The sequence below is a fragment of the Bradyrhizobium sp. Crot121 genome (assembly GCF_059512385.1).
Genome location: NZ_JCAMOR010000013.1, coordinates 1 through 56036, shown reverse-complemented (window position 1 = coordinate 56036; position 56036 = coordinate 1). Strand labels below are relative to the sequence as shown.

Annotated in this window: 52 protein-coding genes, 1 tRNA gene and 1 pseudogene (1 of these 54 running past the window's edge); 23 read left to right on the top strand and 31 right to left on the bottom strand. The window is 62.7% G+C overall.

Annotation, left to right across the window (positions count from 1 at the left end):
* The 4 genes from AC5ZGW_RS14540 to AC5ZGW_RS14525 all read left to right on the top strand — a co-directional run.
* Positions 1–893, top strand: the 3' portion of a protein-coding gene (locus tag AC5ZGW_RS14540; protein ID WP_130225590.1) for an MFS transporter. It extends 358 nt beyond the left edge of the window; the window shows 893 of its 1251 coding nt (coding positions 359–1251); the start codon falls outside the window, past its left edge; the stop codon is at positions 891–893.
* 157 nt (positions 894–1050) lie between these two features.
* Positions 1051–2037, top strand: a complete 987-nt coding sequence (gene acuI, locus AC5ZGW_RS14535; RefSeq protein ID WP_130225589.1) for an acrylyl-CoA reductase (NADPH) — start codon at positions 1051–1053, stop codon at positions 2035–2037.
* A gap of 104 nt (positions 2038–2141) precedes the next feature.
* A complete protein-coding gene (locus AC5ZGW_RS14530; RefSeq protein ID WP_028166913.1) occupies positions 2142–2720 on the top strand; it encodes a hypothetical protein in 579 nt (192 codons plus the stop codon).
* 156 nt (positions 2721–2876) lie between these two features.
* A complete protein-coding gene (locus tag AC5ZGW_RS14525) occupies positions 2877–3110 on the top strand; it encodes a DUF6894 family protein (RefSeq protein WP_028166914.1) in 234 nt (77 codons plus the stop codon).
* Positions 3111–3355: 245 nt separating this feature from the next.
* Here the strand turns inward: AC5ZGW_RS14525 and AC5ZGW_RS14520 are convergent, their stop codons facing one another.
* From AC5ZGW_RS14520 to ygfZ, 9 genes and pseudogenes are all read right to left on the bottom strand, one after another.
* Entirely contained in the window at positions 3356–5233 is a 1878-nt protein-coding gene (locus tag AC5ZGW_RS14520; protein WP_245474682.1) for a CHASE2 domain-containing protein, read from the bottom strand.
* Between the two features lie 6 nt (positions 5234–5239).
* Complete coding sequence (locus AC5ZGW_RS14515; RefSeq protein ID WP_456645801.1) at positions 5240–5773, bottom strand: FecR domain-containing protein; 534 nt, start codon at positions 5771–5773, stop codon at positions 5240–5242.
* Positions 5774–6004: 231 nt separating this feature from the next.
* Positions 6005–6979: a zinc-dependent alcohol dehydrogenase family protein gene (locus AC5ZGW_RS14510; RefSeq protein WP_130225587.1), complete on the bottom strand. Its 975-nt coding sequence runs from the start codon at positions 6977–6979 to the stop codon at positions 6005–6007.
* Between the two features lie 52 nt (positions 6980–7031).
* Complete coding sequence (locus tag AC5ZGW_RS14505; RefSeq protein WP_028166918.1) at positions 7032–7607, bottom strand: TetR/AcrR family transcriptional regulator; 576 nt, start codon at positions 7605–7607, stop codon at positions 7032–7034.
* 37 nt (positions 7608–7644) lie between these two features.
* Positions 7645–10334 (bottom strand): annotated as a pseudogene (locus tag AC5ZGW_RS14500) (DUF2339 domain-containing protein).
* 118 nt (positions 10335–10452) lie between these two features.
* Positions 10453–10959 (bottom strand): tyrosine phosphatase family protein, encoded by a 507-nt coding sequence (locus AC5ZGW_RS14495; RefSeq protein ID WP_130225618.1) that lies wholly within the window; start codon positions 10957–10959, stop codon positions 10453–10455.
* Positions 10960–11196: 237 nt separating this feature from the next.
* Positions 11197–11811 carry a YfbR-like 5'-deoxynucleotidase gene (locus AC5ZGW_RS14490; RefSeq protein WP_130225586.1) on the bottom strand — a complete coding sequence of 205 codons (615 nt, stop codon included), beginning with the start codon at positions 11809–11811 and terminating at the stop codon, positions 11197–11199.
* Positions 11808–12434 carry a DNA-3-methyladenine glycosylase I gene (locus AC5ZGW_RS14485; RefSeq protein ID WP_130225585.1) on the bottom strand — a complete coding sequence of 209 codons (627 nt, stop codon included), beginning with the start codon at positions 12432–12434 and terminating at the stop codon, positions 11808–11810. Before AC5ZGW_RS14485 ends, AC5ZGW_RS14490 begins: the two co-directional genes overlap by 4 nt.
* On the bottom strand, positions 12431–13312 hold the full coding sequence (gene ygfZ, locus AC5ZGW_RS14480; protein ID WP_130225584.1) for a CAF17-like 4Fe-4S cluster assembly/insertion protein YgfZ: 882 nt from the start codon (positions 13310–13312) through the stop codon (positions 12431–12433). The genes AC5ZGW_RS14485 and ygfZ overlap by 4 nt, the downstream gene beginning before the upstream one ends.
* A 129-nt stretch (positions 13313–13441) precedes the next feature.
* Between ygfZ and AC5ZGW_RS14475 the strand changes: the two genes are divergently transcribed.
* Positions 13442–14776, top strand: a complete 1335-nt coding sequence (locus tag AC5ZGW_RS14475; RefSeq protein ID WP_130225583.1) for a dihydroorotase — start codon at positions 13442–13444, stop codon at positions 14774–14776.
* A gap of 127 nt (positions 14777–14903) precedes the next feature.
* Here AC5ZGW_RS14475 and AC5ZGW_RS14470 read toward each other — a convergent pair whose 3' ends face one another.
* From AC5ZGW_RS14470 to AC5ZGW_RS14455, 4 genes are all read right to left on the bottom strand, one after another.
* Positions 14904–15167: a hypothetical protein gene (locus AC5ZGW_RS14470; protein WP_130225582.1), complete on the bottom strand. Its 264-nt coding sequence runs from the start codon at positions 15165–15167 to the stop codon at positions 14904–14906.
* A gap of 144 nt (positions 15168–15311) precedes the next feature.
* The gene (locus AC5ZGW_RS14465) at positions 15312–15689 is read right to left on the bottom strand and encodes a TIGR02301 family protein (protein ID WP_130225581.1); all 378 of its coding nucleotides are present in this window, start codon (positions 15687–15689) and stop codon (positions 15312–15314) included.
* A gap of 63 nt (positions 15690–15752) precedes the next feature.
* Positions 15753–16172 carry an NUDIX hydrolase gene (locus AC5ZGW_RS14460; protein WP_130225580.1) on the bottom strand — a complete coding sequence of 140 codons (420 nt, stop codon included), beginning with the start codon at positions 16170–16172 and terminating at the stop codon, positions 15753–15755.
* A gap of 186 nt (positions 16173–16358) precedes the next feature.
* Positions 16359–16862 carry a hypothetical protein gene (locus AC5ZGW_RS14455; protein ID WP_130225579.1) on the bottom strand — a complete coding sequence of 168 codons (504 nt, stop codon included), beginning with the start codon at positions 16860–16862 and terminating at the stop codon, positions 16359–16361.
* 72 nt (positions 16863–16934) lie between these two features.
* Between AC5ZGW_RS14455 and AC5ZGW_RS14450 the strand changes: the two genes are divergently transcribed.
* A complete protein-coding gene (locus tag AC5ZGW_RS14450) occupies positions 16935–17696 on the top strand; it encodes an SOS response-associated peptidase (RefSeq protein WP_130225578.1) in 762 nt (253 codons plus the stop codon).
* 224 nt (positions 17697–17920) lie between these two features.
* Here AC5ZGW_RS14450 and AC5ZGW_RS14445 read toward each other — a convergent pair whose 3' ends face one another.
* The 4 genes from AC5ZGW_RS14445 to AC5ZGW_RS14430 are packed head-to-tail and all read right to left on the bottom strand — an operon-like array spanning position 17921 to position 21427.
* Positions 17921–18502 carry an NUDIX domain-containing protein gene (locus AC5ZGW_RS14445; protein ID WP_130225577.1) on the bottom strand — a complete coding sequence of 194 codons (582 nt, stop codon included), beginning with the start codon at positions 18500–18502 and terminating at the stop codon, positions 17921–17923.
* Positions 18499–18933 (bottom strand): GNAT family acetyltransferase, encoded by a 435-nt coding sequence (locus AC5ZGW_RS14440; RefSeq protein WP_130225617.1) that lies wholly within the window; start codon positions 18931–18933, stop codon positions 18499–18501. The genes AC5ZGW_RS14445 and AC5ZGW_RS14440 overlap by 4 nt, the downstream gene beginning before the upstream one ends.
* A gap of 20 nt (positions 18934–18953) precedes the next feature.
* Positions 18954–20381 (bottom strand): FAD-binding oxidoreductase, encoded by a 1428-nt coding sequence (locus AC5ZGW_RS14435; protein WP_130225576.1) that lies wholly within the window; start codon positions 20379–20381, stop codon positions 18954–18956.
* 26 nt (positions 20382–20407) lie between these two features.
* Positions 20408–21427 (bottom strand): L-threonylcarbamoyladenylate synthase, encoded by a 1020-nt coding sequence (locus AC5ZGW_RS14430; protein ID WP_496113927.1) that lies wholly within the window; start codon positions 21425–21427, stop codon positions 20408–20410.
* Between the two features lie 69 nt (positions 21428–21496).
* Between AC5ZGW_RS14430 and AC5ZGW_RS14425 the strand changes: the two genes are divergently transcribed.
* Positions 21497–21573: transfer RNA gene (locus tag AC5ZGW_RS14425), tRNA-Pro, on the top strand.
* 230 nt (positions 21574–21803) lie between these two features.
* On the opposite strand, the gene AC5ZGW_RS14420 is transcribed toward AC5ZGW_RS14425, so the two are convergent.
* Positions 21804–22505, bottom strand: coding sequence for a FadR/GntR family transcriptional regulator (locus AC5ZGW_RS14420; protein ID WP_165435354.1), 702 nt, complete (start codon positions 22503–22505; stop codon positions 21804–21806).
* 199 nt (positions 22506–22704) lie between these two features.
* Here AC5ZGW_RS14420 and AC5ZGW_RS14415 point away from each other — a divergent pair, with 199 nt between their 5' ends.
* The 3 genes from AC5ZGW_RS14415 to AC5ZGW_RS14405 all read left to right on the top strand — a co-directional run bounded on the left by AC5ZGW_RS14415 (position 22705) and on the right by AC5ZGW_RS14405 (position 26873).
* The gene (locus AC5ZGW_RS14415) at positions 22705–23601 is read left to right on the top strand and encodes a dihydrodipicolinate synthase family protein (RefSeq protein WP_245474863.1); all 897 of its coding nucleotides are present in this window, start codon (positions 22705–22707) and stop codon (positions 23599–23601) included.
* A 395-nt stretch (positions 23602–23996) separates the two neighbouring features.
* Positions 23997–25325, top strand: coding sequence for an MFS transporter (locus tag AC5ZGW_RS14410; RefSeq protein ID WP_130227709.1), 1329 nt, complete (start codon positions 23997–23999; stop codon positions 25323–25325).
* A gap of 381 nt (positions 25326–25706) precedes the next feature.
* Positions 25707–26873 carry an acyltransferase family protein gene (locus AC5ZGW_RS14405; RefSeq protein WP_349645101.1) on the top strand — a complete coding sequence of 389 codons (1167 nt, stop codon included), beginning with the start codon at positions 25707–25709 and terminating at the stop codon, positions 26871–26873.
* Positions 26874–26911: 38 nt separating this feature from the next.
* On the opposite strand, the gene lhpI is transcribed toward AC5ZGW_RS14405, so the two are convergent.
* From lhpI to AC5ZGW_RS14390, 3 genes are all read right to left on the bottom strand, one after another.
* A complete protein-coding gene (lhpI, locus tag AC5ZGW_RS14400; protein ID WP_130227707.1) occupies positions 26912–27898 on the bottom strand; it encodes a bifunctional Delta(1)-pyrroline-2-carboxylate/Delta(1)-piperideine-2-carboxylate reductase in 987 nt (328 codons plus the stop codon).
* A gap of 165 nt (positions 27899–28063) precedes the next feature.
* Positions 28064–29518, bottom strand: a complete 1455-nt coding sequence (locus AC5ZGW_RS14395; RefSeq protein WP_130227706.1) for a short-chain fatty acid transporter — start codon at positions 29516–29518, stop codon at positions 28064–28066.
* A gap of 49 nt (positions 29519–29567) precedes the next feature.
* A complete protein-coding gene (locus AC5ZGW_RS14390) occupies positions 29568–32972 on the bottom strand; it encodes a molybdopterin-dependent oxidoreductase (RefSeq protein WP_130227705.1) in 3405 nt (1134 codons plus the stop codon).
* A gap of 153 nt (positions 32973–33125) precedes the next feature.
* Here AC5ZGW_RS14390 and AC5ZGW_RS14385 point away from each other — a divergent pair, with 153 nt between their 5' ends.
* On the top strand, positions 33126–33809 hold the full coding sequence (locus tag AC5ZGW_RS14385; protein WP_130227704.1) for a GntR family transcriptional regulator: 684 nt from the start codon (positions 33126–33128) through the stop codon (positions 33807–33809).
* A gap of 89 nt (positions 33810–33898) precedes the next feature.
* Here AC5ZGW_RS14385 and AC5ZGW_RS14380 read toward each other — a convergent pair whose 3' ends face one another.
* The 3 genes from AC5ZGW_RS14380 to AC5ZGW_RS14370 form a co-directional block, all read right to left on the bottom strand.
* A complete protein-coding gene (locus AC5ZGW_RS14380) occupies positions 33899–36346 on the bottom strand; it encodes an ATP-binding protein (RefSeq protein WP_245474862.1) in 2448 nt (815 codons plus the stop codon).
* Between the two features lie 31 nt (positions 36347–36377).
* Positions 36378–36650, bottom strand: coding sequence for a hypothetical protein (locus tag AC5ZGW_RS14375; protein ID WP_165435351.1), 273 nt, complete (start codon positions 36648–36650; stop codon positions 36378–36380).
* Positions 36651–36725: 75 nt separating this feature from the next.
* Entirely contained in the window at positions 36726–36941 is a 216-nt protein-coding gene (locus tag AC5ZGW_RS14370) for a hypothetical protein (protein WP_130227702.1), read from the bottom strand.
* Between the two features lie 108 nt (positions 36942–37049).
* Here AC5ZGW_RS14370 and AC5ZGW_RS14365 point away from each other — a divergent pair, with 108 nt between their 5' ends.
* Both AC5ZGW_RS14365 and AC5ZGW_RS14360 read left to right on the top strand, forming a co-directional pair.
* The gene (locus AC5ZGW_RS14365) at positions 37050–37916 is read left to right on the top strand and encodes an NmrA family NAD(P)-binding protein (RefSeq protein ID WP_028168115.1); all 867 of its coding nucleotides are present in this window, start codon (positions 37050–37052) and stop codon (positions 37914–37916) included.
* 80 nt (positions 37917–37996) lie between these two features.
* Positions 37997–38725 (top strand): hypothetical protein, encoded by a 729-nt coding sequence (locus AC5ZGW_RS14360; RefSeq protein ID WP_130227701.1) that lies wholly within the window; start codon positions 37997–37999, stop codon positions 38723–38725.
* A 101-nt stretch (positions 38726–38826) separates the two neighbouring features.
* Here the strand turns inward: AC5ZGW_RS14360 and AC5ZGW_RS14355 are convergent, their stop codons facing one another.
* From AC5ZGW_RS14355 to AC5ZGW_RS14345, 3 genes are all read right to left on the bottom strand, one after another.
* Positions 38827–39444, bottom strand: coding sequence for a MarR family winged helix-turn-helix transcriptional regulator (locus AC5ZGW_RS14355; RefSeq protein WP_130227700.1), 618 nt, complete (start codon positions 39442–39444; stop codon positions 38827–38829).
* Between the two features lie 82 nt (positions 39445–39526).
* A complete protein-coding gene (locus AC5ZGW_RS14350; RefSeq protein WP_349645099.1) occupies positions 39527–40846 on the bottom strand; it encodes a phosphoribosyltransferase family protein in 1320 nt (439 codons plus the stop codon).
* Between the two features lie 86 nt (positions 40847–40932).
* Complete coding sequence (locus AC5ZGW_RS14345; RefSeq protein WP_130227699.1) at positions 40933–41835, bottom strand: LysR family transcriptional regulator; 903 nt, start codon at positions 41833–41835, stop codon at positions 40933–40935.
* 243 nt (positions 41836–42078) lie between these two features.
* On the opposite strand from AC5ZGW_RS14345, the gene AC5ZGW_RS14340 reads away from it, so the two are divergent.
* The gene (locus AC5ZGW_RS14340; RefSeq protein ID WP_245474861.1) at positions 42079–42903 is read left to right on the top strand and encodes an alpha/beta fold hydrolase; all 825 of its coding nucleotides are present in this window, start codon (positions 42079–42081) and stop codon (positions 42901–42903) included.
* A 39-nt stretch (positions 42904–42942) separates the two neighbouring features.
* Here the strand turns inward: AC5ZGW_RS14340 and AC5ZGW_RS14335 are convergent, their stop codons facing one another.
* The gene (locus tag AC5ZGW_RS14335) at positions 42943–44421 is read right to left on the bottom strand and encodes an AMP nucleosidase (protein WP_130227716.1); all 1479 of its coding nucleotides are present in this window, start codon (positions 44419–44421) and stop codon (positions 42943–42945) included.
* Between the two features lie 198 nt (positions 44422–44619).
* Between AC5ZGW_RS14335 and AC5ZGW_RS14330 the strand changes: the two genes are divergently transcribed.
* The 3 genes from AC5ZGW_RS14330 (at position 44620) to AC5ZGW_RS14320 (ending at position 47193) form a co-directional block, all read left to right on the top strand.
* The gene (locus AC5ZGW_RS14330; RefSeq protein ID WP_130227698.1) at positions 44620–45057 is read left to right on the top strand and encodes an acyl-CoA thioesterase; all 438 of its coding nucleotides are present in this window, start codon (positions 44620–44622) and stop codon (positions 45055–45057) included.
* 299 nt (positions 45058–45356) lie between these two features.
* Positions 45357–46664, top strand: a complete 1308-nt coding sequence (locus AC5ZGW_RS14325) for a threonine/serine exporter family protein (protein ID WP_130227697.1) — start codon at positions 45357–45359, stop codon at positions 46662–46664.
* Positions 46665–46722: 58 nt separating this feature from the next.
* Positions 46723–47193 carry a hypothetical protein gene (locus AC5ZGW_RS14320; protein ID WP_245474860.1) on the top strand — a complete coding sequence of 157 codons (471 nt, stop codon included), beginning with the start codon at positions 46723–46725 and terminating at the stop codon, positions 47191–47193.
* Positions 47194–47656: 463 nt separating this feature from the next.
* Here AC5ZGW_RS14320 and AC5ZGW_RS14315 read toward each other — a convergent pair whose 3' ends face one another.
* Together AC5ZGW_RS14315 and AC5ZGW_RS14310 are read right to left on the bottom strand one after the other, a co-directional pair.
* On the bottom strand, positions 47657–48604 hold the full coding sequence (locus AC5ZGW_RS14315) for a fumarylacetoacetate hydrolase family protein (protein ID WP_130227696.1): 948 nt from the start codon (positions 48602–48604) through the stop codon (positions 47657–47659).
* 55 nt (positions 48605–48659) lie between these two features.
* Positions 48660–49397: a FadR/GntR family transcriptional regulator gene (locus tag AC5ZGW_RS14310; protein ID WP_130227695.1), complete on the bottom strand. Its 738-nt coding sequence runs from the start codon at positions 49395–49397 to the stop codon at positions 48660–48662.
* Positions 49398–49636: 239 nt separating this feature from the next.
* Between AC5ZGW_RS14310 and AC5ZGW_RS14305 the strand changes: the two genes are divergently transcribed.
* The 6 genes from AC5ZGW_RS14305 (at position 49637) to AC5ZGW_RS14280 (ending at position 53388) form a co-directional block, all read left to right on the top strand.
* Positions 49637–50038, top strand: a complete 402-nt coding sequence (locus AC5ZGW_RS14305; protein WP_130227694.1) for a RidA family protein — start codon at positions 49637–49639, stop codon at positions 50036–50038.
* A gap of 36 nt (positions 50039–50074) precedes the next feature.
* Complete coding sequence (locus AC5ZGW_RS14300) at positions 50075–50905, top strand: ABC transporter ATP-binding protein (protein WP_130227693.1); 831 nt, start codon at positions 50075–50077, stop codon at positions 50903–50905.
* Positions 50906–51742: an ABC transporter permease gene (locus AC5ZGW_RS14295; RefSeq protein ID WP_130227692.1), complete on the top strand. Its 837-nt coding sequence runs from the start codon at positions 50906–50908 to the stop codon at positions 51740–51742. It begins immediately after the preceding gene.
* A 29-nt stretch (positions 51743–51771) separates the two neighbouring features.
* Positions 51772–52797: an ABC transporter substrate-binding protein gene (locus AC5ZGW_RS14290; RefSeq protein ID WP_130227691.1), complete on the top strand. Its 1026-nt coding sequence runs from the start codon at positions 51772–51774 to the stop codon at positions 52795–52797.
* Between the two features lie 73 nt (positions 52798–52870).
* On the top strand, positions 52871–53263 hold the full coding sequence (locus tag AC5ZGW_RS14285; RefSeq protein WP_207231074.1) for a RidA family protein: 393 nt from the start codon (positions 52871–52873) through the stop codon (positions 53261–53263).
* Positions 53260–53388, top strand: coding sequence for a hypothetical protein (locus tag AC5ZGW_RS14280; protein ID WP_283813285.1), 129 nt, complete (start codon positions 53260–53262; stop codon positions 53386–53388). Before AC5ZGW_RS14285 ends, AC5ZGW_RS14280 begins: the two co-directional genes overlap by 4 nt.
* A gap of 232 nt (positions 53389–53620) precedes the next feature.
* Here AC5ZGW_RS14280 and AC5ZGW_RS14275 read toward each other — a convergent pair whose 3' ends face one another.
* Positions 53621–54877, bottom strand: a complete 1257-nt coding sequence (locus AC5ZGW_RS14275) for a Spy/CpxP family protein refolding chaperone (protein WP_130227713.1) — start codon at positions 54875–54877, stop codon at positions 53621–53623.
* Positions 54878–56036 lie beyond the last annotated feature (1159 nt).

Here is a 56036-nt window from a genome sequence, read left to right as displayed (position 1 = left end):
TGATCGGCTTCGGCCTGTCCGGCTCCTCGTTCAACCTGGTGCTGTCGGCGTTCAGCAAATTGCTGCCGCCGGAAAAGCGCGGCCTCGCGCTCGGCGCCGGCACCGCGGCGGGCTCGTTCGGTCAGTTCCTGTTCGCGCCCTTCGGCGTGGCGATGATCGACAATTTCGGCTGGCAGACTGCGCTGACTGTGTTCGCCGCGCTGATGCTTTTGATCCTGCCGCTGTCGCTTGCGATCGCAACGCCGCCAGCGGAGACGACCAACGCGCCGGCCGCAGACCAGCAGTCGTTCAAGACGGCGCTGGCGGAAGCATTCGGCCATCGCTCCTATGTGCTGCTGGTGCTCGGCTTCTTCACCTGCGGTTTCCAACTCGCCTTCATCACCGTGCACCTGCCGGCCTATCTCGTCGACCGCGGCATTCCGACCTCGACCGGCGGCTGGGTGATCGCGGCGATCGGCCTGTTCAACATCATGGGCTCGCTCGGCGTCGGCTGGCTGCAGAACTTTTTTCCCAAGCGCTACATCCTCTCAGTGATCTACTTCACCCGGGCGCTGGCGACGATTGCCTTCATCTCGTTCCCGATCACGACCTTTTCCGCGGTCGCCTTCGGCGCGGTCTCTGGCCTGACTTGGCTGTCGACGGTGCCGCCGACCTCGGCGCTGGTAGCGCTGATGTTCGGCACGCGCTGGTTCGCCACGCTCTATGGCTTCGCCTTCGTCAGCCATCAGGTCGGCGGGTTCCTGGGCGTCTGGCTCGGCGGCATCGTGTTCGAGCAGTATGGTTCCTACACGCCGATCTGGTGGCTCTCGATCCTGTTCGGTGTGCTGTCGGCGCTGATCAACCTGCCGATCGTGGAGGCCCCAGTATCGCGCCCGGTTGCGCAGCCGGCCTGATGCGATAAACAGAATCCCGCAAAAATTCGTCGTCGTGCCCGGGCTTGTCCCGGGCATCCACGTCTTTAAGGTCGAGCGAGAGCCAAGCGCGTGGATGGCCGGGTCAAGCCCGGCCATGACGGGAGACATGATCAACGCAAGTACGGGAGGGTCCATCATGGCGACGTTCAAGGCGATCAGGATCGACAAGGCGGACAAGGGAACGACCGCCGCGCTCACGCAATTCGACGACGCGGAATTGATGGATGGCGACGTCACCGTCCGCGTCGAATGGTCGACGCTGAACTACAAGGACGGCCTGGCGCTGACCGGCAAGGCGCCGGTGGTGCGGCGCTTCCCGATGATCGCCGGCATCGATCTCGCCGGCACTGTCGAGCAGTCCTCGCATCCCGACTGGAAGGCCGGCGACAAGGTCGTCTGCAACGGCTGGGGCATGGGCGAGACCCATCTCGGCGCCTATGCCGAAAAGGCGCGCGTCAAGGGCGACTGGCTGGTGCGGCTGCCTGACGGGATCTCGGCGCGCGACGCCATGGCGATCGGCACCGCAGGCTATACCGCAATGCTCTCGGTTCTGGCGCTGGAGGACCACGGGGTGACACCCAAGAGCGGCCCGATCGTGGTGACGGGGGCCGCCGGCGGGGTCGGCTCGGTCGCGACAGCCGTGCTGTCCAAGCTCGGCTATCACGTGATCGCCTCCACCGGGCGGCAAGCGGAGGCGGCCTACCTCAAGGGCCTCGGCGCCGCCGAGGTGATCGACCGCAGCGGATTGACCGTCCCGGTCAAGCCGCTGGCGAAAGAGCGCTGGGCCGGCGGCGTCGACAGCGTCGGTTCAACCACGCTCGCCAACATGCTCTCGATGACCAAGTACGGCGGCGCTGTCGCCGCGTGCGGGCTTGCGGCAGGCATGGACCTACCTTCCTCGGTCGCTCCGTTCATTTTGCGGGGAGTGTGCCTTATCGGCATCGATTCGGTGATGTGCCCGATCGAACGGCGCAAGCGCGCCTGGAGCCGCCTCGCCAGCGATTTGGACAAGGCAAAACTCGCTGATATAACTCACGAAATCGGCCTGGACGAAGCGATCTCCTATGGCCCGAAAATCCTCGCGGGCGAGGTCCGCGGCCGGATCGTGGTAAAAATAGTCTGACGGCGTTCAGAATTTACCAACCAAGCTGCTCCAATGTTGCCTTGGTTGGTATGGTAAGCAGCGGGTAAAGGCGGTGTGCCCGCGCTGGGTAAGTGGAGTGGCTCATGCTTGCGCGTCTGGTATTGGGGACGGTCGTGGCCGGCGCGATGGCCGCGCCTGCGTTGGCGGGATCGATGAGCGCCGAAGAGGCCAGGCGATTTGTCGCCGGCAAGGTATTCGCCTTCACCTGCTTTGACGGCACCCGCGGCGCGGGGCGTATCCTCGACGACATGGGCGCCGCCGGCTCGATCCAGTTCTCCGGCTCCGGCCCGATTCGCCATGTCAGGTTGCCGGGCAACACGCTGCAGGTTCGCGGTCAGGCCGTCTGTGCCTCGCTGAAAGGCCTTCCGTTCGAGCCCTGCTTCAACCTCGACAAGCGCGACGATCGCTCGTTCCGCGGCTCGGTGTCGGGCATGGGCTTTGCCTATTGCGACTTCCATCACCAGGGCGGCAAGCAGATGCTGCTGGCGCGCGCGGTGGCGCGCCCGCGCTCGCTGCGTGCGACCCGCTCGGCCGACGCCTCCCGCGCCGAAGTGTCCGCGCGCGTCGAGACGCCGCCTGTCGAGCGCACCAGGCTCGAGCCGGTGAAGCCAGAATCGGCGCAACCGGAAGGCGCGGCGGAATTGCGCCGTTCGACCGATTAGCTGGAATCACCGTCCCGCCGACTTGGTTTGATCGAGGCGACAACGTGGCGGCGAAGACCCGTAATGATACGGGCTCGCGAATTCATGGCTTGGTAGCGTCTAATCTCCTAATCTCCACCAGGACGGCCGGGGGTGGGCGCAACAACCGAGTTCCACATGCCGCAATATTTCTTCAGGATCAGCCATGGTCGCTTCGCGGGCGCGTCCGATCAGGGGTCGGAATTCGAAAGCCGTGAGGCCGCATGGGCCGAGATGACCAAGGTCAGCGGCAATCTTCTCGGCAGCATCGCACGCAGCCTCAAGCAGGACGCCGAGTGGCAGATGGAGCTGATCGACGAGAGCAAGAAGCCCGTGTTCAGAATCCGCCTGATCGCGGAGTCGATTGGTTAGAACTGACTTTTGTTTGATTCGGTGCGGCCGCGGTGTTCACCTCTCCCATAGGGAGAGGCATAGGCAGCCTTCGGCGGCCGTTACTAAGACACGCCGAAGCGTAGCTTCGGCTACGGCGCAGCGCCGGGTGAGGGGTTATAGTCTCTCGACGGAGCTCTTCCCCCTCACCCGGATCGCATTCCGCTGCGCTGCATGCGATCCGACCTCTCCCCGATGGGGAGAGGTAAGGTACTTCCGATCTGATCTCATCGCACTTTAGCTTGGCCGCGCGAATCGTTGCGCCATAGCCAGACTGAGAGCGGGCGGGTGCGTCCGCGGATGAGCGTCTCGCGTGGGCCGGTGAGCGTGCCGCTCTCGAACAAGGCGGAGGCGGGGCCGGTCCGTTGCAAGAGGTCGTCGCTGAGCGCGAGTGGCGTGCCTTCCTTGGCCGCAACCTCCATCAGACGGCTCGCCACGTTCACGGTATCGCCGGTCGCGGTGATGTGCTGATAGCTGCCGCCGAGCCGCGAGGCGACGATCGGCCCGTAATGCGCGCCCACCTTGAAGCCGATCCGCGGCGCCATCGTTCCCGGCAACGAATTGATCCATTGCGCGACGCGGTTGCAGAGCGTGACTGCGCAGTGCGCGGCCTTGCGCGCATCGTCTTCGGTTGCTTCCGGCAGGCCGAACAGGATCATGGCGCCGTCGCCGAGGAAGCTCGTGATGATCCCGCTGTGCAACTCGACCTCCTCGTCGACGAGGGTGTGAAAATCTTTCAGCAGCGCAAGCCCCGCGTCGATATCGAGCGTCTCGCTCAATGCCGTGAAGCCCGAGAGGTCGATGAAGATCACCGCCGCATCCTGGTGCCGCGGCTCCAGCAGGAACGCCGGATTGGCGGTCAGCCATCTGTTGAGCGCCGGTGCCTGGAATTGCTGCAGCAGGTCGCTCTTGACCGCGAAATAGTGCGCCTGCCGCCGATTGAGCCAAAGCTGGATCGACCCGAACAGGATTGCCGGCGGCGCGGCGGCGGCAATCGGCAATGCCGCGCTGAGCCAGATGCCGTGCGAAAATGCGACGTAGTTCATGACAGCCCAGATCGCCACGAGCGCCGCGATCGAGAGCAGGCCGGCTGCGCTGCGCCGCCACGCCAGCAAGCCAACGATCGCAAGCGTGAGCGCCGCCGCCAGGATTGCGTCGGCCAGGCGTATCGACCGATTGCGCAGGATGCCGCCGCCGGTCATCAGGTGATCGATCGCGGTCGCGACGATCTCGACACCAGGCATCACGGGATCGAACGGCGTCGGAAACACGTCGCCGCCGCCCGTCACAGTCGCACCAATGACGACGACGCGGTCGCGGATAGCCGGTTGCGCGACCTCGCCGTCGAGCACCGATGCGGCACTCACCGTCGGTACCGTGCCGCGAGGGCCGTAATAGGCGAGCGGCAGCACATGATCGATGTCAGTCGGAATGCTCTGACCCGCGAGGCGAACGCTGTCCGGCTCGATCACCGGATCGTGGCCTGCGGCCAGCGCTACGACGCGCAGCGGAAACGCCAGCTCGACTTTGTCGCTGGTGCGGACCAGCAAGGGAATGCCGCGCGGCGTGCCCGATTTGTCGGTGGTCAGGTTGACGACGCCGACAACAGCATGTTCCGCGAACGCTGGCAGTGGGCGCAGGAATCTCTCCGCCCGCGGCAGCCGCGCGAGCGGGCTCTTGTCATCCGCCTCCAGCATCTGGATCGCATCGGGAAACACGGCGGCAGCGGCAATGGCGGAAGGGCGCTTTGCGAGCGCTTGCGCCAGCGCCGCATCGCCGCCGTCCTTGCCCTGGTCAAGGAGCAAGAGATCGACTGCGATCGCGCGCGGTGCGTAGCTCCCAACCTTCTCGATGATCGCGGCGAGGTCGGCGCGCGGCAGCGGATAGCCGCCTCGCTTGGCGACTGTCTCATCGTCGATGGCAACGATCGTGACGAGATCGGGCGCCGCGCGCTCACCGCGTGCCGATAGGCGCAGGTCGGTCAGCGCGCCTTCGGCGCGATCGAGGAATTGAACGTCACCGTTCCAGTAGCCTATTCCCAGCGCGGCCGCCCAGACGAGTGAGAGCAGAAGCGCGATCGATGTTTGAGGGATCCGGCCGCTCACCAAGGATCATTGCCCGAGGCGCGCGAGCAGCGCATCGACGCGCGGCTGCCCCCAGCGCTTGACCGTCAGCGGCTCGTTTCCCGGATCGACGTCGACGCCTTCGCCCGGACCAAGCACCACCTGGTTTCCGCCCCGTGGCCGGCGCACCGCGACCCGGCCCTGCAGCACGAGCACTGATGTCCTCGCCTCCTGCACATCGACCGCCCATTTGGTCCCGCGCACGGCGGCAATCGCTTGTGGCGTGTTGACGCGAAAGCGATTCTTGCCGCGCATTTTGGCATCGTCGAGCAGCAGTGCCTTGCTCTGCAGATCGACTGCCATGGCGCTGCCATCGTGGCCTTGCAGCGTAAACCTCGCGCCGTCCTCGGCGACGATGATGAGGCCGTCGTGGCAGACCAGGATCTGCGTTCCTCGCGCGCCCGCCTGCGATGGACAAGTCGCGGCCATCGTCTGCGCTGCCGCAGGCTGGATCGCAAGTGTTGCGCAGATGATCGCCAAGCTCGCCAGCCGCGCGAGCGCTCCCGCAATGTCTCGGTGCAAAACGCTCCCCTCGTTAAAATGGTCAATCGCTGCAATATAGCTCTTTGAAGCGCACACTATGTCTAGAAAATGTCTGCCCGGGTGCAGTGCAATGGCGCGAGCCGACGCGACAACTCGTCATGCACAAAGTCATGCACAAAGTCGCGTCACAGGGGCGTGATGTCAGGCACGCCCCGAGGCAGGCGCGCGGGCGTGATAAAGAACCTGCCGATTTATCCCGTCTGCCCTCGGTCAGTCCGGCGTGAACAGCGCCTTGCCGCGATTCCTCTGCGCCGCCGACACGGCTTCGGGGATTTGCGAAAAACGGTAGGTACCTTCGACCGGCGCGCTGATCGCGCCCGAGGCCACCAGCGGCGCCAGGTGTTCGTACATCGCGCTGACGTGCGCGGCGGTGGCGCTGTTGAACCAGTTGGCGAGCCAGAAGCCGCGCATCGCGATGTCGCGGAAGATGAAGGGCTGTGCCGGACCGACGAAGGGCTTGCCGCTGATTGCGCTGTAGAACACCAGCACGCCCTTCGGCGCCAGGCACGTAATCAGATTCATCGTCGCGGTATCGGCGACGCCATCGATGGCGAGCGCGATCGGCGCACCGGCGGTCTCGGCGGCGACGCGCTTGTTGAGGTCGGGTCCGTCGACCAGCACGACGTCGCTGCCGCTCGCCTTGAGATCAGCCACGACTTCCTCGCGTCTGACGATATTGACCGTCTTCAATCCAAGCGATTTCGCGATCCCGGTCACCGCGCGGCCGACGCCGGAATTGGCTGCGTTCTGGATCACCCACGCGCCGGGAGCCAATGTGGCGAACTCGGTGAGCAGCAGGTAAGCCGTTGCGGGATTGATGCCGAGCATCGCCAGTTGCAGCGGATCGCCGTCGGGAAGCGCCCGCAGCCTGCTGGCGTCAGCCTTGATGCGCTCTGCCCAGGCCGGCGAGGGATAGGGGATGAGAGTGCGGTCGCCCTGCTTGAGATGCTTGACGCCACGACCGACCGCCACGACGCGGCCGACACCCTCCGTTCCGACGATGCTCGGCAGCTTCGGGCGGTAGCCGTAGCGGCCCGAGATCATCAGGAGGTCGCTCATGTTGATGGGCGAAGCCTCCAGCGCGATCACGACTTCGCCGTCGCCGGGAGCGCCGACATCGGGGACGTCGACGAGCCTCATAACATCGGCGGGATTGCCGAATGCTTCGATCTGGATCGCCTTCATGGCAATGGTCTCCGCTGTTATGTACTTATGAGTACATAATGAGCGGCCAAAGTCAAACAAGGAGGCGCATGATCTGATCGAGTGTGGCGCGAACGCTGGCCGCGCTCGGCTTGTCCTTGGCCAGAACCATCAACCCGATATAGACCGCCATGATCGTGTGCGCTGCGGCATCGGGATCGAAACCGGCGCCAAACTGCGCGCGATCGGCGCGAAGCCTGTCTCGCAGCAAATGCTCGAGTTTCCGGTTGAAAGCTTCGATCCTGGTGCGCACGTCCTTCTGTTCGGCAATGCCGTCGGCCGACGCGTTGATCGACAGGCAGCCGCGGCTGCCCTTGGCGCCCGAACAGCGTGGAATAAAGGCTGCGAGCCAGCGCTCGATCGCCTCGCGTGCAGATGATCCCTCGTTGATCACCTTTTCGGCATGCGCAACGATACGCGTGTGGTAGCGATCGAGCACGGTCAGGAACAGCGCGTTCTTGTCGCCGAAGGCGGCATAGAGGCTCGGCTTGGCGAGGCCCGTCGCTGCAGTGATGTCGTCGAGCGACGTGCCCTGAAAACCCTTCTGCCAGAACACGTCGCGCGCAACGTCCAGCACTTCATCGGGATCGAAACTGCGCGGTCTTGCCATGCCGCCTATCTACGCGTTGGCACGAGCTTCGCCAAGCTCATCCCACGCCAGCGACCGGGGGTGGTGCCGTTTGTCGCCGGAACAGGATGCGCTGGTAGAGCCAGCCGATCGCGACCAGCACCACGCCGAGGCACATGAAGGATAGCGCGCGGTAGACGCCCGTGAGCTGCGACATGTCGACTACGAACGCCTTGACGATGGTCAGCGCGATGACGGCGGCAGAGGCCATCCGCGCACGCTGCGAGCCAACGACGATGCCGATCCCGAGCAGCACGACGCCGAACGCCAGCCAGGCAATCGAATAGGTGTATTGCTCGGCGCCCGTGGTCGGGCCGTGCGACAGCACGGGGCCGTGGTAGAGCCGGCGGATTTCGAAGCTGACATAGGTGAGCGCGAGGATCAGCGCGCCGGCCGCGAGCGTGTTGCCGTAGGCGGCCGGGCGCCGTCCCGCAACCGCATAGGACAACAGCAGCGCCAGCACCGCGGGCAGGGCATAGCCGAGCAGGAGCAGGTTGACGAAGCTGCCGCCGACATCGATCGGCCACAGGATCGGCGTCTCCAGCAGCATCAGACCGAAGACCGCGGCAAGACCGGCGAACACGGTCAGCAGCACCGCACCGATATTGTGCACGATGCTGACCGTGCGGATGCGCAGACGCTCGAGCCCGATCGCCATCGCCAGCGCCGTGCAGACCTGCAGCGCGACCTCGGTGAGGCCGGCGCTGTTGCGGTAGACGTCGCCGTCGTTGATGGCGTGACGGATCTCCATGAAGGCGAGCAGGACCGTGAACAGGATCGCGGCCGATTCCATGGCGCGGAGCGGCGCGTCGTCGCCATGGCGGCGCAGGAAGATGCTGGCTGCCCAGAACGAGCCGGCGGGAATGCCGTAGCCCCACAGCAGCCAGTTGAAGATCGGCGTGCTGCCGACGGCGTCGCCGACGATACGCGGTTCATAGCCGATGCGCAGCACCACGATGCCGGCGAGGATCGCAGCAAGCGTGCGCAGGAAGGCGATCGGCCGCTGCAGGGAAATCCAGGCGGTGCCGAGCGACATCAGCGCCAGCGCGATCGTGAGCCAACCCTTTTCCAGCGCGAATGTGAGCGCGAGCGCGAGTGCGGCGAGCGTGCCGGTCGCAAACAGCGCGATCGAGGCGGAGTGTCCGGGCCGGTCCTCGCGCCTGGTCAGGAATTCGGTGGCGGCGGCGAAGGCCGCGGCGAGCAGTACGGCGAGAATTGCGAACGGAATCGAGCGGTCGAGCTGCGCGATCCGGGCGTAGAGCGCGATCAACAGCGCCAGCGGTGTGAAGGTGGCGGCCGCCGCCCACTGCACGGTGATTGCAGTCGTTGCAAAGCGGCGCTGCGCGAGGAAACCGCTCACGCCGAACATGCCGGCGAAGATCGCCGCCGTGGTCAGGTGCAGCGAGACCGAGCCGTCGGTGGCGTTCGGCCCGATGCCGGGCAGGGGGCCGCCGGGCAGCACCAGCATGTCCGGATTGCCGCGCACCGCCCATTCGGCGAACACGACGAACACAAACAGCGCGGCGGCGCCGATCGCGGCACTGGCCGCCGGCGTCCGCCAGGCAACGAGCAGGCTGCCGGCGACCAGGAGGCCGAAGGTGATCATCGCGGGGTCGGCGTGAAAGCTGTTCAGCACGATCAGCAGCGCGCCGAACAGATAGGCGATCAGCGAGCTCGACGAGATCGGCTCGACCTGTTCGCCCTCCGCCTCCGGTCCGAACATGAAGCCGCAGACGACCAAGAGCGCGGCGAGGATGAATCCCGCGACGACATGGAAGGCGTGCGGCCCGATCATCGATGGCCCGCATTGCAGGCAGGGGAAGGTCCAGAGCAGCGCGAACACCACCGTGGTAACGGCAAGCCAGCGCCACAGCCGGATGCGGGCGAGGCCGAACGATGCCGCGGTGACGATCGCCAGATAGATGTAGAGCGCCCAGAAATCCGGCTTTTCGGATGACACGAGGATCGGCGTGGCAAAAGCGCCGACGACACCGAGCCCGGCCAGCGCCGGCCCGTGCAGCAGCGCCGCAGCGTGCCGAGCGCGACCAGTCCGAGCAGCACGAAGGCGGTGGCCGGCGCGAGGAAGTCGTAGAGCGCGTAAGCTGCGTAGACGGTCGCGAATGCCACAGCCGTTCCGGCGGCGGTGAGGATCGCCGGGATATTGGCTGATAGCAGCGGCGCGATGGTGGAGATGCTTTCCTTGCGTCGCGTCCATTCGCCGGCGCCGAGCAGCGCCAGCGCGAACAGGCCGCCGAGCATGGTGCGCACGCCGGGCCCGAGCAGGCCGGCTTCGATCGAATAGCGCACCATGAAGAAACCGCCGAGCGCCAGCGTCAGGCCGCCGAGCCACACCACCCATCGGGTGCCGATGGTCTCTTCGAAGCCGGGTTGTGTCGGTGGCGGAGGCGGTGGCGCAGGCGGCGCGCCGGTTGGCGCGTCCGGTTCTGCAGCTTGCGCGGCCTTGGCAGGTGCGGCCTGGATGGCCTCGGGCGGCAATGGCGGAGGCGTGGCCGCAGCCGGCGGCGAGGTCGCACGCGTCGGCTCAGGCCCGTGCTCGGGGACGAGCGGCGGCGATGCCGGCCGTATTGCCGCGGCATTCGCACCTTCGAGGGCCTCCAGCCGCACGCGCAAGGCGGCCACTTCGTTCATTGATTTCAGCGCAAAAGCAAATGCGACGATCGCAATGACAAAAACAATGAACTCCAGCATCAGGCCTCCGGGCCGGCGCGCGAGGGGCGTAACCAATCACGTCCGCGGTCGTCGCAATCCATTGAGTGGAGGTTGCCCCGCAAAAAGTTCAATCATCAAAGCGGCATTTCCGCGCGACTCACTCGAGGTCGACCCGGAACGGCTGGTTTTCGACGCTCATCGCGCCGGGTCCGATCTCGTCGAGTGCGCGGACCATCCGCCCCTCCCGCCCGAGCGCCTTGTCGGCGAGGCTCACCATCAGCCGGTTGGGCGAGGCGATCGGGGAGGCGGCGCGGATCTGGCGCGCGATCTCGGCCTCGTCGCGATGCGGATTGAGCGCGCAGGCGGCAGCGAACGCGCTCGCGGTCGAGCGGCTGATGCCGGCGTAGCAGTGTACGACCATCGGCGCGCTACGATCCCAGCCCCGCACGAAGTTCAGGACCTGCTCGATGTGCCGTTCCGACGGTGCGATGAAGCCGTCCATCACTTCGGTGATGTCGTCGACCTGCACGCGCAGATGGTTGATTTCGAGCACGGAGGCCGGCCGCTGCACCTGCGCGATATTGGCCATCACGGTGAGGACGTGGCTGGCGCCGGTCAGTCTTACGGTTTCGGGAAGCAGGGCAAGCGAGCAGACGTGAAGCATCATGGTCCTTCGGCAGCGTGACTGGGCTCGATTATAGCCGCTGCCCTAGGGTGGGCAAAGCCACCCTTCGCGATGCCAGTTATTGCGCCCTCGCCCCTTGTGGGAGAGGGCAGCTCCGGCATGGCCACGAACTCGCTTGGGTGAGGGGTTCTCTCCACGCGCACGATCGCCCGTGGAGGCAACCCCTCATCCGGCGCTTCGCGCCACCTTCTCCCACAAGGGGAGAAGGGAAGAAGATCACGCCGCCACCGCCTGGAAGCGTTCGAGGAACCGTTTCTCGGCTTTTGCTGCGGTCCAGGGCGTGAGATAGTCGCGCTCGGTTGCCGCGGGCAGTGCGGGATCGCGGCCGAACAGGCGCTTGGCTTCGGCTTCGGAAAATCCGGCAAGGCGGGTTGCTTCGAGATAGGCGGCGCCGCGATCGGCGGCCTTGATCTGCTGGGTGATCTCCTCGGCCAGCGCCGGCGGCAGGCCGAAGCGGATGTGGATCGCGGAGAGCAGGCGCTTTTCCACCGTCTTGTAGTCGCCGCCGAGCACCGCCTTGAACGGCGAGATCATGTCGCCGATGACATATTCCGGCGCATCATGCAGCAGCGCCGCGCGCCGCACGCTGACATCGACGCGCGGCATCTGCTGGCGCATCACCGCCTCGACCAGGAGCGTATGCTGCGCGACCGAGAAGATATGCGCGCCGCTGGTCTGTCCGTTCCAGCGTGCGACGCGGGCGAGCCCGTGGGCGATGTCGGCGATCTCGATGTCGAGCGGCGAAGGGTCGAGCAGATCGAGCCGCCGCCCGGACAGCATGCGCTGCCAGGCCCGCGCGTCCTGCTTCGGCGCCGGTGATCTTCCGGTCATTTCACTTTGAAGCGCGGGCTGCGATGCTTGCCGCCGCAAGCCTCGTGGCAGAAGCAGGTCACGAGATGATCGTTGACGATGCCGGTCGCCTGCATGAAGGCGTAGACGATGGTCGGGCCAACGAACTTGAAGCCGCGCGAGGCCAGTTCTTTCGAGACCTTGATCGACAGCGGTGTCGAGGCCGGCACGCTCGCCGTGGTCTTGAACTCGTTGACCTTAGGACGGCCGTCGACGAAATCCCATAGGAATTTCGAGAAGCCCGGCCCTTCCTCCATGATCTTCAGATAGGACTTCGCGCTTGCGATCGTGCCCTCGATCTTGGCGCGGTTGCGCACGATGCCGGCATCGTTCATCAGCGCATGAACCTTCTTGTCGTTGTAGCGCGCGATCTTCTCGGGCTGGAAATCGTCGAAGGCTTTACGGAAATTCTCGCGCTTGCGCAGGATCGTGATCCAGGAGAGGCCGGCCTGGAAGCCGTCGAGAATCAGCTTTTCGTAAAGCGCGCGGTCGTCATATTCCGGCACACCCCATTCCTCGTCGTGGTAGGCGACGTAAAACGGGTCTTCGCCCGGCCACGGACAGCGAATCTTGCCGTCGGGATGCAGTTGCGCAGTGCGGCTCATGCGACGGTCTTTTTCGGTGCGGCGCGCACAACATCAGGCTCGGCAAGCTTCAGACCAAGGCCGCCGGCGGAAAGCGAAAGTCCGGCATCGAGCGCATCAGCGACGCGGTCGGTGCGGATCAGCGCCAGGCCGTTCTGTCCCGCGGCCGAGCCCATGGTGCCGACCTGCTTGTCGCCGGCGACGATGGTGGCGCCCGGTTCGGGCGCCAGATCGTCCAGGATGATCTTGACGGTGCGCGTGCGCGCGGTGCCGCGATGCTGCATCCGCGACACGACTTCCTGGCCGACATAGCAGCCCTTGTCGAAATCGACGCCGCTCAGCCGGTCCATGTTGGTCTCGTGCGGGAACGCGTCGCCATAGCTGAAGTCGAGCCCGCCGCGCGGGATGCCGCTCACAATGCGATGCGCCTCATAGGCGGCGCTGTCGACGAGGTCGGCGCCGATGAGACCTGCGACCTTGGCCTTCAAATCTTCGGGCACCAGGATGCGAAAACCCAGCGCGCCGCTGCGCGGATCGGCGAAGCAGAGGTCGGGCTTCATCGCCGGCTCACCGTCCCAGGCGGCCAGTACGCCGAGCCCGTCGGAAAGATTCTCGACCGCGACCTTTGCGCGCAGCTTGTAGAAGCGCAGCTTGTCGGTCAGCGCTGGCGCGAGCGCGCGCGGCACATCGATCAGGAAGCCGCCGCCATGGCCAGCGGGCGCCTCCGTGATCAGGAAATCAACGATGATCTTGCCCTGCGGGGTCAGCAGCGCGCCGAACCGGCCCATACCCGGCGCAAGGTCGGTCAGGTCTGATGTGACGAGGCCGTTGAGGAAGTTGCGGGCGTCCTCGCCCGTCACCTTGACCACGCCCCGATCGGGTAGAAATGCTGCTTTCATGCGGCTTGTTCGGCCCTTTTCCAAGGTTCCTTTGGGAAACGGAGCTAGCGGATATTCCTACCGAAGTTAAGGCGCTAAACTGTGCCGAACAAGGCCCGGCAGGCAGCTTGAACACGGGCGCGAGGAACGATGAATCAGCGTTTTGACACCATTCTAAAATCCGGCACCGTGGTCAATCAGGATGGCGAGGGCATCCGTGACATCGGCATCAGGAATGGCCGTATTGCCGAGATCGGCGGCCTCAACTGCGATTCCGCCGACGAGGTGATCGACTGCAAGGGCCTGCACGTCCTGCCCGGGGTGATGGACACCCAGGTGCATTTCCGCGAGCCCGGGCCGACCCACAAGGAAGATCTCGAGACCGGATCGCGCAGCGCTGTGCTGGGCGGCGTCACCGCCGTGTTCGAGATGCCGAACACCGACCCGCTGACGGTGACGGAAGCGGCCTTCACCGACAAGGTGAAGCGCGCCCATCACCGCATGCACTGCGATTTCGCCTTCTTCATCGGCGGCACCCGGGAGAATGTGCAGGATTTGCCGGAACTCGAACGTGCGCCGGGCTGCGCCGGCGTCAAGGTGTTCATCGGCTCCTCCACCGGCACGCTGCTGGTCGAGGACGATGAGAGCCTGCGCCGCATCTTCAAGGTGATCCGCCGCCGCGCTGCGTTCCATGCCGAGGACGAATATCGCCTCAACGATCGCAAATCGCTCAGGATCGAGGGCGATCCGCGTTCGCATCCGCTCTGGCGCGACGAGGTCGCGGCGTTGATGGCAACGCAGCGGCTGGTCAAGCTCGCGCATGAGACCGGCAAGCGCATCCACGTGCTGCACATCTCGACCAAGCAGGAGATCGATTTCCTGCGCGACCACAAGGACGTCGCCTCCTGCGAGGCGACGCCGCATCACCTCACCATGGCCGCGCCGGAATGCTACGAGCGGCTCGGCACCCACGCGCAGATGAATCCGCCGGTGCGTTCGGCCGACCATCGCGAGCGGATCTGGTACGGCATCGAGCAGGGCATCATCGACGTGCTCGGCTCCGACCACGCCCCGCATACGCTGGAAGAGAAGGCGAAGACCTATCCGGCCTCGCCCTCCGGCATGACCGGCGTGCAGACGCTGGTGCCCCTGATGCTCGATCACATCAACGCCGGCCGGCTGTCGCTGGCGCGTTTCGTCGACCTCACCAGCGCGGGACCGGCGCGGCTGTTCAACATCGCCTGCAAGGGCCGCATCGCGGCCGGCTATGACGCCGATTTCACCGTCGTCGATCTCAAGCGCAGCGAGACCATCACCAACCAGTGGATCGCCTCGCGCGCGGGCTGGACGCCCTATGACGGGATGCGCGTCACCGGCTGGCCGGTCGGCACGTTCATCCGTGGCAAGCGGGTGATGTGGCAGGGCGAGGTTGTGACGCCGTCGCTGGGCGAGCCAGTGCGGTTTTTGGAGACGTTGAGGGTGTAGTTCTCCGTCATTGCGAGCGAAGCGAAGCAATCCATTGCCGCCGCGAATCGGGGTGACAATGGATTGCTTCGCTTCGCTCGCAATGACGGCAGAACAAGCGGGTGATGACGACTGAGCGCGTGGAGACTTACTGCCGCGCCAGTATCAGCGAGAATTCGCCGTTGCGCACGCGCGCCGGCAGCCCCTCGACGAACTTCGCCACCGCTTCCTCGCCATAGGTGCCGACCAGCTCGGCCAGCGCGGCGAACAGGCTCGCCTGCGCGAGGCAGTCGCCGTCGATGCCGTCATGACGCGCTTCGGCCCAAGCCTCGTTAAGGTAGGAGAGCGCGGCCTGCTTCTGCTCGTGGTCAGGCAGGGGATCGCGGGCAATCGAGAACGCTGGAATGCGCATGAAACTCACAGGCAATGTCGGCGCGATTCACGGCGAATCACGTCATGCACAAAGCTGTAGCACGCAGATTGGGCACGCCTAGGCCACTTCTTTAGGAAGGGTTAATGGCGGCAACCAAGGTCAATCGAACGTCTATCCGCTCAGTCAGTTAGCATAGCGCGCGGTCAGGTCGCGCGAGATCTTGGAGCCTTCCTCGACATAGCGGCGGATCGCCACGACCGCTGCCGGCGTGCAGCTTCGGTAGGTCTGCTGAAAACCGTTATAGCCGCGGTTGAAGCCCGCGATCATGCGGGCGCGGCGGTCGCCGGAGGGGGTTTCGGCGTCGATCAGCGCCTGCATCTCGTTGCGCCATTTGGCGCCTTCGTTGCTGCCGCAGATGCCGCGCAGATAATGCAGGGTGCCGAGGATCTCGGCGAGCCGCTGCAGATCGCCGTCAAACGGCGCCGCGGCATCCTCCGCCCGGCCGGGCGAGAGATTGCACGCGGTAACGAGGATCAGGACGGCCAGGAGAACTTTCGACATGGCAGCGTCATATGCCCTTGGATTGTGCTGCAGGCAAGGCGCTGGAAGCTGTCCGATAGGGCTTCAAATCAGCCGCCGGGCGGCCTGAATCACCTCCTGCAGGCCGCCGGTGACCTTGAGATCGCCGATCGCCTCGGGCTCGAGCCATTTGAAATCATCATGTTCGTCATTCAGGTGGGGTTCCCCCGCCACCCATCGCGCCGCGAACGACATGATCAGATAGTGCCCGTTAGCCGTCGGCCCGGGCAGCACCTCGCGCCAGCCGGCAAGCGCGACAATCTCGATTCGGAGCCCTGTCTCCTCGTCGACCTCCCGGTGCAGCGCCGTATGCAGGGATTCGCCGAATTCGACCCGGCCGCCCGGCAGCGAATAGAAGCCCTTGCCCGGCGTGCGGGCGCGGCGGACCAGAAGCACCTTGCCGTCGCGAAAAATCGCGCCGGAAACGGCAAGCTGTGGACGGGCAGGCTGGGCGGGGGAAGTCAAGAGGCGATCCAAAACCGGCGAAACCGGCGCCGATCATGCCCGATTGGGAACGAGAGGTCTAACCGTAGAGTTCGTCATGCCCGGGCTTGACCCGGGGATCCACGCCTTCCTTCGCGGCTGGAAGGACGTGGATGGCCGGGACAAGCCCGGCCATGACGGCGAGAGTGATATTTGTACCCGGTTCAGCTACTCGCTCGCCATGATCCGTTCGATGTCGGCTTCAGTGCCGCCGTTGATGATGCCCCCGGCGAGGGCGACCAGCGGCTTGACCCAGATCGTGGCCTGCTCGGCTAGCTTGGCACGGGTCTTGTCCTGGCGCACCTTGTCCATCGCGGCGCTTACCGCCGTCAATATCGAGGTCATCGTGTTCGTGATGTTGTCGAATTCGGCGCGGGTCGTGGGATCAGCCGATTCGTAGGCTTCGATTGCGAGGTCGCGCGCCCTGAAGTTGGAGGCCGTGAAATGCTCGGCATAGGTCAGTGGGTGCCAGCTCAGGAAATCCTCGGCACATTCCGGCATGTCCGGAATCATCTCGAGCAGCATGATGGCTTCGTTGAAGTGATTGAGGTAATCGGTGGCAAGCCCGGTGCGCGGATTGATGTTGGCGGCGCGCAACGCCGCAGCCCGGTCCTCGTCCGGGCCCGCCGGTCGCGGTGTCGGGCGATCGGATTGTGCTGCTGTTGAGCCCATGGCGTTCATCATGCCCAATGTTTGACAGGGGCGGTTAAAAGGTCCTGAACGAGTACTTATTTTTCCCGGATTATGTGCGGACGCTTCGTTATCACCTCGCCGCCGGAGGCGATCAGGCTGCTCTTCGGCTATGCCGAGCAGCCCAACTTCCCCCCGCGGCACAATATTGCGCCGACCCAGCCCGTCCCCGTGGTGATCCTGGAGAACGGCGGCCGGCATTTCCGGCTGATGCGCTGGGGGCTGATACCCGCCTGGGTCAAGGATCCCCGTCAGGTCGGGCTCTTGTTCAACGCCCGCTCGGAGACGGTGCTGCAGAAGCCCGCCTTCAAGAACGCGATCCGGCGCCGCCGCTCCCTGATCCCGGCTGACGGCTATTATGAATGGCACGACGAGGGCGGCCGCAAGCGGCCCTATTTCATCTATCGCCGCGACCAGCAGCCGGTCGGCTTCGCCGCGCTGGCGGAGACCTGGATCGGCCCGAACGGCGAGGAGGTCGATACGGTGGCGATCATCACCGCGCCGGCCAGCGCCGATCTGGCGAGATTGCATCACCGCGTGCCCGTGACGATTTCGCCCGACGCCTTCGAGCGCTGGCTCGATTGCCGCAACGACGAGGTCTCGCTGGCGATGCCGCTCCTGAAGGGCCCGGAGGCCGGCGAATTCGTCTGGCACGAGGTCTCGACGCGGGTCAATCACGCCGCCAATGACGATGCGCAATTGCTGCTGCCGATCACGGACGAGGAGCGCGCTGCCGAGCCGCAGAAGCCGAAGCGGGCGACACCGCGCAAGCCATCGTCGCCGGTGGAAGACGACGGGCAGGGGAGTTTGTTCTGACGGGTGGGCAAAGCGTACGTGCCCATCATCCTTGCGCGATGTGGCTTGTTGCGCCCTCTCCCCTTGTGGGAGAGGGCTGCTCGGACGGTCGCCACGGACTCCCTAGGGTGAGGGGTTGTCTCCACGCGCACCATCGGTTGTGGAGAGAACCCCTCATCCGTCGCGCATTTCATGCGCGCCGCCTTCTCCCGCAAGGGGAGAAGGGAAAGGCATGACGCAAGTAGCTACCGGAAAATATTCAGCGCGGCGTATTGCACGAGCATGATGGTCTTGGCGTCGACGATGCGGCCGTCTCTGATCATCGCCAGCGCTTCATCGAGTGGCAGCTCCAGCACCTCGATGTCTTCGCCCTCGTGGGCAAGGCCGCCCCCGTCGCCGACCCGCATCGAGGAATCATATTCGGCGACGAAGAAATGCAGCTTCTCCGTCACCGAGCCCGGGCTCATGAAGGCTTCGAATACTTTTTCGACGTGGTGAAGCCGGTAGCCGGTCTCCTCTTCCGCCTCGGCGCGGATGCGGTTCTCCGGGGTCTCATTGTCCAGCATGCCCGCGGCCGCCTCGATCATGAAATCGTCATGGCCATTGAGGAAGGGCGGCAGGCGGAATTGCCGCACCAGCACCACGCTGCGCGCGGCGAGATTGTAGGGCAGCAGCGTGGCGGCATTGCCGCGGTCGAACACCTCGCGGTTCAGCGTCTGCCACGCACCGTCGCCGCGGCGGTAGTCGAAGGTCACCGACTTCAGTACGTAGTGCTCATCGGACAGCACGCGCTCGTCCTTGATGCGGACGCGGTCGGAAATACTCATGGCGGCGTGCGCCCGTCGATCCATCTGGAAAACACGAGAAGCTGCTGCTCCTCATAGCCGATCGACTGGTAGAACGCGCCGACCTTGGCGTTTTCCCGCCGCACCAGCAATTGCAGTTTTGCAATGCCGGCCGCCTGGAGCCAGTCCTCCACCGCGCGCATGATCACCCGGCCGTATCCCTTGCCCTGTCGCTCGGGATCGACCGCGACGTAATAGACCCAGCCGCGATGGCCCTCATGGCCGACCATGGCGGATGCGACGATCACCCCATTGTCGCGGCCGACCAGGATGTCCGAATTGGGCCCTCGTCGTGCCAGCGCGATATCGGCGACCGGATCGTTCCACGGCCGTGTCAGCCCGCAGCGCTGCCACAGTGCGACGACGTCAGCGACGTCGCTGTCGGACATCGGCGCGATGGCGAGCGCAGCGATAGGGGGTGGCGGTGCGACGTTCACAGTACTTTTCCAGGATTCATGATACCGAGCGGATCGAGCATCGCCTTGATGCTGCGCATCAGTTCGATCGCGACCTTGTCCTTCACATCGGGCAATTCATCGCGCTTGAGCACGCCGATGCCGTGCTCCGCCGAGATCGATCCGCCCATCCGCAGCACGATCTCGAACACGACCGCGTTGACCTCATGCCAGCGGCTGAGGAAGTCGGCGCTGTCGGCGCCGATCGGTTGGCTGACATTGTAATGGATGTTGCCGTCGCCGAGATGGCCGAACGGCACTGGCCGCGCGCCGGGGATCAGCTTGACCACCGCCGCATTGGCCTCTTCGATAAAGGCCGGGACCGCGGCGACCGGCACCGAGATGTCATGCTTGATCGAGCCGCCCTCCGGCTTCTGTGCCGCGGACATCTCGTCGCGCAATTTCCAGAACGCCTGGCGCTGGCTCAAATTCGCGGCGATCACGGCGTCATCGACGATGCCATCTTCCATGCCCTCGGCGAGGATGACTTCCAGCGTATCGCGTGCATCGTCGCGCGGCGAGGAAAGCTCCATCAGCACATACCAGGGGTGCTTGCTCTCAAGCGGATCGCGAATGTCGATGCCGTGGCGGATCGAGAAATCCACCGCGATGTCGGCAAGCAGCTCGAAGCTGGTGAGGCTGCCCGCGGCTTCGGTTTGCGAGATCGACAATAGCTGCAGCGCATCCGCCGGCGATTTCAACCCGACAAAGGCGGTCTCGATTGCGCGCGGCTTCGGAAACAGCTTCAACGTCGCCGCCGTGACGATGCCAAGCGTTCCCTCGGCGCCGATGAAGAGATTGCGCAGGTCGTAGCCGGTATTGTCCTTTTTCAGTTTCGACAGCGCGTTGAGCACGCGCCCGTCGGCCAGCACCACTTCGAGCCCGAGCGCCATCTCGCGCGCCACGCCATAGGCCAATGCGGCCGTGCCGCCGGCATTGGTCGAGAGATTGCCGCCGATGGTGCAGCTTCCCTCGGCGCCGAGCGAGAGCGGAAACAGCCGGTCGACGTCGCTGGCGCGCTGCTGAGCCACCTGCAGCACCACGCCGGCCTCGCAGGTCATGGTGTTGGAGGCGGTATCGATCTCGCGGATCTTGTCCATCCGCTTCAGCGAAATCACCACCTCGCCATGATGCGGCGTCTGCCCGCCGACCAGGCCGGTATTGCCGCCCTGCGGGACCAGCGCGATGCGATGCGCCGAGGCGAGCTTGCAGATCGCGGCGACTTCCGCGGTCGAGCCCGGGCGTAGCACCAGCGGCGAGCGGCCCTGGAACAGGTTGCGTTCCTCGACCAGGTAGGGCGCGATGTCGGTGGCATCAGTCACCGCATATTTGTCGCCGACGATGGCGCGAAACTTGTCGATCAGTTCCGGCGGAAGCTGCGGCGCTGGCGGATCTGCGATGTTCATCCCGGTCTCTTTCACTCCGGCCGCCTTCATTCGCGGCCAACGGCTGCGCGGCGCAGCCGGTCGTTGATGGCTTCGCCCAGACCGTCATGGGGAATGGGCATCACCGCGATCGCACGCGCGGCTTCGGTGTCGAGCGCGCGCAGATAGCCGAACAGGTTGGCAGCGGCCTCGGCAAGATCGCCGCCATCAGACAGATTCATCACGGCAGCCGCCGAATCAACCCCCGATATGCTCAAGGGTCCAAACGCCAGAAGCGCCTCTCCGGGCTCGATCCTGTCAGCGTTGAGTCGCACCCGCGTGCGCGGGGCGTAGTGGGAGGCCAGCATGCCCGGCGCGAGCGGCCTGCCGCCGTCGCCCGGCGCGAGCGGCTGGCCGTTGTCGCTCTCGCCGGCGACCGGCGGTTGATCGAGCCCGTTGCCGAGCACGCGCTCGATCTCCGCGCGCGGCAGGCCGCCTGGCCGGAGCAGCGTGGCGCGCTCGAAGCAGCCCACGATTGTCGATTCGACCCCGACCTCGACCGGGCCTCCATCGACAATCAGGTCGATGCGCCCCGAAAGATCGCTTGCGACGTGCTCCGCCGTGGTCGGCGAGACATGGCCGGAGAGGTTGGCGGAAGGCGCCACCACCGGCCGGCCGAGGGCGCGCAGGATGTCGCGGGCGACGGCGTGGGCGGGCACCCGCACCGCGACGGTATCGAGCCCCGCGGTCGCGAGCTCCGCCACCGGGCAGCCTTCCGTTTTCGGCAGCACCAGCGTCAGCGGCCCCGGCCAGAACGCCTCGGCCAACGCGGTCGCCACCGCACCGAACCGGGCGATCCGCCGCGCGTCGGCGAGATCGCCGACATGAGCGATCAGGGGATTGAACGCCGGCCGCCCCTTGGCCTGGTAGAGATGGGCAATCGCGGTCGCATTGGTGGCGTCGGCGCCGAGCCCGTAGACGGTCTCGGTCGGGAACGCCACCAGGCCGCCTTTTGCGAGCACGCCGGCCGCCGCCGCGGTCGCGGCTGGTCCGGCCGGCAGGATCCGGGTTTTCAGGCTGGTTTCCACTGTGACTCAAATCCTCAAATGCGCGGCTTGCGGTCGTCCCAACCCGACGCTATAAGCCGCGTTCTCAGTCGGAGTGTGGCTCAGCCCGGTAGAGCACTGCGTTCGGGACGCAGGGGTCGCAGGTTCGAATCCTGCCACTCCGACCATTCATTTTTCAGGCTTTTTTCTGATTGCTACGCCTGCCCAAGTCAACCGACGATTCGGAAAGCGGGGCATGGCGCGCCATTTTGGCCGGGCGCTCGGTCCTGTCACCAGGATTGGGAGTGATTGCCAAATGCAGGATTTCTGACACGCCGCTCGCGGCGTGCGCGACCTTTCTTGCTTTCACCACCGTTTCGCGTGCGCGATTCCGGGGGGGGGGCCCGCGGGTCGCGGGCTATCTCTTTTTAGACCCGTCTACGTCACTGCTGCTCTGCAAGAGCAGTTGCACGCGAACATCAGTTTCCTTGAAATTGTCCTCGGCCGCTCGGGCGGCTGCCTTGGCATCGCGTCGTTCGATGGCCTCGATCAACTTGTCATGGAAGTGCAGCATGCCCTTCAGCTGACCCTGTCCCAGGATCAGCGTGACGTTATTGGCAAAGGTGTCCTGCAGGCCGAGATAGGTTTCAATGAAAAAACTGTTCTGCGCGGCTTTCACGATTGCGGCGTGAAAAAGGAAATCGAGCCGCGCGAACTCGTCAGCACTGCCGCGTTTGACCGCGAGCTCGCACTCCTGCCACGCCGACTTGATGTTGGCCAACTGCTCGGCGGTTCGGCGTTCTGCCGCCAGACGTGCTGACGGAATCTCGATCGCGCGCCGAAATTCATAGAGCTGCACCAACGCTTCCGGGCTCTGTGGATATTGAATCCGAGGCGGGGGCATCCGCTGCTCGACGACAAAGGTACCCAGCCCGCTGCGTGATTCGACAAGGCCGAGATGCTCGAGCACACGCAACGCTTCACGGACCGTCGAGCGGCCAACCCCCAATTGCCGGCTAAGCTCCTGCTCGGAAGGAAGCTTGCTTCCCACGGTCCAGGACTCGCTCAGCATCGTGCGTATGGCGGCGATGACTTCATCCACCAGCGAGGTCTTTGCCACCCTGGGGAGTCCCTTTTGTGTTCCCGAGTCCATCGCGCGCCTTCTCGCCTCCGTGCCCTCGAAGACCTCTACAAAACGGAACAGACGGTCGCAAGGTAATCCGGCTACCTGATGCCTGGTAGTCTACTTGTCAGACAGCCTGATATGTGGTTTAAGACGCGCTCAGAGACGCAGAGCAGTAAAAAAATCGAGGTTGGAAATGACAAAAGAACTTTTCGAGGGAGTCCTTGCCTTTCCCGTCACCCCTTTCGACGAGTTAGGCGAACGTATCGATTTGCGCTCATACGAACGGCTGCTGAACCACATGATCGAGGGAGGCGTGCATGCCGTGATCCCTCTCGGCAGCACCGGTGAATTTGCCTACCTCAGCACTCCCGAGCGTCAGCAACTCGCGGAGGCCACCGTGTCGATCGCAAAAGGGCGAATCCCTTCCGTGGTCGGAATCTCTGCCATCACGACGAAGGAGACGATCAGCCTGGCCGAGCACGCCGAGGCCAGTGGGGCGGACGGCGTCATGATCAGTATCCCGACGTATTATGCTTTGGGATCCGACGAGGTCGCCGCACACGTGGAGAAGGTCGCTCGGTCCGTCAAGTTGCCGGTCATGCTGTACAACAACCCGTTCACGTCGCAAGTCGATCTGACGGGGGATGCGATCGCCCGCATGGTTCACATCGAAAACCTTGTCGCAATCAAGGAAGCGACCATGGACGTGAACCGTATCTCGTCGCTGAAGTCCAGGTTCGGCAATCGCTTCCAGGTGCTTGGCGGTGGATTTGATCCATATGCTTTTCCTGCCTTCTGCCTTGGCGTTCGCGGGTGGACCACTGGCATGGCGAACCTGGTGCCATCCCACTGCGTCTCACTTCATCGCACGGTCGTCGTCGAATCGAATCTCGTCGAAGGCAGGAAGCAGCATGAGAAGCTGCTGCCGCTGGCCAATCTCCTTGTCGAACTCGGCCTATCGAAGGCCGTCAAGGCTGCGCTCGGCATGCTGGGTCTGAGTGCCGGACCGGCCAGAAGTCCTCTGGGACGGCTGTCGGTTGAAAACGAGAAGCGACTGGCGGCGGTGCTTGCCGACCTCGGCGTTCTGTAGGCGTTTTCGATTTCCCATCGACGTCATGACCAGGGGCGTCTCGCAAGTTTCTCCTTCGAGCAACGACCAACACAAGATCGGCGGGTCATTTTGTTGACGCCCACGTTGGCGCTGCTCGCCGGGTCGCCAAAACAGCTCATCGAGTGCCGCGGCCAGACGCTTGCGCTGGACGGCGTCGGCGACGCTCGGCCGGCGACTGGAATCCAACCTTTCTCAGCATCCAAATCAGTGGCGAGCGGATCGCATTGATCGAGGAACAGTTGAAGGACGTCACAAGAACGAGCTTAGGGGAAGCCGCGGACATTCATAAACGGCGGGGTTGGGAGGGAGCATCCCACTTCCAGTGCGGCTTCTGACGGATGCACCAAGACAAAAATTGATATGGGAGGACAAATATGTCGACGACTACGATGGGAAATGAGGTTGTGCACAGCGCTGATGCAACGAAGGCGCTTGCATCGAGCTTAGCGGGGACCATCGTCGAATGGTATGAGTTCTTTGTTTATGGAATCGCGGCTGCTCTCGTTTTTGGACGTCTGTTCTTTCCTTCTTTTGATCCGCTTGTCGGCACGTTGCTGTCGCTGTCCACTTTCGCGGTTGCCTTTATTGCGCGCCCGATTGGTGCTGCCGTATTTGGCCATCTGGGAGATCGGATCGGACGCAAATCCTCCTTGATCATCACCTTGTCTCTCATGGGAGGCGCGACGTTCCTGATTGGACTCCTGCCGACCTATGATGCGATCGGAATCTGGGCACCCGTAGCGCTTGTCATCGTCCGCATTGTTCAAGGCTTCTCCTTGGGTGGAGAGTACAGCGGAGCGGTGCTGATCAGTGTGGAGCACGCAGGCCCCGGTCGACGCGGCCTGTTTGGGAGCATCGTCAACACCGGCTCCCCATTCGGCCTTATCCTCGCCAATCTTGCCTTCTTGGCACTGAGTGCGCTGGATGAGCCTCAGTTCCTCTCCTGGGGCTGGCGAATTCCATTTGTTCTGAGCGCAATTCTGGTCGTCGTTGGAATGGTGATCCGCGCTCGTGTCTCCGAGAGCCCCGATTTCGAAGAAGTCAAGAGCAGAGCGCACCTCGTGAAGACGCCCCTCTTCGAAACGTTCAGGGATTACAAGGGGCGGCTCATCCTTCTTGCATTGGCATACGTCGGCGCTGGCACGTTCTTTTATACGTCGTCCGTCTTTTCGCTATCCTATGCCCAACATCTGGGCGTACCGCGTGGAGAAATGCTCATCCTAGTAATGAGTGCCTTCCTTTTCCTTGCGATAGCTATGGTGTTCTTTGGTTGGCTTTCCGACAGGGTCAATCGCAAGATGATCTTCGTTGTAGGCGCGGCCTTCATGACCGTGGCTCCATTCATTTGGTTCTCGCTCTTGGACACCAAGAGCTTTGGCCTCATGCTGCTCGGCTTCATCATCATGTTCGTTCCATTTGCCGCGAACTACGGTGTGATGCCCACATTCTATACAGAGGTATTTCCGCTGAAGGTTCGCTATACCGGTATGGCCATCGGATATACCCTGGGCACGATCTTAGGTAGCGCGACGGCGCCGCTGATGGGCACGTACCTGTTGGGTGCAACAGGGAACTGGTACGCGATCGCGGGCTTCATGGGCGGGGCTTCCCTGATATCTCTTGTCGCCGGCGCTTGCCTTAGCGTCGTGCCCGAGGATCCTGATGCGGCAATTGCTCTCCGTAGAGTGAGCCTCGAACGCTAGCCGCGTTGCGCAGTCGGACCCCGGCGGTGAAGCCGAATGCCTCCATGTCGCCCTCGGCTCCATCTCCAGTGCGTTGAGCTTTCCGGGCGACGCCCCGTCAACGACCGGCAGCGTTCGTGATCACATCATCCGCGCCCGGCTGAACTCCAAGTTCAACCGAGCGCGGATCACTGCGCGGCTCGGTACCATGGAGGGTGTCTGGAAAAGGGACGATAGTGTCCGAAAATTCGCTGGCTGTGTTCACGCGTGGAACGCCTGGGTTTCCCAGTCGTCGGGGCAATCATTCGGAGGAGTGCTGCGTAGTGCCGCGACCGCCTGCCACATTAAGCATAGCGTCAACCGCTGCTTGTGCCGGTGGAAGGTCTTGCCTACCCGTTTTCGATGGACTCGGCCAAAAATATCACGCGGTATCATGCTCTCGACAGTTGGCGTGGCATTTGCGCTTGCATGGTCGCGCTGTTTCACTTCGACGTTATCAGCCATCTGTCCTTCCTGCCGCTCACCAGAAATGCCTACCTCTTCGTCGATTTCTTCTTCGTGTTGAGCGGCTTTGTCATCGCGTCGAATTATCGTTCGCGTCTCGCTGAGGGCTTCGGCACGGGCCGCTTCCTCCTCCTGCGGCTTGGGAGGATCTATCCGCTGCATCTCGTGACCTTGCTGCTGTTCATTCCCATCGACGCTGCGAAGGACGGTATTGGCCCAAACCTCTTGCAGGCCAGCGTCACCAACATTCTGCTGCTGCAGGGGCTCGGCGTTAATCCGCAGAACTGGTTGAACTTCGCGAGTTGGAGCATCAGCACCGAGTTCGCCGCTTATGTGATCTTCGCCGCCGTCGTGAGCAGGATCGGGCCGACAATCTGGCCTTGGCTGCTTCCGATCATTGCGGGGCCGGTTGTGCTCGCCACCATCAGCCCGGACGGGATGAATGCGACTTTTGACTATGGGTTGGTGCGCTGCCTTTATGGTTTCGCGCTTGGCGTTCTCGCTTTCGATTTGCGAGAGCGCTTCCCCGTGTTGCGCGCACGCCTGGCGCCATCCGTTGAGACATTGCTCGAGGCGGCGAGTCTCATGCTCGTTGTGGGCTATGTTTCGGTCGCTGGAAGCAGCGTCACTCTGCAGGTCGCCTCGCCGCTGGTGTTTACGCTGGTCGTTCTGGTGTTCGCGCGTGAAGCTGGCGCGGTCAGCCGTTGGCTGACGGTTCCGTCCATGCTCACGATCGGGACGCTGACCTATTCGATCTACATGCTGCATCCGCTCCTCAGGGCAGTGGTGCGGGCCATCCTTATGGTCGTCGAGCGCCTTACGCATACGGAATTGTTTGCCTCTTACGCGTTGAGCCCGGGCCATGAACCGACGAAAGTTGTCTCTCTGAATGGATCGCTCTGGCTTGGTGATCTCCTGCAAATTGCGATGCTGTTGTTGACCGTCCTGCTGTCGGTTGCAACGTATCGTCTTGTCGAGGAGCCCGGGCGTGACTGGGTCAGGCGCTTGATGGATCGGCGGAGGGTCGGCACAGTACGCGGCGCACGACCGGCTTTCGACGCATGACACGCCGAGCTCGTTCAATTTTCGTACCTGTCGCGTTGTTACGCGATGTGGGCGACGCGCCGTATGCGGGTATTGTATGCAAGACCTGCGGCGGCAAGATCCGCCAGAGCGGTCCCGACTGCCTTGAACATGGTGATGTCGTCGCGCGATCGTCGCCCGTGAACGGCGCCGCTGCACAGTTCGGCTAGCGACGCCTTCAAGTCCTGACGTGACAAAATTCCTGCCTCGATCGGGTGGACGAGATCACCGGCCTCATGTGCCGCCTCATAGGTGTCCACGAATATGGCGGAACGCTTGACGACTTCGTCATCCGATTCCCGCATTGCCGGCGTGAAGGCGCCGATGAGATCGACATGGAGGCCGGCCTGCAGCCATTCACCTTTGATCAGTGGCGATGTTGCCAGAGTGGCCGACGTGACGATATCCGCCGTCCTGACGGCATGTTCAAGGTCGGACACGAACACGGCATCCAGTCCGGAGTCACGGAGACGATCCACCATCCGAATGGCGCTGTCGGCGTTGACGTTCCACACGCTGATCCGGCGAATGTCGCGGACGGCCCGATAGGCTTCCGGCAAAAGGCTTGCGATCCGGCCGGAGCCGAGAATGAGCAGGTTGGTCGCGTCTTCGCGCGCCAGATAGGACGCCGCAAGCGCTGACGTCGCAGCGGTTCGCCTGGCGGTAAGGACGTCACCTGCGACCGTCGCAAGTTGCCCACCGGTGCCGCTATCGAACAGCAGATAGACCGATGTGAGCGCCGGCATCTTGCGCGCGGCGTTGCCCGGGAATACGGCGACCAGCTTGACTCCAAGCAGGTCGTCACCTTCCGATTTCTGCTGCCATGAAGGCATCAGCAACAGCGTCGCGTCTGGCTCGCCCGGAACTGGAATCGTATGATGATGTCGCGGCGGAACCGTGCAGCCCCTGACAAAGAAGCTGCGCAGATGCGGGATCAGCTCATCCATCGGGAGAAGGCGCGTCGCCTCCTCTGCATCAATGGTCTGCAGCGGTTGTTTCTCGGTCATGGCCTTCTCATTGCAAGACTTTGCGTCGCGGCTCTCGCGCGACGCCCGCATGCTTTCGCGGTTGCCGAACCAAATCGAGGTTGTGCTCCGGCGTGCCGGACGAGGACACGCCGGGACGTCAATGCGGTCGTCCCGGCGTGTCAGTTCGCGCGGCTCAGCGGTCGATCAGGGAAGCATTGGCGGGTGGTAGGTGAAAGTCGTCATCAGGATTGCCGCAAGGATCATGACGATCGGGAAATGCACAAAGAACTGCACCGAGGTGTAGCCGATCAGGTCTTTTGACTTCAAGCCGAGTATGCCAAGCAGCGGAAGCATCCAGAATGGATTGATGAAGTTCGGCAGCGTCTCCGCGATGTTATAGATCATCACGGTCCAGCCCAAATGAGCCCCGATCTCATTGGCCGCCTTCATGATGTACGGGGCCTCGATGATCCACTTGCCGCCAGCCGACGGGATGAAGAAACCGAGTACCGCGGAATAGATTCCAACCAGGAACGAGAAGACGGTCGAGTTGGCGGAGGCGTCCACGAACCAGTGTGCGATGGTGTCGGACAGCGTTACGCCCTTGCTGTTCGGCACCTTGGTCAGCATCTGAGCGATTCCGGCGTAGAAAGGAAACTGCAACAGCACGCCCGAGACGCTTGGCATCGCCTTGGAAAAAGCCTCAAGCAGGCTGCGTGGACGCCAATGCAAGAGGATGCCAAGCACCAGAAAGACGAAATTGTAGGTGTTCAGGCCCGACAAAGTGATCAGCGGATTGCCGGACTGAAAGGTCTGCCAGAGCCAGCCCAGCGCCAGCACGACGATCAGGATCGTCAGAATGGGACTGAACTCGAGAAAATCGCCGGGCCGCGCCGGCTTCTTCGGCTCGATTCGGTCGTCGTCGAGCGACACGCCGAGATCCGCGGCGGTCTTGACCAACCTCGGATCTGGAGCAGTCAGGTAGCAGATCGCTGCGGATAGCGCGGTGACGACCACCGTCGTGACCAGATTCTGCCACGTCAGGATCGTCTCGGAGAAACCGATGACGCCGGTGATCGGCAACAGCGAGCTCGGGATGCTGGCCGCATTGGCCTGAAGCTGGGCGGCTGATGATGTGATGCCGAGCGTGAAACCGCAGCCGAGGCCGAGATAGCCAGCCGCACCGGCCGCGCGATAGTCCAGCCTGATGTCCTTGCGCCGCGCGATTTCGCGCACCGGCAGGCCGGAAAAGATCAGACTGAGACCCCAGTTCAGCAGCGACAGGACGATACTGAGGACACCAACGAAGACCACAGCGCCGCGCGCGGTGGAGGGTACGGCCGCCAGCCGCCGCAGCACCGCCGCGACAGGCGGCGACATTGCGACCACATAGCCTCCGATCGCGACCAGCGCCATTTGCATCGTGAACGGAATCAGATTCCAGAAGCCGTCGCCGAAGGCGCGGCTGACCGCAAGCGGTGAGCCGCCATGCACGATGGTGCCGAGTGCGATCACGACCACGGCAATCAGAACGAACACATAGGCATCTGGAAACCAACGCTCGGCGAAGGCGACCATATGCTGCGAGAGCCTTGCAAGCAGGTTGGTCTGCATCGGCACTTTGTCAGGAAACGAATTTCTATGCGTGGCGTCGGTCATTGCAGCCCCCATTATTATGTCGGTGTTGGTTTCGTCGCGTCGTTGCCGGTCAAAGCGCGAGTGTGAGTTCGGAGAGAGGAACCGTCTGGCAGGTCAGGCACTGGTCCGTCGCGCCCTCATCGCCGCCGAGTTGTGCGACGTCGCCCTTGACGATGCGCATGGCGCAGCTCTCGCACTGGCCGACACGGCAACCGCTGGGAAGAGACAGGCCCGCGGCCTGAGCGGCATCGAGAAGGGTTCCGAGTTCAGGCGACCAGATAAAGCTTTTGTCGGTACCGGCGACGTGAACCTTCTGTGGCTGCAACGTCCGCGGCACGATCGGCGGTGATGCGAACGCCTCCGCGAATACGTCGAAGCGCGGCATGCCCCGTTCTACCAGTCGCTCAGTCATTGATGTCGTGAAGTGCGGCGAACCGCAAAGATAGGCGAGGGGCCGTTGCGGCAGCAGCGGATCGATCGCCGCTAGGTCGAGCCGGCCCGCATAATCGTAGTCCTGCGCACAGCGATCCTGCGCGCGTGGCGCTGAAAACGCCGTGACGAGATCGAGCTCCGGCAAGAGGTCTGCAAGCTCTCGCAACCGCCGGGCAAAGGGATGCTCATCACCGTTGCGGCAACCATAGAGCAGAAGCACCTTGGCGACGCGCTCCGTCGGCTCGCGCTCCGCCAGCGCCTCGAGGTGACTCATAAAGGGTGTGATGCCGATGCCCGCCGCGAGAAAAATGAGAGGCCGGGGACCCGCCAGCGGCGGGGTGAAAATTCCTCTCGGCGCCTCGATCTGGACTTGATCACCGACGGTCAGGCGATGGATATGAGCGGAAAGATGACCGGTGTCGCGGGTGTGGGCCAAATCGTCGAAACGCCGTTTCTTTATTGCGACCGACAGGACGTCCTGGCCGCCATGGCCGGTCAGCGAATAGGCGCGGGTCACATCGATTCCCGGCAGGCCCAGCATGATGTGTTGTCCCGGCCGGAACGCGGGAAGCGGGCCGCCATCGCGCGGGAGGAGGTCGAGCGCGACGACATCGTTGGACTCGCTGCGAATGGCGGCGACCGAGAAAGCGCGCCGGCCGACCCAGCGGCCGCGGCTCGCGGTCTCGTCCTTGCGAATGTCGCAGCGTATCGCCCGCAGCGGCACCGAGCCGCTGACCGGATCGCGCGTTGCGTCGCTCAAGCCGTCGTTCATGTTCGATGTCGCAAAACCAGCGGAGCTGGTCGCTTCGCGGCCCAGTGGCGGACAATCCTCCCACCAACCGAACTCGGCGATGGCGATGCGATCGTCGAGAGATTCGTTCAGCCGCACGCGCAGCCGTACCTCTCCCGTTGACGTCTCGACGATCGCCCAGTCGCCATCCTCAAGGCCGCGCCGCGCCGCGAGCGTGCTGGTGATCTCGATCGCGGGATCAGGCGTTTTCTTCCGGAGCGAGGCGATATGACGGTGCGAGCTATGCACGAACCAGCCGCTCTTGGCTGTGGTGAGCACCAGCGGGAAACGGCTGTCGGCGCCGTCTGCAAGCGGGCTTTCTGCAGGCTCGATATGGCCCGGCAGCGGCGCGTAGCCATGATCGAGCATCAATTCCGAATAGATCTCGACACGGCGGGTAGGCGTGGCAAAGCCTGCAATCGTGCCGTCCTCCCGCTGCACTGCGTATTTTTCGTGCCGGAACGGCTGGGGAAAGCGCAGGCCCTCCGGATGCCGACGAAGTTCGTCGACCGTCACGCTGAGCGGCGCGAGCTGATGGTTCCAGCCAGCGCGGATGTCGCCACCGAAGAATTGGTTTGCCAGGCCCAGCCTGACGGCGAGCTCCGCTGCGATTTCATAGTCTGCTTTGCACTCGCCGAGACGCGGAAGCATCTGCGGACGGAATTGTATCGTCTCGACGGCATCCTGCGTGATCTCGAAACCGATTTTGAGGGCGTCCCGCTCCCACGGCATATTGGCCGGCAGGATGATGTCCGCATTCTCGGCCGTCGGATTCATGAACATGTCGACGTGAACGTGGAAGTCGAGCGCACGCAATGCCTCGCGATTACGTGAGGAGTGGCCCTGCGAAACCATGAAGTTGGTGCCGAAGCTCATCAGCGCTCTGACGCGATAGGGCTCGCCCGTGAGCACGGCGCGGCTGAAATCGCGCGCGGTGATCCATCCCCGGCTTGGCGGCCCGAGCGGCAATTCGTCGATGCCGAGCGCTTTGGCCTTCTGTTCCGGCGGCAACAAGTCATAGTCGTTGACGCTCCGCGTCGGCGGCGGCACCGGCCAGACATTGCCGCCCGGCCGGTCGCAGGCGCCGGTCAGCGCGTAGAGTGTCGCGATCGCCCGCTCGGTCATCGTCGCATTGGTGTGCTGGCCGACGCCGGTCCACGCGTGGTAGGCGAGCCTTGGGCTGTTCTCGAACAGGCCGTAGAACGCAGCGATGTTGCGCTCCTCGAGCCAAGTCACTTCGGCGACGCGCGCGATCGTGTAGGGGGCAGCCTCCGTAGCCAGCAGACGGAAGGCGGTCGCCGCAGCGATGACGCGGCCATCGCGCGCGGCAAGCGTCGTCCGGCCATCCAGCCTGCAGTGCGCAGGATCGAGAGCCGCAACGCGGGCGTCGTAGGCCCGCGCCGTCCCGGACTGATCCAGCACGACGAAAGCTTCCGACGCTTGATTGTCCCAGAGTTCGTTGGCACGAACGAAGCGGCCTGTATTGGTGTCGACCAGGAAAGGCCCGTTGGTCCAGCGCGTGACGAAGCCCGCATCGAACGATCCTGTCGCGATGAGATGCCGGATTGCGCCCATCGCGAGGGCTCCGTCCGAGCCGGGACGGATGCGTAGCCAGAGGTCAGCGTCCTGTCCCGATCCGTTCGGCTTGGGATCGACCACTGCAACCCGCGCTCCGCGCCGTCGCGCATTGCCGATACGGGTCGCCTGGGCAAGCCATGTGCGGGCGGGATTGTGTCCCCACAACACGATGGCGTCGGCCTGCTCATAATCCGGAAAGCCGATACCGCGGCCGAAAGTCAGGGCATGGGCATAGTCCTTGTGCCAGCCGCAGATTTCGACGGCGTAGATCAGATTTGGACTGCCGAAGCACCTGATGAAGCGCTCGACCCACTCGAAGCTGTCGACCATCGGTGTGCCGCTGGGCGTGGTGACGGCAAAGGCCACAGCTTCAGCGCCGGATGTTTTGCGAATGCCGCCGAGCTCTCGGGCGATGTCGTCCAGCGCCTCGTCCCAGGAAATTTCGGTCCAGCCCGGATCGGCAGCGTCTCGCGGCGCAGTTCGACGAAGCGGTTTGGTCAGCCGCCGCGGACTATGGACCATCTCAGGTGCGGCGCGGCCCTTTGCACATAGCGCTCCGCCGGTCGGATGCCCTTGCAGGCTCTCGACGCCGATCAGCCGGCCATTCTCGACCACCATGGTCGAGCCGCACCGTGATCGGCAGAGCGTGCAATAGCCCGGGATGCGCTCAGCCATCGTCAATGAAACCGTGTCACAGGGAAGTTAATGTAGCGCGTTACTGTAACGCTTTACATAGCATGATCTGTGGGCATATCCTCCGTCAAGCGCATTTATTGTGCTGCACTTGCTAAGCCGGAGGGCTCTGGAACCGACGAAGCGGAGATGGGGATGGAGCAGAATTTGCGGGAGCAGGTGGTGCAGCAGGTGCGCGCCGAGATCATTTCCGGTCAGAGCGCGCCGGGAACGATGTACTCCGTGCCGACCCTCGCCACGAGCCTCGGCATCTCGACGACTCCCGTGCGGGAAGCGCTGCTGGAGCTGACGCGCAGCGGACTGATCGAACCCATGCGCAATCGGGGCTTCAAGGTGGTCGAACCGACCTTGACCGAACTGCGCAACCTGTTTGATCTCCGCGAAGTCCTGGAGCTCCATGCGGCCGCGATCGTTGCACGTAAGCCAAAGAGGGATCTCGAAGGGCTTTATCGCTTTGCCGATGACATCGCGCGCGCGGTGAGAACGGAAGACCTGAGGCTCTATCTCGAATCCGATCGAAGCTTTCATCAGTTGCTGACGGCCGCGGCGGACAATGCACGCCTCACCGAGTTGGTGATGGGATTGCGTGACCAAATGCGACTTTACGGTATCAAGTCGCGTGCAGGTCTCGCCCGCCAGAATGAGTCAACCGCGGAGCACTATCAGATCATTGAGCTTGCGATGGCCGGCAATGAGGAGGCTCTCACCAATCTGCTCAGGCATCATATCAGGGCCTGGGAGCCGATCTTTGTTGAAGCGTTGTCACAGGTGACGATCCCGCGCGAACCGATTGCCGCCAATCGCGGTCGGGGGCGCTAGTTGCAGGCTGCTCCACGATCCGCAGCATGCCCGAGGGATTTGCGGTGGCCGCCAACCAGCAATCAGCATTGTGGTAAACGGGTCAGCGCTCATGCTTCGTGCAGCATCGCGTGCAGACGCCGGGCAAGCTCTGCCAGGCGGAACGGCTTTTCGACAATTGGAAATTCCCCGACCGCATTGTGTCGTTCCAATACATCTGCCGCATAGCCGGAGGCGAGCAGGATTCTGATATCCTTGCCGAACTTCCTCGCTTCGCGAGCAAGCTCAACTCCGCTCATTCCGTTGGGCATCACAATATCACTCAGCAACAGCTCGAAATCCTGACCGCTCTGGAGGATCCGAAGCGCGTCCATGCCGTTGCGGGCACAGGAAACCTGATAGCCGCACGTGGTCAGCATGGCTGACGTGGCCTCCAGCAGATCCTCGTTGTCTTCAACGAGTAGAATTCGTTCCGTGCCGGTCGGTATGGCCTGGCGTTGAGAGCACTCCGGATCAGCCTCACGCGCTTGCGCAGCCCTGGGGAGGTATAGATCGATCGTAGTTCCGGCGCCGGGTGCGCTGTTGATGACGATATGGCCACCAGACTGTCGAACGAAGCCATAGACCATGCTGAGTCCGAGTCCCGTACCCTTCCCGACATCCTTGGTCGTGAAGAATGGCTCAAACACGCGGTCCCGCACTTCCGGGGGCATTCCGCAGCCGGTGTCTGCGACGGAGAGCCTCACATACGATCCGGGCGGACAGCCGGACACCGAACTCCTGTCTTGGACCACGTTCCGGGTTTCGATCTGCAGCACACCTCCATCGGGCATGGCATCGCGCGCATTCAAGGCCAGGTTGAGGAGCGCAGTCTCCAAAAGCGACGGATCAACGCGACACATCCATAATTCTTCATCGAGCCGCAGTTGGACTTCGCATCCATCCCCGACGGCTTGACGGATGAGTCCCTGGAATTCCGAAAGGAGCCGATTGGGGTTGACGAATTCCGGCTTCAATGCCTGCCCACGGGAAAAGGCGAGAAGCTGCGTCGTGAGCTTCGTTCCGCGATGCACGGAACGTCGCGCCGCTGCGGCGTATTGCCGGATCTTGCCGATATCTGGGGCATCCTCGATGAGTTCGAGATTCGCAGAGATCACCGTAAGCAGGTTGTTGAAGTCGTGCGCGACGCCGCCGGTGAGCTGGCCGACGGCCTCCATCTTCTGGCTCTGATGGAGCTGCTCCTCCATCTGACGGCGCGCCTCCAGGGCCTGCTTGTGATCGGTGATGTCGCGGAGGAAGATCGCGAGGCCGTGGCTCGAGGGAAAGGCATTGAGTGCGTACCAGGCCTGCATGCGCGGGCAAAACATTTCGAGATAGGTCGGTCGTCGCTCTGACGTCGCCTCCCGAATTTTCTTCAAAGCTTCCAGATCGGCGGCGACCGGGAAGGCTTCTGGAAGGGCCATGCCGACGATGTTCCGGCCGTGGGCGACACTCGCCGAGGCCGGTCCATTGAGATAGCTGACCCGCCAATCCCGATCGACGATAAGCACGCTGTCGGTGGTGTTCTCAAAGATCATGGTGAACCGAGCGGCAGCTTCCTCGGCTCTCTCCTTTGCTTCGGACAATTCGTGCTCGCGGCGTTCGAGCGCATCGGCCATGGTGTTGAACGCTTCGGCGACCCGGATGATTTCGGATGTTCCCTGGACGTCGACGCGTCGTGCAAGGTCGCCTAGCCGCCATTGGTTGGCGGCGTCGACCAGTTGCTCGAGCGGACGATGGATGAACCGCCGAGCCCCCAGCGACGTCAGGCTCAACACCAGCGCGGTGCTCAGTACGATCAGGAAAACGCCACGCTGTGTGCCGTGCTGGATCTCGGTGAACGCCCGGGCTTTGTCGAGGCCAAAGGCGATAACGATTCCCCCATCCTGCAGGACCGAATAGCCGACGATCCGCTCCACACCATCGAGATCGACGATATCGGCAGTGCTCCGATGGTCGGGCTTTCGATCGTTATCCCCGGGTATCCTCCGGCCGGCAAAGCGGTCGTTATCGGGATAACGGGCCAGGTACGTGCCGTTCCGGTCCATGATCGCAAGTGCGGCTCCCGGCGGCACATCCTGCTGAGCGATGGAGCCGGCAAGCCAATCCAGGCTGAGGGCGGCTATGACGACGCCGCCAAGCCGGGCATCGTCGCCATAGAAAGGCAGCGCAAAATGAAGGACCTTGCGACCAGTCTGCCGACCGATTGCGAACTCTCCGACTGTGAATTTGCCGGTTTTCAGTACGTCGGCGAAGTAGGGCCTTCCAGCCGCGGTCGATCGCTTGTAGTCAATGTTGGTGTCACAGAAGGCGTCGCCGTTCGTGTCGACCACGATGAAGCTGATGAACCCCGGATATCGTCGCATGATCCTGGCGAGGTAGGCGTTGCAGCCTTCCGTGTTCTTCGCCTTTATCGCCGGAAGCTCCGATAGTGCGATCAGGGCTTGATGCATTCCCTGGACGATCTGCCGCTGTTCTGCCGCGGCAAGCTCCGCCAGGTTGAGTGCCTGGTTTTGCACTTCGACTTGGCGGGTGCAACGGAATTGGAATTCATTGTAGGCTTGAATCGCGATAGCTGGGATCAATGCGATAGCCACCAGCAGGAATAGACGTGATAAAAGAGTCACTTGTTTGCTTACCTTCTGCCCGCGACCTGCGGTCCTGCAACGCCCCTCGACCCAGTGGCGCTCTGACGTCGATCGCTGACGAAATGCGATCTGCGATGCTCAGGACAATCATCTTGATCGCGACGCTAATCATGCCGTTGTGTAAATGACGCTTCAGACAAATCCTTCGGTCTCCGTTGTGCGAAACGATGCTCATTCGACGTCCTCGCAAGCGTGAGCAAGGGCACTGCCAGACGCGGCCTGTGCGGTCTTCAAATGTTGGCGAGCTCTGCTACTGGATCATGACGCGATCGGACTGAGAAGTTACATCTGTAACGACAGGAGCGACGCCGCCTTCGTGGCGATGGCCAAGCACGCGCTCGAATCCATCATGCATCTGCGGAGTTTGCCCTTCTGGATCGCCGATGGCGCGCTTGAGCGGCACGATATCGGTCAAAAGCAGGTAGGCTGTCGCAGGAGCTCCTGCCGCTATCGAATGCAAGTTCATGAAGGAATCCGCCTGTTGCAAAAGTCTTATATGCCCCTATTTTAGGGGAGTATGCCCCTATCGATCAAAGCGGGCCACGGATCGCCGTCAAGTGAGGGAGTATCCAGGATGAAACCGACTATCTTGATCGCCGGCGCTACAGGTGCGACCGGCCGCGTTGCCACCAAGCTTCTCCTGCAGCAGGGCTTTCCTGTGCGGGCGCTCGTTCACCGCGATGACGAGCGCTCCAGCAAGCTCCGAGCCGAGGGGGCCGAAATCGTCGTCGGCGACCTCCTCGACTTCCGAGCCGTACGCCGTGCGTTCGATGGGGCGCAGCGGGCATACTTCGTCTATCCGATCCGGCCCGGCATCACCCAGGCGACGGCGCAGTTCGCGCAGGCTGCGCTTGAGGCCAAGGCCGAGTTCATCGTCAATATGTCGCAGAAATCGTCTCGTCGGGATTCGAAAAGCGATGCTGCGCTTCAGCACTGGCTGTCGGAGCGCGTGTTCGACTGGGCCGGGACGCCCGTCGCGCACCTGCGCCCGACTTATTTCGCTGATTGGCTCCTCTACATGCGAAATATGATTCGCGCGGGCCGGATGTCAGTTCCTTTCGGCACGACGGGCCGCCATGCGCCCATTGCTGCGGAAGATCAGGGGGCTGTCATCGCCGCGATCCTGGCCGATCCGGCGCCGCACAAGGGGCAAATCTATCCCCTCTTTGGCCCCGTCGAGCTTACCGCTCCGGAAATCGCCGCGACCGTGGGTAAAATCCTCGGCAAGGAAATCCGCTACGAGAAGATCACCGCGCAGCAGTGGGCGCGCGAAGTCACCGGACAGGAGATTCCGTTCCTTGCACAGCATCTACAGGAGGTAGCGATCGACCACAACGACGGTATCTTCGCTGGGACGAATGACTTGGTCGAGAAGATCGCCGGTCGGCCGCCGATGACCGTCAGTGAGTTCGTCGAGAAGAATCGGGCGGCCTTTCAGTAGGCCGTCCGTCCACGTCAGCTCAACGAACGATAAACATTTCTCGACTTGAGGAACGGCATTTTCGGGATTTGGACGCGCGTATGCATGACCTGATTGGCTTTTCGATCGAAGCGCACGGCGGACTCGCTCGTTGGAATCAGCTCCGACAGATTTCCGCGAGCTTCATTCCTGGGGGGCTCAGTTTCAAGCAAAGGGGACAAGAAGCTTTCACCAGGGAGCGAACGAGGGTGACTGTGGACACCCGTGAGCAAAGAGCAGTCTACGTCCCTTTCCTCGGTTCTGGGCAAAGCGCGATTTTTGAGCCGAAGCGCACGGCCATTGCAGCTTCCGATGGCACGATTCTGGAGGAGCTGAATAACCCGCGCGAGTCATTCAGGGATATGGGAACGCCCTGGAGTGCGACCCAATTGGCTTATTTTGCCGGTTACGCGATGTGGATGTATCTCACCATGCCGTTCTCCCTCGTAGGGGAGGGGATCGAAACAGGGGAAATCGGTTCGTGGGCGGAAGACGGAGAGACCTGGCGTGCGTTGAAACTGAAGTTTCCCAAGTCGTTAGTCACCCACTCGACGGAGCAGACTCTCTACTTCGATAGCAACGGGCTGATCCGCCGGCATGACTACGCAGTGGAGATTTTTGGCGGCCGAAAGGCTACTCACTATCGCTATGATCACAGAGCGACAGAAGGCATCACATTCTCCCATAAGCGCCGGGTTTACCTTCCGGATGCCGAGGGAAGGCCAAAAATGGATACGGTGATGATTTCGATCGATCTCGACGAACTCGAACTTTTGCGCGTGGCGCCTTAGCGGCGCAGTGCAATAGACGGAGCGCGCCTCGCCACGTCGGGTGGCGGACTATGGGGTCAAGCTGGATTCATTGGGCGACGAGCGATTCAAACATCTCGCGGTCACGGGGATGTGTTTGAACGGCCATATGCCGCTTTCGGCCTATTCCGTCCCGATCTGGCCTGGACCGTTTTGCTCGATTGAACCTTCACCGAAGTCTCTTTCTCGCCGCGCTCGCCCAAACCGCACGAGAGAAGCTGGTCCATGAGTTTGTGCATGGCAAGGACGTTGGAAGCACCGAACTCAGTCTTGAATTCAGCCTGCGCACGTTCCCATCCCGGCCGCGCCAATTTAAACCGCTCCAAACCAGCCTCAGTTATGGAGATGAGGCGAACCCGCCGATCCTTCGGACCGATCTCGATCTTGATCAGGCCGTCACGTTCAAGCGGGCGAAGGTTATGACCGATCGTGGCGCGGTCCATGGTCAACATCTCTGCCAGCTCAAGCATCGACTTCGGTCCGCGTTGCTTCAGATGACCCAGAATCGCGTATTGCGTGACACGTAACCCGGACGCCGCGATATGCGCATCGTAGAAACGGTTAACATGGCGAGCAGCACGCCGCAGCTTTGTGCTGTTGCACAAATCAAGCACATCGACATCGCCAATCGCCATATTTGCATCTCCTGTCCGCGACTGATGCAAGCCCAGATAGGCGGCTGGTGCAAGATGGTCAAGCATGGGAGGAGGCTACCGACTTCGGCTCCATGTTCGCGCGAGCCCTGGTGATTGCTGGCTGCGAAATTGAACAAGGAGATGTCGCTCACGCACGGCCGCCATTTCCCTTGGCGCGGCGCAGCAGCTCCACCACTTGCCGATCCGAGATCTGGTTGAAATCCCGGTAGTGCATGCCGACTGCAAAGAACGACTCGGGATTCATCAGGCAAATGACTTCGTCTGCTTCGGCGTTCAGGGCCTCGAGCGTATCGGGCGGAGCGACCGGCACCGCGAGCACAAGCCGGCGCGCACCCGCCCTGGAGAGTGCCTTGAGCACGGCCCGCATCGTTCCACCGGTCGCGATGCCGTCATCGATCACGATCACGGTGCGGCCTGTGATGTCGACGGGCGGCTCGCTGTCGCGATAGAGGCAGCGCCGCCGCTCGATCTCTGCGAGCTGGCGGGATGTCTCCGCCTTCAGATAGTCGGCGCCGGGCTCGATGGCGCGAACGATCTCGTCGTTCATCACCACCTGCGGCTTCGCGCCATCGACCACCGCGCCCAGCCCGAGCTCTTCGTGTCCGGGCGCGCCGATCTTGCGCACCAGCACGACATCGAGCGGCGCGTTCAGCGCCTGCGCGACCTCGAATGCGACCGGTACGCCACCGCGCGGCAGTGCCAGCACCACCGGGTTGTCGTTCTTGAACTTCAGAAGCGTCGGCACGAGCCGGCGTCCGGCCTCGCGCCGGTCGGCGAAGATGCGCTCGTCGCAGGTTCCTGTCAGCGGCGATGACAGGAAACGGCGGAACCAGCGTTTGGCATGCTCGATGACCTCCTCAAGCGCGCCGGGTTCTTCAAACAAATGACCGGCTCGTGGCACGATGACCAAATCCTTCTCGCAGGAAAGCGCGGCGAAGGCCGCACGGTTGAGCGGAATGACCGGCAGGTCGGCGCCGCCCACGATCAACAGCGTCGGCGCGGTGACGGCGCGCAGCGCCTCGCCGGCGAGATCGGGCCGTCCGCCGCGCGAGACCACTGCGCCGACATTCTGCCGTTCGGCCGCGGCGACCAGTGCAGCCGCGGCCCCGGTGCTTGCGCCGAAATAGCCGACGGGCAGTGCCGCAAATTCGGGCCTGGCATGGACCCAGTCCGCGGCTTCTGCGAGGCGTGACGCCAGCAGACCGATATCGAAAACGTTGCAGCGGTTGCGCTCTTCCTGCTCACTGAGGAGATCGAGCAGCAGGGTGGCAAAGCCCGCCTCGCGCAAGCCCGCCGCCACCTGATTGTTGCGCGGGCTGTGGCGGCCGCTGCCGCTGCCATGCGCGAAGATCACGATGGCAGTCGCGTCCTCGGGTACGCCCAGTATGCCGGCGAGATGATGCAGACCAATGTTGACGTCGCTGATCTGCGCTCGTCCGCCCGTCATGATCAGTCCTCGGCAGGAAAAAGGGCCGCGCTGGGTTCCCTCTAAAACTGTAACTCAGGCCGGTGGTGGATGTTCCTCCGCCGCGCTCACGTGATACCCTCGACAGCGCGCAGCGCGGGTACCACGAAGTCGATGAAGGCGCGCACTGCAGGTCTCAGGAAGCGCGACGTCGGATAAGCCACGTAGAGTTCGCTCGCTCGAATCTCGTGCTGCGGCAGCACCTGCACCAGACGTCGCGCACGCAGTTCTTCCGTCACCAATGGAAGCTGTACCGGACCCAGGCCGCGGCCCGCCAGCAAGGCCGCAATAAGGACCCGCGCGTTGTTGGTCTTCAGCACAGGCTGGACTGGCACTTCGATGGTTCTGGCGCCGCTCAAGAGTGTCAGTGTTCCTCGACGAGACAGCACCGCGTCAGTGACGACGAGCGCGTGGTCGGTCAGTGCCTGCCAGCGCCGGACCGGACCATGCTCTGCCAGGTACTCAGGTGTCGCAACCAGGATGCGCTTGATGATGCCGACCTTGCGCAGGACGGTACTTTGGTCCGTCGGGCGTCCCATGCGAACCGCCAGGTCGATGTCTTCATGCACGAGGTCCGCCGCCCTGTTCTCCAGCGTGAGGTCGACCGATACGGTCGGGTGCTGCTTTTGGAAGTCCATGACGATGCGGTGCAGATGGCTTTCACCAAGGCAGACGGGGCCGTGAATGCGCAGCTTGCCACCGACTTCGCCCATATCACGGCGCACCATCTCTACCGTCGCATCGATGGCCGCCAGGGAGGTCCCGCCTGCTTCGTAGAGCATCAGGCCTTGCGGGGTTGGGCGCACCGCGCGCGCGGTCCGCTCGAGCAGGCGCGCACCGGTATACTGCTCGAGGTTGCGCAACAGCTTGCTCACCGCGGGCTGTGAGACGCCCAGGTCACGGGCAGCGGCGGTGATGGAGCCGCGCTCGACAGTGCGCACGAAAGCACGAAGGGCGGCGGTCAGATCCATTCATAACACCTGGTTATGCAGATCATTCGCTCATAGCGGATAGACGCGGTGCGGTCCATGATGAACATTCCGCGCAAGAACTCGGCCAACATGAGGTGCACGATGGAATTCGACCGGCGATCACTGTTGTTCGGAGGATCACAGATACTGCTCGCGGGCGCGGCTGCGACAGCGGCCGGACTTCAGTCCGTCTCTGCTCAAGAGAAGCCCGATAGCGCGGAGCCCACTAAGATACCGGCCGGGATGTCTAGTCGTTTCGTCGATGTGAATGGCATCCGCATGCACTACGTTGCCATGGGATCCGGCCCTGTCGTCGTTCTGCTGCACGGGTGGCCCGAGACGTGGTTTGCCTGGCGCGGCATCATGCCGCGACTGGCCAGGAAGTTCACCGTGGTTGCGGCTGACCTGCGTGGGTGCGGGCTATCGGAGCGCACCGAGGCTGGATACGACAAGGAGACGATTGCCGAGGACATACGCGCATTGATCGCGCACCTGGGACCCGGTCCAGCCCACGTGGTCGGCCACGATATGGGCGGCAAGGCGGCCTATGTCCTCGCCCACCTTTATCCGCAAGCCGTTTCCAAGCTGGTGCTCGTCGACTGCCTGCTTCCGGGAACCGAGAATTTGGACGCCTTGCGCGGCGGAGCCTGGCACTATGGATTTCACGTGGCGCCGGAGTTTCCGGAGATGCTGACCAGGGGGCGAGAGCGCGACTACATCCGCGCGCAGATTCGGGCCTGGTCGCACAACAAAATGGCCATTTCCGAGGATGCCATTTCAGAGTTCGCCTATCATTACGCCCGCCCTGGCGGAATGACGGCCGGGTTCAACTACTATCGAGCGCTGCGCCAGGATGCGAAGCTCGCCGAGACGCTGCGCGGACGCAAACTGATGCCACCTGTGATGACCATCACCGGGCGTCATAGCGCCGGCGACAAGCTCGCCGAATCCATGCGTGATCAGGCCGCCGATCTCACGAGTGTCGTCGCGGAGGATAGCGGTCATTTCGTTGCCGAGGAGGTTCCGGATTTCTTCTGCGAGAAGCTGGAGACATTCCTGGTGGGTTGAAGCTTGCTGACGTGGACAAGCGGCGCGAAATCTGACGCGTTACTGAAACGCGACCTCGGCGAAACTCCGGAGCTTGCGCGAATGCAGGCGCTCCAATTGTTGCTCCCGCAGTCGTTCGAGCGCCTTCAGGCCGATCTCGAGATGCTGGCCGACGCGCTGCCGATAGAACTCGCTCGCCATTCCCGCGAGCTTGATCTCGCCATGCAAAGGCTTGTCCGAGACGCACAGCAGCGTGCCGTAGGGCACGCGGAAACGAAAGCCGTTGGCGGCGATCGCCGCCGATTCCATGTCGAGGGCGATCGCGCGCGATTGCGACAGACGCCGAATGACCGAGCGATCGCCGATCTCCCAGTTGCGATTGTCCACGCTTGCGACCGTTCCCGTGCGCATCAACCGTTTCAGCTCGAAGCCTTCGAGCCCGGTCACTTCACCCACGGCTTCCTCGAGCGCGACCTGCATCTCGGCCAGCGCCGGTATCGGCACCCAGAGCGGCAGCTCATCGTCGAGCACATGATCCTCGCGCACATAGCCATGCGCGAGCACGTAGTCGCCGAGCCGCTGTGTATTCCTGAGACCGGCGCAGTGTCCAAGCATCAACCAGGCGTGCGGCCGCAGCACCGCGACATGATCGGTGATGTTGCGTGCATTGGACGGACCGGTGCCGATGTTGATCAGGGTAATGCCCCGATAGCCGGCCTCGACCGAGTGAAAGGCCGGCATCTGCGGCATGCGTTGCGGCGCGATCCCGGTCGTGCCGCCGCCAAGGCGCGCGTTGCGCGTGATCACGTTCCCCGGGCCGACGAAGGCGTCGGGGCCGATCGCGCCCGCAGCCAGACGCTTCTGGCTCAACTCGGCGAACGCATCGATGTAGAACTGGTAGTTGGTGAAGATCACGAAGTTCTGGAAGTGCTCCGGATCCGTGCCGGTGTAATGATAAAGCCGGCGCAACGAATAATCGACACGTGCCGCGCGGAACAGGGCCAGCGGCTCGGGAGCGCCAGGCGCGAGCTCGAGCGTGCCATTGGCGATGGCATCGTCCATGGTGGCCAGGTCAGGCACATCGAAGAGATCGCGCAGCGATCGCATTACGTTCGATTTGTCGCCGGGCGTGAGTGCAGCTTCGATGTTGATGTCGCGACGATAGGCGAAATGAATCGGGATCGGCTCGTTCGACTCGCCGATTTCCACCGGTACGCCGTGGTTGTCGATCAATCGCCCGATCTGCTCGGTGAGGTAGGTGCGGAACAGGTCCGGTCTCGTCACCGTGGTTTCATATACCCCCGGCCTTGCGACGAAGCCGTAAGCGAGGCGCGAATCGACCCGCACATAGGTCGAGGTTGCAATGCGCACGAACGGATAGTTGGCGCGCACGCGGGCCGTGAGCGGCCGGCCATTGGCATAGGCCTCGAAATGATCTCGCAGGAAGGCAGTGTTGCGCTCGTAGATTTCTTCCAGCCGCGCGACCGCTGCAGCGGCGTCGGTGAACGTGTCGGTTGCAATCCGCGGCGGGGTCAGCATGGTGAGGGCAGGGTACATTGTCGTTACTATGGCAGATTCTCAGGAGCAAGAAAGGGGGAGCGCCGGCACGCGGCTGCCCGGTGGCACGGCTTGCGGCCTCTCTTGCCTGTCCGTGATCGCGAAAAAGGTCACGGGCAGCTCGCATCCGTCGCGATCGTGATATCAGGGGATGGACGATACTTCGTGGAAGGAAGAAGCATGCGCCAGGATTTCTGGTTCCATCATCCGTTTCGGGTGCGCTATTCCGAGGTCGATGCGCAGGCCGTGGTGTTCAACGCGCACTACCTGACCTATTTCGATACCGCGATCACCGAGTATTTTCGCGCGCTCGGCTATGACTATCTCGGCGAGGTCGCCAAGACCGGCGTCGATTTCCACCTTGTACGGTCGGTCGTCGAATACAAGGCGCCGATCCGGTTCGACGAGGAGATCGATGTCTGCGTGCGCGTCGCGAGGATCGGCCGGTCCTCGATCACGCTGGCGCTCGCCATTTTCGCCAAGGGCAGCGACGATCTCCGCTCCACCGGCGAAATCGTGTGGGTGTGCACGGACCAGCGGACCCACAGCTCTGTTGCCGTCGCAGAGCCGTTGCGGGTTCTGATTGCAAGCCGCGAAAAGGCCCTCGCTCAGGTGTGATCCGCGGAGGCCGGCCGGCGCGATCCAGCCGGCGAACGTCACGCCCCAATCTCAGGCGAAAGCTGATCTGGGATCAGCGAACGACCGCGCAGCGCTCGCGCTTCAGCGTCTTCATCGCGGTGCCGTCGAGGTTGAGATGTCCCTTGACGAGGTCGGGCGGAGTCAGTGCCATCAACGCCACAATCGTGGCATCGGGCCATTCGGAAAACGGCTATGGAAATCGGAAAGACCATCCGCGAGGCGGGGCGGTATCGCTCTTTTGATACGCGTTCGATCGGAGATTGGGTTTTGTTGATGCGATGAGCCAGCCGCTTGATAGGGCAGCCGCCGCCCGAAGCCCGGATTGCGATCCGGCGCGCGCGCTCGACGTGCTGGTGACGGCTGCGATATTGCTGTTCACGAACGGCCAGACGAGCGAGCGCACGACCGAGTATGTCGAGCGGCTGGCGACAGCGCTCGGCTTTTCTGCGCGGGTCTTTCTGCGCTGGGACGGAGTGACCGTCGCGATCGAGAATGGCGGCGGAGTGGCGAGCACGACCGTCGAGGCGAGGCCGGTCGGCATCGAGATGGGAAAGGTCGCTGTCGCAACCAAGTTGATTGACGACTTCTGCGATCACCCCTCCACACCAGAACTGCTGCGCTCCGCGCTTGCCAGGGTGCAGGCTCGCCCGCCCGTCTCGCTCATTCGCTTCGCATCCTTCGCCGCCATCGGCGCCGCTGCGCTCGGCATCATCTTCGGCGCCGCGCATGTGGCAAGCCTGATCGTCATCGCTGTCAGCGCCGGCCTCGGCGCCTGCCTGCGCCGCTGGATCGCCGGATGGAGCCATAACCCGTTCGCCCAGCCGCTCGCCGCCGCGCTGCTCGCCGGCGCGATCGGCGCGCTGGTCGTCGATCTCCAGTTGTCCTCCAGCATGCAGCGGCTCGTTGCCGTCTGTCCCTGCATGGTGCTGGTGCCGGGCCCGCACATTCTCAACGGCACGATCGACCTTGCGCGTGGACGCCTGGCGCTCGGGATTTGCCGGGTGGTCTATGCCAGCCTGATCATCTTTTCGATCTGCATCGGCCTGCTCGCCGGACTGTCGTTCGGCGGGGCCAACCTGCCGGCATCGGCGCCGTCGCCGCCGGTCCCGTTGATCTATGACGTGATCGCTGCGGGTGCGGCGGTGTCCGCCTATGGTACCTTTTTCTCCATGCCGTGGCGGATGCTGCCAGTCCCGATCCTGATCGGGATGTTCGCCCACGGCGTGCGTTGGGCCCTCTTGGCCAAGGCCGGCGTCAGCCTGTCGGGCGCCGCCTTCATCGCCTGCCTCATTGTCGGAGCGATCACCACGCCTGTGGCAGAACGTCTCAGGTTGCCCTATGCGGGGCTTGCCTTTGCATCCGTGGTTTCGCTGATCCCGGGGGTGTTCCTATTCCGGATGGCGGATGGGCTCCTCGAACTCGTCGCGAGCGGAGGTAACGTTTCAGGCTTGCTGCAGGCAACGCTCGCGGATGGAATCAATGCCTTCCTGATCACTCTTGCGATCACCCTGGGGTTGATCTTGCCGAAGATGCTGATTGGGTATCGTTTCAACAAACCGTTTACCGGGAACGGCCGAAGCGCGTAGAATTTGAATCACGTCCCTGCGCAAGACATACGCTTTTGCAATCTGCGCATTATATTCAATGGATGCCGCTATCGTAACTGTCGAGCAGGTGATTGGGATGCGCCTATTATTGCTTATCAATTTGACGGCTGTTGCCGTGGCGGGAGTCGCCATGGCTCAGACCGAGGAGCCGCCGATGTCCCTTCCGCCCGTAAGCGTCGATCCGCAGCGGAATAATTTGCCGCCGGCTCTCGACCTCGGGCCGCAGCAGGGTTCAGGAAACAACGGCGCCGCCCGCGGCAATTCCGGAAACGCCGGCAATGCCAAAGGCGGCTATGACGATCTCAACAAACGCTTGATGGGCGAGGTCAACAAGGTCAATCCTCCGATCACGAATCAGCCGCCGCTCGACGCGCGATCGCCGGACACCCGTATTGGCGTTATCAACATACCGGGGGTTCGGCAGCAGTACGGGCAGAATTTCGGCATTTCGGCCCAGCCGTACCGCCCGCCGCCGCTTGTCTACTCGACCCCTTTGGGACGTCACTAAACGTTCACGCAGAGGGCGCCTGAGCGGCGCGGGTTGCTGACCTGCCGCTCAGGCTCGATCGAGGGCGTGCGCTTCGTGCAGGTGACAGGACAGTCCTTCACGCCCTGCAGGGATTCGATAAAATTCTTCGTGGGTTTACCGAGCGGCATACGTTGCGGCCGTGCTGTGCGTGGATACCAAACGGCGCCTGCTAGACGCTGATCGGTATTGAGAGGTTGGATGCCGGCCGCGCGCGCGGACAATCAGCGAGGTCATGAGCCCGCTGGAGCGCATCGCGCTCAAGCTCAAGGAGATCCGGCCGCCCAACTGGCGCGCGGGCTGTGTCGCGCCCGGCTTTGGAGGTTGCGGATATCTTCCGCAGCCATGGCGCCGAGCATGCGGCGCCGTCCTTCAAGCGGCCGGCATCCGAAACCCTTCACAGAAGCGGACAGAGAAACTCGATTCGTGATGAGGTATTTGTTCGCTAGACCACTGAGTTTCTCAGCGTGCCAATGCGATCAATCTGGCACTCAATAATATCCCCGGGTAGGCAGTATCGTGTCGCGCGGACTAATCCATCCTTGCCAGCCCAGACGCCCCCGAGTTCACTATCGGCCGACCATGCGGTTCCCGCCGGAGAGCCGGTAATAATCACCATGCCGGGGCGGAGAGTGAAGTTGATCGAGAAAAAGTGGATCAGTTCCGCGCAGGTCCAGATCATGTCGCTGGTCGCGCAATTCTGGCGCAATTCGCCGTTGATGCGCGTCGAGATCTGCAGACTCTGCGGATCGAGGATCTCATCCGCAGTAACGATGACGGGCCCGAGAGGAGCGCTGGTGTCGAAGGCCTTGCCACGCCCCAATTCGTACCAGACCGTGCCGTTCGGCGCCGTCCGCACCTGCCGATCCCTAGCCGTGACATCGTTGACGATAGTGTAGCCAAATACATGATCGAGCGCGGCTTTGACCGGGATGTGCCGGCCTGGCTTACCGATCACAACCGCCAGCTCGGTTTCGCAGTCCAGTTTCTGGGTTAGCGCGCCGTCAAAAATGATCGCGGAATCAGGTCCGACCACGGAGTCAGCTGTCTTCACGAAGAATTCTGGCTCCTTCCCAGACAGCGGCGTATTAGCCTTCTCGCTGTTGTGGGCCCGATAGTTGCTGCCAGCACAGAGGATCGTCGATGGCATGATCGGCGCATCAAGACGGACGGTCGAAAGCTCATAAGAGGCTTCAGAGGGAGCCGAGGACGCCAGCCGGTCCAACTCGACCGTGCCATCGACGCAGGCGCGGATCAATGAACGCATGTCGCGCCCGATATCACCGCAGACGCCGTGATGCCGCGCCGAGGCCACAACATCGATCACCAAATCCCCGGCGAGGATTCCGACCCTGCACTCTTGAGTGTCGATTTTGAAGCTGACCAGTTTCATCGCATATCCGTAAGCGTGTGATTAGGTTCGTGGAATCGGGGTTGGGGCGGGAGGCTTACTCTCCCCTGAACATCATCGCTTTCACGTTCTGCAGATGGATAGTCATGGCCGCACGCGCAGCAGCCGCATCTCTCCGGCGAATGGCATCGACGATCTCCACATGCTCAACCGTGTGCACGTCGCGCATTTCGTCAGTAAGCGTCTTCTTCTTCAGCGCTCCCCAATCGCCTTGATTGCGGATCTGGGTCACGATCACTGCGAATGCGGAGAACAGCGGGTTACGAGTCGAGGTTGCGATCGCGCAATGCAGCGCGTCGTCGCAATCTTCGAACTGCTGCAGACTCTTCGCCACACGGGATTGATCGATCGCGGCCTGCATCCGCTCGATATCGGCGCCGCCGGCGCGTGCGACCGCGAGCTCGGCGATCGCCGGCTCGAGCGAAAGCCGGAATTCCATCAGGTCGCGCGGGCTCGTCTTCCGCACTAGGTCTAGATCGAGGTTGGCGGATGCGGTCGGCGGTGCGCTCGCCGCTAAATGTAGCGCGAGCTTGTCGCTGACAAAGGTCCCGCGCCCCACCTCGCGGATGATGATGCCTTCCTGCTCGAGACTATCCAAGGTCTTTCGAACCGTATTGCGTGCTGCCATGAAACGCGCGGCAATCTCGCGCTCGGTCGGCAGCTTGTCGCCTGGTTTCAAGGTCTGCGTCGCAATGCCCGCCTGGATGAAGCGGCGGATCTCACGCGCCGCTTCTCGGGCACGCTCGCGCACATTCTCGTCGGTCGTGGTCTGCATATTGGTTCTCTTTTGGGCGTTATGCGCACCAATAACGCCTAGGGCCAGCCCAATTCTGAGGGATAATGCGAACCAATCGTGCGGCCGTCAATCACTTTGTTGGTCACAAAATGCGCATTTTATGCTAACATTTGCTACAAAAATATGCCTTGACAGCTGGCCGGACTCATACACCAATATGGTGCACGTTTTCCCGTATTGGTTCACATTTGGTTCATAAAACAAGGCAGGAGACTTCGATGAAGGGTAAGCAGACATACGTCGTGGGCAAGCTTTCGGGCGCCATTGCCGGCGACCGCAAGATTCCGCTGTCGGCTGTCACCAGCGGCAACGGCTTCGTCTTCGTCTCCGGATTGCCGCCGGTCGACCATGTCACCGGCGAGCTCGTGCGCGGCGACATCCTCGTCCAGACCCGGCAGTGCCTCGAAAACGTGAAAGCAGCTCTCGAAGTCGCCGGCTCATCGCTGGACCAGGTGCTCAAGGTCACGATCTACGCCGTGAACTGCGCCTATTTCAAAGACATCAACGAGATCTATGCCGAGTACTTCCCGAATGATCCGCCAGCGCGGACGTTCTGCACCGTCGGCGCATGGCCGTGGGAGTTCGACATCGAGATGGAAGCCATCGCACTGCAATCCTAACCCCGATCGACCAGAGAGCTCAGGAGGATGCCGACGATGAATCAGTCCGTCGAGTTGGATCGGACGACGCGTGAATGGCGCGATCGCCATTCGGTTCTCACCTTCACGGACGTGATCAAAAAATACTCCAGTGAGCGCGGCTCGGTCGTTGCCCTCAACGGAATCTCTCTCGACGTCAAGGAAGGTGAATTTCTCACCATCGTCGGCCCAAGCGGCTGCGGCAAGTCCACCCTCCTGAACATTCTAGTCGGCCTGGAAACGCCGTCGGCCGGCGCCGTTACACTCGACGGCGCCGGGGGCGTAGACCGCAAGACCGTGGGCTATGTGATGCAGAACGACAACCTGTATCCGTGGCGCACCCTGCGCGAAAATGTCGAGTTTCCGCTCGAACTGCGCAAGATTCCTGCTGAGGAGCGGCGCCGAATCAGCACGCGCTATCTGGAAAAGGTTCAGCTCGCCGATTTCGCCAATGCGTATCCCTACGAGTTGTCGGGCGGCATGCGACAGCGCGGCAACATCGTCCGTGCCCTGTGTTTCTCGCCGCGCATCCTGGTGATGGACGAGCCGTTCGGCCCGCTCGACGCCCAGACCCGGCTGTTGCTGCAGAACCTGCTGCTTGAGCTCTGGGCCGAAGAAAAGAAGACCGTCATCTTCATCACACACGATCTGCACGAAGCCATCGCGCTCGGGGACCGCCTGATCGTGCTGACGGCGCGGCCGGGCCGCATCAAGTCATCGCATCCGATCGATATTCGGCGCCCGCGCAATATCCGTCACCTGCATGAAAACGCAGCCTATCGCGAGCTTCTGAGCAAGGTCGGCGACGAGCTGGCGGAAGAAATCCAGGTTCAGGCGGGAGTGCATTGAATGTCCATCGAAGCGATCGACCTTCCCATGACCAACAAAGTCCAGAAGCCCGCCCTGTCCTATCGGTCCAGGATCAACCTGACCCGGCTCGGCCTGGTCGGCCTTGTGTTCGGGTTCTGGGAATATGCGTCGGGAACACTATTCTCGCCATTCTGGATCTCGAAGCCCTCGCTGATCGCCGGCTACATCTTCAAATGGGTCGTTCACGGCGACTTCTTCTATCAGCTCTCCTTTACCTTCGGCTCGATGATCGCGGGCTTCACGCTCGGTACAGTGCTCGGCCTGCTGGCGGGCGTCGTGCTGAGCCGCTCGCAATTTCTGTCCGACGTCCTCGATCCCTTTCTCGTCGCCATCAACGGCATTCCGCGCGTCGCGCTCGCGCCGCTGTTCGTCGTCTGGTTCGGCATCGACATGCTGCCGAAGATCATTCTGGTCTTCACACTGGTATTCTTCGTGATCTTCTACAACACCTATGCGGGCATTAAGAGTGTCGATCGGCGCTTCACTGACCTCGCTTTTGTCATGGGCGCCAATTCCAGCGAACTGTTCCGGAAAGTGATCCTGCCGGCATCGCTCCCGCACATCTTCCTCGGCATCAAGCTATCGATCCCCTACGCGCTGATCGGCGCCATCATCGGCGAGTTCGTGGCATCCTCGGCGGGCCTCGGCTGGAAGATACAGATGGAGACCAGTCTCTACAACACCACCGGGACCATGGCTGGCCTCATCGTCATGATGTTCATCGTTGTGACGATGAACGCGCTGCTCGCCGTCATGGAGCGCCGCCTGCTGCGCTGGCAGCCGAGCTCACGCTTCACAACGACCCAGACACAGTAAGAACGATATCCAACGCATAGGAGACTTCCATGATCTCTCGTCGTGCCTTCGTTTCCGGTTTTGGCGGCGCTATGGCCACCGCGGCTCTCCAGCCCTCCATCGTTCTCGCGCAAGCAGGCGGCAAGCCGCTGCGCATCACCCACGCCGTGACGTCGCTGGCCTATATGCAAAGCTACATCGCCAATCAGAACGGTTACTTTAATCAGGCCGGGCTGACTGCCCAGATCATCGACACCGGCGGCGGCGGCCCTGACGTTCAGCTCGTGCTCGGCGGGCGCGCCGAGATGACCGTAAATGACGGCGCCCAGATCCTTCCTGCGCTCCAGCAGGGACAGAAGCTGACCTGTGTGCTCAGCCTGCTCAATCGCTCGATCGTCAACGCGACGATCAGCAAGACGGCAGCGGCCAAATATGGCGTTACGGAAGCCATGCCGCTGGCGGACAAGCTTGGCCGGATGAAAGGCATGAAGATCGGCGTGACGCGGCCCGGTGCGCTGACCTGGCAGCTTGCCCGGTTCAACCTTGTGTCTGTGGGGCTCAATCCGGACAAGGATGCGCAGATCGTTGCAGTCGGCGGGCCGCCGGCACTGGCAGCGGCGCTCGAGAACGGCGCTGTCGATCTCATCTACATCTCGATGCCGATCGGCGAAAAACTGATCCGGGAAGGCAAAGCAATTTCCTTCATCAACAATGCGCGCGGCGAGGACCCAAAGCTCGCCAACTTCATGATGGAAGGATTGTGGACGACGCCGGATTATCTGGCGGCCAATCGCCCGACGATAAAGGCAGCTGTCACCGCCTACCAGAAGGCCTCGGACTTCATTCGCACCTCGGCTCCCGAAGCAGTGGTCGCGGCTTTGATGCCCGCGCTGGGAAGTCTCGGCGAGGCCGTACTGCTGGACTCCGTGAAGCGGATCCATCCCGCCGTGTCTGAAACCGGGAAGATCACGTCAGCCGAGTTCGACACGACACAGGCATTGCTCAAGATGAACGGGTTCTTGAACACGCCATTCGTCATCGCAGACGTCTTCGACGGCTCGTTCACGAAGGTGTAGTGTGGTGGCCGTCCCTTGGTGACAGGGTGTCGCACAGGGGCGCGGCCGCCGATTGGAAGGACGGGAGAGATCAGTGACCGACGCCGAGCATCCCTACAGTCTCGTTTACGAAAAGGATGGTGTCGCCTATGTCTCGGGCGCTACCACCATCGATTACGCTACCCATCTGCCGGTCGAGGGTGACGAGGCGGCCCTGGACACAGCGCTGAACGAGGTCGAGCGCCGCCTCGGGACCATCGGGCTCGACCTCGCTGCCGTGACCAAGGTAACCTATTTCCTTTCGGACATGCGACTGCGCTCCATTGCCAATGCGCAATTCGAAAAGCGCTTCGTACAGCCCCGCCCTGCGAGAACAGTCGTCGGAGTGTCTTCCATTCCATACGGAGGCATTGCGGTCATCGACGCGATTGCGCAGCGGTCACGGGCGCGTGTGCGGAGGCAAGCGCCTGGTGACGCGGACTGTTGATCGTCAACAACCGCCCATTGTTCGAATTGGCGAACGAAGTGCACCGCTATCGCAGCGGGCACATCCTCATTGTCAACGCCAACCGCAAGCCAGCTATCCGAGCGGGCTTCCTTGATTTCGTCTGATGATCTTGAGCGTGAGCAGGACGGCGCCAAGCACAAGAAACAGAACGCCGACAGTCGTCGTGCTGGTGGATTCGAACGTCACGCCAACTGCCGTCAGCAGGCATCCGATGATAACCGCGACCAACCCACCAAGCTTCTTCACCAGCAGAAAGTGCCAGCGAATTGCTCGCAAATGCGACAGGGGATGCGAAATGCTGCCTTAGCCGATCAGCGCCGCTTGGGGATGGAAGAATCACATCCCCCGCTTCTTCGGCCCGAGCCCCTCGAATTGCGTCTTCTGCTCGTCACTGAGGTACCAATAGAAATCGTCGACCGCGTCGTTCACGCTTCCGATCGCCTCTCGCATCGCTTCCAACCGCGCCTTTGCGGCCTTAAGGCGGGCCGGCGGGGTGAGCGCGTCCTTTGGCGGGCATGCGCTTAAGGCTTCCATCGTGGACATCGTGGTGTCCTGCACCAATTCGAGGGCGGCGCGCTCGGTATCGTTCAATTTTAAGGTGGCAGCGATGTCGTCGATGGGCCATTGCTGGGCGACGAGCTGGCGGTATTGCTTTTCGGCCTGTTGCTCGTCCTGCGGTTCGCGGCTCGCCTGGCAGGCGGCGTCCTGCATCTCCTTCAGCTTCGCGACCTCAGCGTTAGCGCGGCGGTCGCGTTGGGGCGCGTTGAGCCGCGCCTTCTGCTCATCGCTCAGGAGATCGTAGAATTTTTGGAATGGCGGCTGAACGGCCTCAACTGCGCTCAGCATCGCGTTGACGCGGCTCTGCATGGCCGCGAGCCGTTCGAGCGCGGTAGTTGCGGCCTGTGCTGGACAAGAGGCGCGGATGGTGTCGCCGGCGGAAGTCCAGGCGCTTGCGAGCTCGTCGAAGGCTGTGCGTTGCGCCTCGTTCGCCGCGACCACCCGGCCGATCCGTTCGAGGGGAAGGCCGGTCGTCTCGGCGGTGTCGCCGCCACAGAGCTCCTCCTGCACGGAGGGCGCTTTGCGATGCCGCCTCCCGGCGGGGCGCTCGGCCGCAAACGCTGAGAGATCGCTCGCAGCGTAAGGCGAGAAGATCGCAGCGTAGAGATCGCCGTAGCCATAGCCCCAGAAGCCGCTGCCATCACTGAGAAGCGCGTAGTCATAGAGATCGCTATAGGCGAACGGCCAGAACAGCGGACCGACCCAGCCGTACGAACCGTCGGCGTGCTGCCACCAGCCTTGCGCAGCTCGGCCGCCCTGCCAGCCGGCCAGCGCCGCGATGGCGGTGAGCTGCGCGCGCTCGCTCGGGCGGGTCGACTCGGCGGCGGGGCGAAGATCTTGCGGTCTTAAGGCAGCCATTCGGACGCGGCCGTGGCGCGCCGCCATACGTGCGTGACGGAGACCTGCGACCGACAGCATGCCGGCCATCGCGAAGCGCGCGACACCGACGGGGCCGCCAACGCGCAGGCGCAAGCCCGCCTCCGCCGCATTCGGCAGCGCTCCTAGAACGACCAGGGCAAGGCCAGCCGCAGCCATTCCAAGGCGGGACTTTGGCATGATCACTCCCTTGGCTTCCCTCCTCCGCGGGCGGGCCGCACCCCGTCACAAAGATGACTCGGAGCGAAACCGAAAGTTCCACCCGCGGTCGTTTTCCTTCGAGTGAACCACCGAAGTTAGATCGCGGCGCAATTTTCAACGGATGTCTTCTTAGAAATCGCTGATGCATTTTACGCGGGGCGACGCGAGGAACGTTTCATCACGGACGTCCGTAGTGGCAATGAAAAGCTACGCAGAAGCAGAGAAGTCCAGAGATCACCCATCGCAAGAGGGTTATTCGATTTTCGACTCTTACAACAATATCCCTCCTATAGCGGCACAAGACGGAAAATCGCCTGATGTCTGGGTCGGGTGAAAACGACATCTCACGTAGAGGGTAGCTTCCGGAGCAAACCGGACATTCGGCCAAACCCGCATGTCTCAGAAGGGCCAAGAGCGGAAACTCGGTGCTTGTTGCTACGCGCGAGGCGCTGCTTGCCTTTACTACCTAGGGGTATTTTGCTTCTTCGCGATAAAGGCAGCATCTACGTCATATGGCGTCGCGCTGGGTGGGAGCCCACTTTTTCTCACCACATGCCAGCCGAGCAAATAACCCATCACCGCGCCCCAGAGAGCCGATAATAGAGCGGCTACTGCAACGTCAGAAATGAGCTGGCTCAAGAGCCTACCGGTTAGTGCGTCGGACAGGCCAAAAATCATGATGCCAATGAATGCGAACAAAATCGGGACGGGGATCGTCGATCTTATAAATCTCACGGCGTCACCTCTATAGGGGGAAAGGCTGACGCATAGTAGTGCAAGAAAACACACTAACACTTGATGACTGTTAGGGCCTAAAACTCTATCGAATTGGCAATCTGAAGGTCGGGAAGCGCCGTTTGAGGTCTGCACCGGGTCAAAATGAGAAAAACTCAGCACGAGCAAATCTGGTCCGCTATTGCCCCGCAAAGCGGACCTCAATTACAGGTGCCACCACTTCGCTGATGGGCCAAGCGGACTAAAGCGGAATGAAGTTAGCTTGAATCGATTTGGGATTCCCAAATCAGGCGGTTTCTGATTCACCATGCTGGCTGGGCTGGAGGCCGGCATGGATGGGCAAGCCTTACTCTTTGGATTTGAGGAAGCGGGTCGTTGCGGC

Excerpts from the sequence above, each read along its gene's own strand:
- acuI (WP_130225589.1), top strand. The coding sequence starts at position 1,051 with ATGGCGACGTTCAAGGCGATCAGGATCGACAAGGCGGACAAGGGAACG.
- AC5ZGW_RS14530 (WP_028166913.1), top strand. The coding sequence starts at position 2,142 with ATGCTTGCGCGTCTGGTATTGGGGACGGTCGTGGCCGGCGCGATGGCC.
- AC5ZGW_RS14525 (WP_028166914.1), top strand. The coding sequence starts at position 2,877 with ATGCCGCAATATTTCTTCAGGATCAGCCATGGTCGCTTCGCGGGCGCG.
- AC5ZGW_RS14510 (WP_130225587.1), bottom strand. The coding sequence starts at position 6,979 with ATGAAGGCGATCCAGATCGAAGCATTCGGCAATCCCGCCGATGTTATG.
- AC5ZGW_RS14505 (WP_028166918.1), bottom strand. The coding sequence starts at position 7,607 with ATGGCAAGACCGCGCAGTTTCGATCCCGATGAAGTGCTGGACGTTGCG.
- AC5ZGW_RS14495 (WP_130225618.1), bottom strand. The coding sequence starts at position 10,959 with ATGCTTCACGTCTGCTCGCTTGCCCTGCTTCCCGAAACCGTAAGACTG.
- AC5ZGW_RS14490 (WP_130225586.1), bottom strand. The coding sequence starts at position 11,811 with ATGACCGGAAGATCACCGGCGCCGAAGCAGGACGCGCGGGCCTGGCAG.
- AC5ZGW_RS14485 (WP_130225585.1), bottom strand. The coding sequence starts at position 12,434 with ATGAGCCGCACTGCGCAACTGCATCCCGACGGCAAGATTCGCTGTCCG.
- ygfZ (WP_130225584.1), bottom strand. The coding sequence starts at position 13,312 with ATGAAAGCAGCATTTCTACCCGATCGGGGCGTGGTCAAGGTGACGGGC.
- AC5ZGW_RS14475 (WP_130225583.1), top strand. The coding sequence starts at position 13,442 with ATGAATCAGCGTTTTGACACCATTCTAAAATCCGGCACCGTGGTCAAT.
- AC5ZGW_RS14470 (WP_130225582.1), bottom strand. The coding sequence starts at position 15,167 with ATGCGCATTCCAGCGTTCTCGATTGCCCGCGATCCCCTGCCTGACCAC.
- AC5ZGW_RS14465 (WP_130225581.1), bottom strand. The coding sequence starts at position 15,689 with ATGTCGAAAGTTCTCCTGGCCGTCCTGATCCTCGTTACCGCGTGCAAT.
- AC5ZGW_RS14455 (WP_130225579.1), bottom strand. The coding sequence starts at position 16,862 with ATGGGCTCAACAGCAGCACAATCCGATCGCCCGACACCGCGACCGGCG.
- AC5ZGW_RS14450 (WP_130225578.1), top strand. The coding sequence starts at position 16,935 with ATGTGCGGACGCTTCGTTATCACCTCGCCGCCGGAGGCGATCAGGCTG.
- AC5ZGW_RS14445 (WP_130225577.1), bottom strand. The coding sequence starts at position 18,502 with ATGAGTATTTCCGACCGCGTCCGCATCAAGGACGAGCGCGTGCTGTCC.
- AC5ZGW_RS14435 (WP_130225576.1), bottom strand. The coding sequence starts at position 20,381 with ATGAACATCGCAGATCCGCCAGCGCCGCAGCTTCCGCCGGAACTGATC.
- AC5ZGW_RS14415 (WP_245474863.1), top strand. The coding sequence starts at position 22,705 with ATGACAAAAGAACTTTTCGAGGGAGTCCTTGCCTTTCCCGTCACCCCT.
- AC5ZGW_RS14410 (WP_130227709.1), top strand. The coding sequence starts at position 23,997 with ATGTCGACGACTACGATGGGAAATGAGGTTGTGCACAGCGCTGATGCA.
- AC5ZGW_RS14405 (WP_349645101.1), top strand. The coding sequence starts at position 25,707 with ATGGACTCGGCCAAAAATATCACGCGGTATCATGCTCTCGACAGTTGG.
- lhpI (WP_130227707.1), bottom strand. The coding sequence starts at position 27,898 with ATGACCGAGAAACAACCGCTGCAGACCATTGATGCAGAGGAGGCGACG.
- AC5ZGW_RS14395 (WP_130227706.1), bottom strand. The coding sequence starts at position 29,518 with ATGACCGACGCCACGCATAGAAATTCGTTTCCTGACAAAGTGCCGATG.
- AC5ZGW_RS14390 (WP_130227705.1), bottom strand. The coding sequence starts at position 32,972 with ATGGCTGAGCGCATCCCGGGCTATTGCACGCTCTGCCGATCACGGTGC.
- AC5ZGW_RS14385 (WP_130227704.1), top strand. The coding sequence starts at position 33,126 with ATGGAGCAGAATTTGCGGGAGCAGGTGGTGCAGCAGGTGCGCGCCGAG.
- AC5ZGW_RS14375 (WP_165435351.1), bottom strand. The coding sequence starts at position 36,650 with ATGAGCATCGTTTCGCACAACGGAGACCGAAGGATTTGTCTGAAGCGT.
- AC5ZGW_RS14370 (WP_130227702.1), bottom strand. The coding sequence starts at position 36,941 with ATGAACTTGCATTCGATAGCGGCAGGAGCTCCTGCGACAGCCTACCTG.
- AC5ZGW_RS14365 (WP_028168115.1), top strand. The coding sequence starts at position 37,050 with ATGAAACCGACTATCTTGATCGCCGGCGCTACAGGTGCGACCGGCCGC.
- AC5ZGW_RS14360 (WP_130227701.1), top strand. The coding sequence starts at position 37,997 with ATGCATGACCTGATTGGCTTTTCGATCGAAGCGCACGGCGGACTCGCT.
- AC5ZGW_RS14355 (WP_130227700.1), bottom strand. The coding sequence starts at position 39,444 with ATGCTTGACCATCTTGCACCAGCCGCCTATCTGGGCTTGCATCAGTCG.
- AC5ZGW_RS14350 (WP_349645099.1), bottom strand. The coding sequence starts at position 40,846 with ATGACGGGCGGACGAGCGCAGATCAGCGACGTCAACATTGGTCTGCAT.
- AC5ZGW_RS14345 (WP_130227699.1), bottom strand. The coding sequence starts at position 41,835 with ATGGATCTGACCGCCGCCCTTCGTGCTTTCGTGCGCACTGTCGAGCGC.
- AC5ZGW_RS14340 (WP_245474861.1), top strand. The coding sequence starts at position 42,079 with ATGTCTAGTCGTTTCGTCGATGTGAATGGCATCCGCATGCACTACGTT.
- AC5ZGW_RS14335 (WP_130227716.1), bottom strand. The coding sequence starts at position 44,421 with ATGCTGACCCCGCCGCGGATTGCAACCGACACGTTCACCGACGCCGCT.
- AC5ZGW_RS14330 (WP_130227698.1), top strand. The coding sequence starts at position 44,620 with ATGCGCCAGGATTTCTGGTTCCATCATCCGTTTCGGGTGCGCTATTCC.
- AC5ZGW_RS14325 (WP_130227697.1), top strand. The coding sequence starts at position 45,357 with ATGAGCCAGCCGCTTGATAGGGCAGCCGCCGCCCGAAGCCCGGATTGC.
- AC5ZGW_RS14320 (WP_245474860.1), top strand. The coding sequence starts at position 46,723 with ATGGATGCCGCTATCGTAACTGTCGAGCAGGTGATTGGGATGCGCCTA.
- AC5ZGW_RS14315 (WP_130227696.1), bottom strand. The coding sequence starts at position 48,604 with ATGAAACTGGTCAGCTTCAAAATCGACACTCAAGAGTGCAGGGTCGGA.
- AC5ZGW_RS14310 (WP_130227695.1), bottom strand. The coding sequence starts at position 49,397 with ATGCAGACCACGACCGACGAGAATGTGCGCGAGCGTGCCCGAGAAGCG.
- AC5ZGW_RS14305 (WP_130227694.1), top strand. The coding sequence starts at position 49,637 with ATGAAGGGTAAGCAGACATACGTCGTGGGCAAGCTTTCGGGCGCCATT.
- AC5ZGW_RS14300 (WP_130227693.1), top strand. The coding sequence starts at position 50,075 with ATGAATCAGTCCGTCGAGTTGGATCGGACGACGCGTGAATGGCGCGAT.
- AC5ZGW_RS14295 (WP_130227692.1), top strand. The coding sequence starts at position 50,906 with ATGTCCATCGAAGCGATCGACCTTCCCATGACCAACAAAGTCCAGAAG.
- AC5ZGW_RS14290 (WP_130227691.1), top strand. The coding sequence starts at position 51,772 with ATGATCTCTCGTCGTGCCTTCGTTTCCGGTTTTGGCGGCGCTATGGCC.
- AC5ZGW_RS14275 (WP_130227713.1), bottom strand. The coding sequence starts at position 54,877 with ATGGCTGCGGCTGGCCTTGCCCTGGTCGTTCTAGGAGCGCTGCCGAAT.